Here is a 56,315-nt window from a genome sequence, read left to right on the forward strand (position 1 = left end):
CTCCTGCGCCGCATGCTCGCCGTCGCGCAGCGCCCGTGCTCGATCCGTCGTGAGCGCGGGTTCGTCCAGCTCGGTGAGCGCGCGGGCGGGCACCGCCCCGGTGAACACCCCCGTCGACGAGACGAAGACCGTGCGAGGCGGAATCTCGGACAGGGCACGCGCAAGATTCGTCAGAGCCGTGCGGTAGCTGTCGATACTCTTCCCCGGCGGCAGGGTGACAACCATCGAATCGACGCGGGGCAACGTCTCCGTGAGCGGACGAGAGACATCGGCGGTGATTCCGGTCACGCCGGTCGGCAGATCGGCGGATGTGCGCCGCAGCGCGATCACCTCAGCGCCGTCGGCGGTGAGCGAACTCGCGAGCCGACTCCCCAGCTTTCCGTATCCGACGAGCAACGTACGGCCGACAGCGCGGGACGGCTCGCTCGAAGATATATCCATGCCTTCAATCTGCCACGTCCGAGGGGTGGGTTGCACAGGAGTCACGAGGCGAACGGTTGTTAGGTTGATTCTGCGGGCGCACGCGGCGCTCGCGATCCACGGGGAGGCACGCATGATGGGACTGTTCCGGCGACCGGAGATGCCGACACCGCCTGCGGAGCCCGGGCTGTGGTCTCGTGGCTTCGGGTTCGTGGCGACGCGCAGCCTGCAGACGCTGATCGTTCTCGCCCTCGTCGCCGTCGCCGTGTTCGTCATCACTCAGCTCTCGCTGGTGTTCATCCCGGTCACGATCGCGCTGATCCTGGCATCCGCCATCCACCCCGTCGTCAGCCTGATGCGTCGACGCGGCGTGCCCTCGATCCTCGCCACCTGGATCGCTCTGATCGGCATCATCGCCGTTCTCGGCGGCATCGTCTGGATCATCGTGCTCACCGTCCGTTCGCAGTGGGACGATCTGGTCGACTCCGCCACCGACGGCATCACCCAGGTGACCGCGTGGCTCGACACCCTGCCGTTCGACTTCGGTGCCATCGATCTCGACGACGTCTGGGCCAGCGCCGGCGACTTCCTCACCAGCGCCTCGTTCGGCCAGGGCGCCCTGGCGGGCGTCTCGGCCACCGCGAGCTTCTTCACCGGTCTCGCCCTGATGATCGTGGTGCTGTTCTTCTTCCTGAAAGACGGGCCGCGCATCTGGGAGTTCCTCCTGCGCCCGTTCACCGGTGAGAGCTACGCCCGTGCCCGCCGCGTCGGCGACAAGACCGTCGACGTCTTCGGCGGCTACATCCGCGGCACGTCGATCGTCGCAGCGGCCGACGCGCTCGGCATCGGCATCGGACTCGCGATCCTGCAGATCCCGCTGGCCGTGCCGCTCGCGGTCATCGTCTTCCTCACCGCATTCATCCCGCTCGTCGGAGCGACGGCGGCCGGAATTCTCGCAGCGCTCGTCGCACTCGTGACCCACGGCCCTGTGGCCGCCCTCATCGTCGTCGGCATCGTCGTTCTCGTGAACCAGCTCGAGGGCAACTTCCTTCAGCCGGTCGTGATGGCGCGCTCGCTCAAACTGCACGCGCTCGTCATCCTGCTCGCGTTGACCGCGGGAACGATCCTCGGCGGCATCGTGGGTGCGGTGCTGTCGGTGCCGCTCGCCGCCGTCGCCTGGGGCATCATCACCGTGTGGGATGGGCCGCACACACCGGCGCGTCCGTTCCGGAAGAAGCGCCCCGAGACGGTCTGATCTCCCCTTATTCGCGGGAATCGCTCACCGAGCGGCGCGCCATCAGGTCGTAAGCGTCGCGTACGGCGTCAGCGGTCGTCTCGAGCTCCTCGTAGTAGTGGGGGAATCCTCGTTCGTCACGGACGACGAGCGAGACGCGCACCGTTCCGGTGCTCACTGCCGACGAGGACGGCTTCTGGGCGACTCCAGCGGGGGACATGGAACTCCTTCATGATCGTGCCGGTCGGAGATGTGCACTCTTCGACCCATCTAGGAAGACGCGCGAGGCGCCGGTTCATTACGCCGACACGCGCAAGATCGTTCGATGTCCCCGCTCGGAGCACGCAGCTATCGCGCAGCACCCTTCAGGGTTCCCTGCACCTGGGCACTCGGGTCGTAGATCAGGCACTGGATGAGGCGATCTCCGTTGTTGTCCCAACTGCCGTCGGTGGGCGTCAGATAGCTGTAGTCGAGCACCGAGGATTCGTAGGCGATGCCCGCGAACGCCTCGAACTGTGCAAGGCAGTTCTCATCAGCCGCAGCGGTGACCGCGTCGTCGCCGGGGAACTCGCCCTCGGGCATCGCGACCTCGAAATAGATCTCGTTGTCGTGCGGGTCGGCGCAGGGCACGACCGGCAGCTCGCTCACCGTCGTCGAGGTGGTGTCGTTGAAGCAGTCCCCGATCTTGAGGGTGAAGACGTCGAGATCACCACCCTCCGTGATCTCCGCGTTCTCGGGGTCGCGCACCGCGCTTCCTCCACCGAGCACGTCGCTGATGATGGAGCATCCTGTCAGGAGCACCACCACCGCTGCCGCCGCGATCGCCGCGATTCCCAGACGTTGTGCACGCTTCATGCGCTTTCCTCTCCGGGGGCGCGCTCGTTTGCGCGCAATCTCCCCGGTATATCAACGAGGCGGCGAGCTCTTTCTGACGCGCAGTCCCCCGGCCGCCTACTTCGCCCTCAGCGGCGGGTGGTGGGGAATGGGGATGGGCCTCGTCGCCCGGTTCGCCACCTGCATCCGCTCCACGTCCTCGAGAACCTCCAGGGCATTCGCGTACCGCGTCGCGAGCGGCAGATCGCGTACCCACACGACCTCGACCTCGGTCTCGGCGTACTCGTACACGCACGCCACCACGTGGCGCGGGTCGTCAGCCGGGAATCGTAGATCGTTCAGCACCCACTCCGATGGCGTGATGCGGCGAAGCTCGTATCGTGGTTCAGGATCTTCTGACATGGAACGGCCTCCCAGCACTCTCTCCCCCACGAGACAGTGTGCGTGCCGGGCACGACGAACGACACCCCCTTGACATCCTCGACCCGGTAAACCAGGCATGAACTGGCGTTCAGTTCTCGAAGGCATCCGGGGGCGACCGTGCGGCCGCCAGATCCTGCGTCGCGGCATCGAGATGATGTTCCAGAACCCTTAGACGTCGCTCAACCCACGCATGACAGTGCAGCAGATGTCATCGCCGAGCCGCCCGCGGTCCCGCCTCAGACGCGCGCCGAACGGGGCATGCTGCATCGTCGTACACCGCTGAGCGCGTGACGCGACTCAGCGGTTCGACCTGCGCCTACTCGCCCGAGACGGGCTCGGGCAGCTCGATCGGAACGACCGGGCAATCCTTCCACAGGCGCTCGAGGCCGTAATACACGCGCTCTTCCTGGTGGAAGACGTGCACGATCAGGTCGCCGAAGTCGAGCAGCACCCAGCGGGCCTCTGCGCGCCCCTCGCGACGAACGCGCTTGTGGCCGGCTTCGATGAGGTTGTCCTCGATCTCGTCGGCGATCGCGGCGACGTTGCGCTCGCTGTTTCCCGTGACGAGAAGGAAGATGTCGACGAGCGGCAGCGGCTCCGACACGTTCAACGCGACGAGGTCTTCACCGCCCTTGGAGACGGCGGCGGCAGCTGCGAGCTGCAGCATTTCTTCAGCGGTTTCAGGTGATTGCATTAGAACACATTCGTGGTGAAGGCGACGACGAGGACCACGCCCAGTGCGAGGGCGAGACCACCCGCAACGATCGCGAGGATGAGCATGAGTCTGTTGCCCTTTTCAGGGGCGGGAGGTCGGATTACCTCGCCGGTGGGCTTGAGTGTGCTGACCGCGGCACTCGCGGCGATCGGCGTGGGCGAAGAAGCGGGAGCGAGCTCACCGTCGATGAGGACGGCGTCGATGTCCTTGCCGTCGGCGACGCCGTCGGCGTGGCCCTGCGAGCCGATGCCGCGCGGCAGTTCGTAGGAGCCCGTCACCAGGATCTCTCCGGTCGATGCGACGGGGCCCGAGAGCGAGCCCTCACCGTGCGACGGGGTGTAGATGAGAGCGCTCGGAGACGTGTGCTGCGATCCGTTCGAGTCGCCCACCGTCAGCAGGTCGTCGAACGAGGGCGTGAACGGCTTGGGGTCGTCGGCGAGCAGGCTCTGACCGAACGCAGGGTTGACCGTGGGGCGCTCATCGGGCTCGACCACGTCGTCGTCCGCCGAGTCGACGTCGGCCAGCACGTCATCGCTGTCGACATCGGAGTCGTCGTCGGAGGTGTCCAGTCCGAGCACGAGGTCGACGTCGTCGACCTGCTCGGTCTCGACGAGCTGCTCCGACGCTTCGTGCGTCACGGTCTCATCGACCACGTCGAGAGGCACGTCACCGACCGACGTCGATGCGCTCGATGCGCTCACGGGAGCGATGACGACCTCGTCGTCGCTGTCGTCATCGTCGTCGTCAGCGGCGTCGGCCGATGCGAAGTCGGGAACGCCGGACACGATCTCCGGTTCGACGACCTCGGCCTCGACGGTCTCGGCTTCCACGACCTCGGCCTCGACGACCTCGGTGACGTCAGCCTCCACGACCTCCGCCTCGACGACCTCCGCCTCGGGAGCGACGACATCGGCGGCTTCTGCGTCAGCGGTGGGCGCTTCGTCGGCGGCCGGGGCGGGCTCGTCGACGGCGGCGTTCGCGGCGGCCGGGTCGATGATCGGGACGGATGCTGTGCGCACGCGCTCCTGGTCACGGGCCTGGCGGCGCGTGAGCGGTGCGGCACCCGGATCGACGTCGGCGTCGCGCACGGGGGCACGATCGGCCTCGACGGGCTCGGCCTCGCGAGGGGCCGGCGGAGCGGCGGGGACGGGCGGCGCCTGCGGGGCGGGTGCGACCGTGTCTTCGGTGATCACGGGCGTCGAACCCGTGAGGCGGATCTCCCGCAGCTGCTTGCGCGTCAGCGGACCCTGATCGTGCTGATCCGATGTAGTCATGCCTTGCTCCGATACAGGTGATGCTTCGCGATGTACTGAACGACTCCGTCGGGGACGAGATACCAGACGGGTTGATCGTCTCGAACCCGAGCCCTGCAGGCCGTCGACGATATCGATAGCGCCGGTACCTCCAGTTGGCTGACGTTGTCGCTCGGGAGGCCATCCGTACTCAGGACGTGTCCTGGCCGGGAGACCGCGACGAAGTGGGCCAACTCCCACAACTCATCATGGTCCCTCCAACTGAGAATTTGCGCCACGGCGTCGGCTCCCGAGATGAAGAAGAGCTCGGCGCCCGGACGATCGCGCTTCAGGTCACGCAGTGTGTCGATCGTGTACGTCGGGCCTTCACGGTCGACATCGACGCGGCTGACGGTGAACTGCGGGTTGGAGGCCGTGGCGATGACCGTCATGAGATACCGATGCTCACTCGGCGTCACGTCGTCTTTCTGCCACGGTCGCCCCGTCGGTACGAACACGACTTCGTCGAGATCGAACGAGTGGGCGACCTCACTGGCGGCGACCAAGTGCCCGTGATGGATCGGGTCGAAGGTTCCACCCATCACACCGATGCGCGGAGCGCGCGAGGTCGCGGTCTTCATAACGCCTTAGTGGCCGTGCCCTGCCTCGTGTCCGTCCTTGCCGTGCTTCGCCGCCCACGCCTCGGCCTTCGCCGAGTGGCGGTTGGCGACGTTGCGGTACGAGAGCGTGACGAGACCGAGAAGACCGAACAGGAGCGCGGCGATGATGCCGAAGATGACAGTCTCGAGTGCCACATTTCCGTGGTGCTCGGTTTCGGCAGCGGCCATCGCGACCTGTGCGATGAGGTTCATCGTGTCTCCGTTTCGTGACCTGAGGCGGTGCAGCGCATCCCAGTCTATCCCTCAGCCCCGGGTCTGCCCTGACCCACGCGCCAGCCATTTCGTGCTCGTCAGCTCGGCGAGCCCCATCGGACCGCGCGCGTGCAGCTTCTGGGTCGAGATGCCGACCTCGGCGCCGAACCCGAACTCGGCCCCGTCGGTGAATCGGGTCGAGGTGTTGACCATGACCACGGCCGAGTCGACCTCGGCGAGGAATCGCTCCGCGTTGCGCGAATCGGTCGTGATGATCGACTCGGTGTGCCCCGTGCTGTAGCGACGGATGTGCGCGAGTGCCTCGTCGAGGGAATCGACGACCTTGATCGCGATCTCGAGGCCGAGGTACTCGGTCTCCCAGTCCTCCTCGACCGCCGGGATCACATTCGAGACGAGCCCCGCGACGATGTCGTCGCCGTGGATCGCGACGCCCTCGCTCTGCAGAGCACTGGCGACCAGGGGCACGAGACGCGGTGCGGCCTGGCGATGCACGAGGACCGTCTCCACCGCGTTGCACACGCTCGGACGCTGAACCTTGGCGTTGACGACGATGTCGCGCGCCCAGTCGTCGGGGGCCGTCTCGTCGAGCAGGATGTGGACGTTGCCGGCCCCCGTCTCGATCACCGGAACGGTCGACTCGGTGACGACGGTCTCGATGAGTCCAGCACTGCCCCTCGGCACCAGCACATCGATGTAGCCGCGTCCGTGCATGAGCGCCTTCGCACCCTCCCGACCGAAGTCGTCGACCGTCTGGATCGCCTCGGCGGTGACCCCTGCGGCTTCGAGCGATTCGCGCATGATCTCGACGAGCACGGTGTTCGATTCACGTGCGGCGCTGCCGCCCCGGAGCACGGCGGCATTGCCGGAACGCAACGCGAGCGCCGCGATATCGACCGTGACGTTGGGTCGCGCTTCGTAGATCGCGCCGACCACGCCGAAGGGCACGCGCACCTGCTCGAGAGACACGCCGTTGGGCATCCGGTGCCCTCCGACGACTCGACCCACCGGGTCGGCGAGGGCGGCCACCTGACGGACGGCGGAAGCGAGCGCCGCGACACGCTGCTCGTCGAGGCGCAGGCGATCGATCAGCGAATCGCCGATGCCGTTCTCACGACCCCGTGCGATGTCGAGCGCATTCGCCTCGATGATGCGCGCCGAATGACGCTCGAGCCCCACCGCGATCGACTCGAGCGCGCGCGCCTTCTCATCGCTGGTGAGAGCGGCTGTCGCGCGGGAGGCTTCCTTGGCACGCTCCAGGCGCACCTGCGGGGTCTGGTCGGTCATCCGCCCAGTCTAGAGCGCCGCGTACGTGCTCAGACGGCCGGCTCGAACCAGGTTCCGATGTCTGCTCCGGCCAGTGCCTGAGCGACGAGATCGGCACTGGTGACCAGCACCCCGATCCCGGATGCGGCGGCGAGCCGGGCGGCGGAGACCTTCGTCGCCGCTCCCCCGGTGCCGACGCTGTTGACGACCGTCGAGCCGAATTCGAGCCCGCTCAGGTCTGCGTCTGCGGCGACGATGTCGATGGGGGTCGCACCCGGGTCGGACGGCGGTTTCGTGTACAGCGACTCGATGTCGCTGAGCAGAACCAGCGCATCGGCATCGATCAGCTGGGCGACGAGCGCGCCCAGACGGTCGTTGTCGCCGAAGCGGATCTCCTGCGTCGCGACCGTGTCGTTCTCATTGACGATCGGAAGGATGCGCAGGCCCAGCAGTCGCTCCATCGCACGCTGGGCGTTGCTGCGAGACGTCGGGTGCTCGAGGTCGCCGGTGGTCAGGAGCACCTGGCCCGCGACGATGTCGAACGGGCGCAGCGCCTCTTGGTAGCGGTAGACGAGGATGTTCTGCCCGACCGCGGCGGCGGCCTGCTGCGTGGCGAGGTCGGTGGGCCGCGCGTCGAGGCGGAGGAACGGGATGCCGGTGGCGATCGCACCCGAAGAGACCAGGATCACTTCGCAGCCGCGCGCATGCGCCGCAGCGAGTGCCTCGACCAGGACCGGGATCCTCCAGGAGGACTCGCCGCTGATCGACGACGATCCCACCTTCACGACGATGCGGGTCGCCGTGGCGAGATCGGCCCTGGTCCGTGCCGTCACTCGCCGTCCTCGCGGTAGGCGTGGAGGCGCTGAGCCTCCACTTCGGCGCGGGCTGCCGCCTTGGCATCCATCCGCTCGTAGTAGGTCTCACGCCGCTCCGACGTCGTACGACGCTCGTTGGGCGCGAGACGCGGGTCGGTTCCACGGGGTGCGGTCATCAGCTCGGCTGCCGAGGTCATGGTCGGCTCCCAGTCGAAGACGATGCTGTCGCCCTCGCCGATGACGACCGTGGAGCCCTGCTCGGCACCTAGACGGAACAGCTCGTCTTCGACACCCAGCTTCTCGAGGCGATCGGCCAGGTATCCGACGGCTTCTTCGTTCTGGAAATCGGTCTGCTGCACCCAGCGCACCGGCTTCTCGCCGAGGATCCGGTAGACGTTGCCGTACGTGCCGCCCTCGACCCGGATGCTGAACTCCTTCTTGGAGCCCCGCGTGCGGATCACGACACGCTCGCGCGGCACCTCGACGAGGGCCTGCTCGGCGCGGTGCTTGTCGACCAGCTCGCCGAGCGCGAAGGTCAGCGGGCGGAGACCCTCATGCGAGATCGTCGAGATCTCGAAGACGCGGAACCCGCGGGCTTCCAGATCGGGGCGCACGAGTTCTGCGAGATCGCGGGCCTCAGGAACATCGACCTTGTTCAGTGCGATGAGCTGGGGACGCTCGAGCAGCGGCGTCTGTCCCTCGGGCACCTCGTAGGCGGCGAGCTCGGCGAGGATCACATCGAGGTCGGAGATCGGGTCGCGTCCGGGCTCGAGCGTCGCGCAATCGAGCACGTGCAGGAGCGCCGTGCAGCGCTCGACGTGACGAAGGAAGTCGAGGCCGAGGCCACGCCCCTCACTGGCGCCTTCGATGAGTCCGGGAACGTCGGCGACGGTGTACCGCGATTCGCCCGCCTGCACGACACCCAGGTTGGGGTGGAGCGTCGTGAAGGGGTAGTCGGCGATCTTCGGGCGCGCGGCGGAGATCGCGCCGATCAGGCTCGACTTTCCGGCAGACGGGTAACCCACGAGCGCGACATCGGCCACCGTCTTCAGCTCGAGGACGACATCGCCCTCGTAGCCGGGGGTTCCGAGGAGAGCGAATCCCGGCGCCTTGCGCTTGGGCGACGACAGCGCCGCGTTGCCCAGTCCACCCAGACCGCCCTTGGCGACGACGAAGCGCTCACCGGGGATGATCATGTCGATCAGCACATTGCCGTCGGGGCTCTTCACCACGGTTCCCACGGGAACCGGAAGTTCGAGGTCTTCCCCCATGTAGCCCGCGCGGTGATCGCCCATCCCGAACCCGCCGTTGGGCGAGGACCGGTGCGGCGAGTGGTGGTACGACAGGAGCGTTCCGGTCTGCGTGTCGGCGACGAGCACGATGTCGCCGCCGTCGCCGCCGTTGCCACCGTCGGGACCGCCGAGAGGCTTGAACTTCTCGCGGTGCACCGAGACACAGCCGTTTCCGCCCTTACCCGCGCGCAGGTGCAGCGTCACGGTATCGACGAACGTGACCATGTGTCGGTCTCCTTGATTGAGCTTTTTCCTGACCGCCGGATTCGGAGGGCAGATACACGGACGGGGCGAGCCGAAGCCCGCCCCGAACCGGATGTCTAGTGCTGTGTGGCGATTACTCGCCTGCAGCGACGATGTTGACGACCTTGCGGCCGCCCTTCGCACCGAACTGCACCGCGCCTGCGGACAGAGCGAACAGCGTGTCGTCGCCGCCACGGCCGACGTTCACGCCGGGGTGGAAGTGGGTGCCGCGCTGACGGACGATGATCTCGCCGGCGTTGACCTGCTGGCCACCGAAGCGCTTGACGCCAAGTCGCTGTGCGTTGGAGTCACGACCGTTACGGGTGGAGCTTGCGCCCTTTTTATGTGCCATGTCCTGGTCTCCTCGGTCTTTACTTGATGCCGGTGATCTTGACGCGCGTGAGCTCCTGGCGGTGGCCCTGACGCTTCTTGTAGCCGGTCTTGTTCTTGTACTTCTGGATGATGATCTTCGGGCCGCGGAGGTTGCCGATGACCTCAGCCGTGACCTTGACCTTCGCCAGCTTGTCGGCGTCGGTGGTTACGGAGGCGCCATCGACGAGCAGCACGGCCGCAAGCTCGATGTTCTCGCCCTGGGCAGCCTTCACACGATCGAGCTGAACGATCGTGCCGACCTCGACCTTCTCCTGCCGCCCACCGGCGCGCACTACTGCGTAAACCACTTCATACCTGTTTCGTTGGGGAGCACGGAGCTCCGAGAATCTCACGGGAAGACTGTTGCTTGCATGCGCCGCAGGGCGACGGGTGCGATGCAAGACGTTCCGCTTCGACCGACGAGGACGACGCGGCATACGCACCAAGGGACTACTTTACCGGATGCCGGAGCCTGTCGCAAAGTGAGCGAGAAGGTGTGTCTCGTCCTAGGCTGACGGGATGACCATACTCGTCGACGATCCGCTCTGGCCCGCGCACGGGCGACTGTGGGCCCACCTCGTCAGCGACGAGAGTCTCGACGAGTTGCACGCGTTCGCGCGACGGCACGATCTGCCGCCGCGTTCGTTCGATCTCGACCACTACGACGTGCCGGAGGAGGCTCTCCCCCGGCTCGTCGATGGCGGTGCGCAACCCGTCGGCGGCAAAGAACTCGTGCGCCGACTGATCGCTTCAGGCCTCAGGATCCCCGCTCGCGACCGGCGCTGAACTCTCGCCGTTCACGGAGACCGGGGTTCCGGTAAGGGCAGCCGTGCTCACGCGACGACGGCCTCTCCCCTGCCCCGGAGCCTTGGGCTCGGGCAGCGCGTCGAGAACCGAGTCGAGAAGCTGCTCGGCCGGCGACTTGGGCGCCTTGCGATCCGAACCCCGCTTCTTGCGCGGCTTCTTGGCACGCTCGACGACCTCAGCGGGAGCGACCTCGGGTGCGGTGGCCTCCACCGCATCGTCGACGGACGGCACCTTCGTCGACGCCGCGATCTGAGCGAGCGCGGACTTCGCACCTTCGGGGATGCTGTGCGTCACGTTCGCGGGAGGCGGCGTGCTCTGGCTCTGGCCGTTGCCACCGCCGCGCTGACGCCGGCCGCTCTGGCCGTTGCCGTTGCCGTTGCCGTTGCCGTTCGAGTTGCCACCACCGTTGCCGTTGCTGCTCGAGCGGTGCTTGACGACCGGGTCGTGGTGCACGATGACGCCGCGGCCGGCGCACACCTCGCAGTTCTCGCTGAACGTCTCGAGAAGACCGAGACCCAGCTTCTTGCGGGTCATCTGCACGAGGCCCAGCGAGGTCACCTCGGCGACCTGGTGCTTGGTGCGGTCACGGCTGAGGCATTCGATCAGCCGGCGCAGCACGAGATCGCGGTTCGACTCGAGCACCATGTCGATGAAGTCGACGACGATGATGCCGCCGATGTCGCGCAGGCGTAGCTGGCGGACGATCTCCTCGGCGGCTTCGAGGTTGTTCTTGGTGACGGTCTCTTCGAGGTTTCCACCGGTTCCGACGAACTTTCCGGTGTTGACGTCGACGACCGTCATCGCCTCTGTACGGTCGATGACCAGCGAACCGCCCGAAGGCAGCCAGACCTTGCGGTCGAGGGCCTTCTCGATCTGCTCGGTGATGCGGAACGCGTCGAACGGGTCGGCGGCATCCTCGTACGACTCGACGCGCTCGAGGAGGTCGGGGGCGACGCTCTCGAGGTACGAACGGATCGTAGCCTGCGACTCCTCGCCCTGGATGAGCATCTTGGTGAAGTCCTCGTTGAAGACGTCACGGACGATCTTCACGAGCAGGTCGGGCTCCGCGTGCAGGAGCGCGGGCGCCTGCTGGCTCTCGACCTGCTTCTGGACGTGCTCCCACTGGGAGGTGAGGCGCTGCACATCGCGTGTGAGCTGGTCTTCGGTCGCGCCCTCGGCAGCGGTACGGACGATCACGCCCGACGACTCGGGCAGCACCTCTTTGAGGATGCGCTTGAGTCGGGCGCGTTCGTTGTCCGGGAGCTTGCGGCTGATGCCGTTCATCGAGCCACCGGGGACGTACACGAGGTAGCGGCCGGGGAGCGAGATCTGGCTGGTCAGGCGGGCGCCCTTGTGTCCGACCGGGTCCTTGGTGACCTGCACGAGCACGCGATCGCCGGGCTTGAGGGCGAGCTCGATGCGACGCGGCTGGTTGCCGGTCTCGACGCCGTCCCAGTCGACCTCGCCGGAGTACAGCACGGCGTTGCGACCGCGACCGATGTCGACGAAGGCGGCTTCCATGCTCGGGAGCACGTTCTGCACGCGTCCGAGGTAGACGTTTCCGATCAGCGAGGCGTCCTGGTTGCGCGCGACGTAGTGCTCGACGAGCACGCCGTCCTCGAGCACACCGATCTGGGTGCGACCGTTCTTGGAGCGCACGACCATCTTGCGGTCGACGGACTCACGGCGGGCGAGGAACTCGGCCTCGGTGACGACGGGGCGACGACGACCGGCGTCGCGTCCATCACGACGGCGCTGCTTCTTCGCCTCGAGTCGCGTGGAGCCCTTGATGGCCTTGGGCTCGGTGATGTATTCGACGACGCGCTGGCGCTGACGCGGTGCCTCACGCGGGTCCTCGACGTCGGAACCACTACGGCGACGGCGACCACGGCGTCCGCCGTCGACATCTTCGGGCTCGCGGTCGCGGTCACGGTCGCGGTCGCGGTCGCGGTCGCGGTCGCGGTCGCGGTCGGCGCTCGGCGCGCGGCCGGGACGCTCGGGAAGCGGAACGAACTCGGGGGCGTAGAAGTGCAGCTGCGTCGAGACCTGCGAGACGAACACCTCGGGAAGGAGCCCGAGCGAGACCGCGGTCACGGGACCGGATGCCTCGGCGACGGGCTCTTCTGCGGTGACCTCGTCGGCCGACGGCGAAGCGTCCGCCTCGGGCTCGGCCGGAGCCGCGGCGTCTGCTTCTGCGGAGGCCTCCGCCACCGCAGGCGATTCCACAGCACCCTCTGCCTCCGCGGCAACCTCTGCCTCCGCGGATGCCTCGACGGCGACCTCGGTTTCAACGGCGGGCTCGGCCGGGGCATCCTGCTCGGAGGGGGCGTCCGGCTCCGCGGGAGCGGAATCCGTGGCCTCCTCGGCCTCGGGAGCCGTGGGCTCCGTCAGCGGCTCCGCGGCGTCAGCCGGGAGGTCGAGGGTAGATGCGTTGTTGTCATTGTTCTCATCGGCCATCTCTGGCGTACTCCCTGCGCGGGCCACTGAGTGCCCCACGAAATCTCATGCGATACCCGCAGGTGTCGCGAACTCACTAGATGTGCGACCGGCTCGTAGCTCTGGTCGCGTGGGGCATAGGACCCCGAAGTCTGCGTCGATGCGTGTCACGGCGGGGCCGCTCATCGCATCACAGGCCATTATCGCACCAACTCCACCCGAATGCGGCATCCCCTCGCACACCCCGCATTTTCTCCGGCCTGTTCTCGCCCGATCCATAGCAGTCGCTGAGATAATCCTCAGATGAGCGAGCAGCGCACCCGCCCCGTCATCTTCGCCGTCTGGCTGATCATCGCGAGCGTCGTCGGCTGGTTCGCCGCCTTCCAGCTCACGGTCGAGAAGTTCGCGATCCTCGCCGATCCCGACGCATCTCTCTCGTGCGACCTGAGCGCGTTCATCCAGTGCGGCAAGAACCTCGAGTCCTGGCAGGGCTCCGTCTTCGGCTTCCCGAACCCGATCCTCGGCCTCACCGGCTGGATGGCGCCGCTCGTCGTCGGCGTGGCTCTGCTCGCCGGTGCCCGGTTCGCCCGCTGGTTCTGGGTCTTGTTCGGTGTCGGTGTCACGTTTGCATTCGGGTTCGTGTGCTGGCTGATCTCGCAGAGCATCTACGACCTCATCGTCCTCTGCCCGTGGTGCATGGTCACGTGGGCCGTCACGATCCCCACGTTCTTCGCCACGATGCTGCATCTGACGCGCAACGGCACCTTCACCTCGTCGGAGAAGACCCAGCAGCGCGCAGAGAAGCTCATGGCGTGGGTTCCGCTGGCCACGATCGTGGCCTACGCGGTGATCATCCTGATGGCGCAGTCGAAGGGAATCGACTTCCTCGGCGAGATGGTGCGCATCCTGTTCGGCTGATCCCCCGAGCAGCCCCGCGATACGAGAAGGGCCCGTCCGCACTGCTGTGCGAACGGGCCCTTCTCGTCGAAACGGGGTGAGTCAGTCGAACCAGATGCCGAGCTCGCGCGCGGCGGACTCGGGGCTGTCGGAGCCGTGCACCAGGTTCTGCTGCACCTTGAGGCCCCAGTCGCGACCGAAGTCGCCCCTGATCGTGCCGGGAGCCGCGGTCGTCGGGTCGGTCGTGCCGGCCAGCGAGCGGAAGCCCTCGATCACACGGTTGCCCGCGAGACGGATGGCGACGGACGGACCCGAGAGCATGAACTCGATCAGGGGCTCGTAGAAGGGCTTGCCCTCGTGCTCGGCGTAGTGGGCGGCGAGGAGGTCGCGATCCGGCTCCACGAGGCGGATGTCGACGAGCGCGTAGCCCTTCGCCTCGATGCGGGCGAGGATCGCGCCGGTGAGGCCGCGGGCGACACCATCGGGCTTGACGAGGACGAGGGTTTCTTCGGTGGCCATGTCATTCACTCTCTGTCTGAGTCTGAGTCTCGGTCGAGGGCTCGGCGGGACGTCGTGCGTCCAATCGGGCCCCCATGATCGTCGCATACGCCCACATGCCGCCGAAAATCAGCGCCACGAAAGCGATGGCGGGAACGAAGAAGGCGGACAGCGCGATGATCACCTGGATGACCCAGCCCAGGCTGATCGCCCAGGGGCGGGTGATCATCCCGGCGGTGGCGAGGCAGGCGAGCGCGACGACGACGGATCCGACGATCGCCCACCAGGGCTCGATCCCCGCGGGCAGCGCCTTGAGGCCGAAGATCGTGAGACCCGCGAGGATCACGACGATCGATTCGAAGCCCAAGACGATCGGCGCCAGCTTCTGCACGAGCGTGCGCGGGGGCCGTGGGGGTCGCGGCGCGCGACGGGGCTCCGCAGCGGAGGTCATGCGCGCCACCCCGACTTCCAGTCCTCTTCCTCGGACAGGGCGATCGCCTCTCCCGCGAGAACGACGGACCCGGCGATCACGACGGCGCGCCGTTCACTCGATGCGGCCCACTCCCGCGCGGCGTCGGCGGCATCCGCGAGAGTCGGATGCACGCTCGCGCGCCCCCCGGTCTGCTCGACGAGGTCCGCGATCAGGTCGGCGTCGCTCGCACGCTCGGAGTCCGGCGCGGTGGCGAAGACGTGCGCGGCCGCGGGGGCGAGCTCCCCGACGATGCCGGCGGCGTCCTTGTCGGCGAGTACGCCCAGCACGACTCCCCACTCGTCGAAGTCGAAGCTGTCGTCGAGAGCCAGCGCGAGCGCCTTCGCGCCGTGCGGGTTGTGCGCGGCATCCACCACGACGGTCGGGGCGATGCCCAGCAGCTGCAGCCGACCGGGCGAGGTCGATCCCTGCAGCCCCTCGGTGATGATGTCGTCGGCGATGCGCTGCGCGGCACCGCCGATGAGCGACTCGACCGCGGCGATGGCCAGTGCGGCGTTGTGCCCCTGGTGGGCGCCGTAGAGCGGCAGATACTCCTCGACGTAGTTCCCCGCGAGACCGCGCACCGTGAGCAGTTGCCCACCGACGGCGAGCTTCTGGTCGGCGAGACCGAACTCCTCACCCTCGAAGGCGATCGTGGCGTTGCGCTCGGCGGCGACGCGGCGCAGCACCTCCGCGGCCTCGGCGGGCTGCTCGGCGGAGACGACCGCTGCGCCGTCTTTGATGATCCCGGCCTTGACCTGCGCGATCTCGGCGATCGTGCCGCCGAGGCGATCTGCATGGTCGATGTCGATGGGCGAGAACACCGCGACGTCGCCGTCGGCCGTATTCGTCGAATCCCACTCGCCGCCCATGCCGACTTCGAGCACCAGCACATCGACGGGGGCGTCGGCCACCGCCACGAAGGCGAGCACCGTGAGCAGCTCGAAGAATGTCAGGGGCTCCTCGCCCGACGCCTCGAGCTCGGCATCGACGATCTCGACGAAGGGGGCGATCTCGTCCCACGCGTCGGCGACCGCGGCATCCTCGATGGGAGCACCATCGATCATGATCCGCTCGGTGAACCGCTCGAGGTGCGGGCTCGTGAACAGCCCCGTGCGCAGGCCGTGGGCTCGCAGCAGGCTCTCGATCATCCGCGCCGTCGACGTCTTCCCGTTCGTGCCCGTGATGTGCACGACGCGGTAGGTGCGCTGCGGGTCGTCCAGGAAGGCGAGGATACGCGCGGTGCGCTCCTTGCGGGGCTGCACCCAGCGCTCTCCCGCCCGTGCGAGCAGGGTCTCGTAGACGGCATCCGCCCGTTCGCGCGCGCTCATGCGGCGCCTCCGATCCGCGTGACGGCGATCGTGAAGGCTGCGCGGTTCGCGTAGGTGCCCTTCTCGATGTCCGCGATGAACTCCGCACCCGCGACGGGACCGTCCTCGCGACGCAACGAGTGCTCCAATGCCAGGGTCTCCCCCGCCACATCGGCGATCTCGAAGGCCGCCGTCACGGCATCCTCGTCTTCCTGACTCGCGAACCGCAGATCCAGACGGATCCGGTCGCTCACGTCGAAGCCGGCGTTCTTGCGGGTCTCCTGCACGGCGCGGATCACGTCGCGCGCCAGGCCCTCGGCCTCGAGCTCGGGCGTGGTCTGCGTGTCGAGCAGCACGAAGCCGCCCGTCGGAACGATCGCGAGCGCCTCTCCCTCGGGCCGTCCGGTCGTCTCGAGCACCAGCTCGTACTCCGACGGTTCCAGCGCGATGCCCCCGGCGGTCACGACGCCGTCGACCTCGGCCCAGTCGCCCGATCGAGCGGCCTGGATGGCCTTCTGCACCTCTTTGCCGAGGCGCGGGCCCGCCGCGCGCGCGTTCACGCTCAGACGGTGGTCGATGCCGTAGTCGACGGCGGTCGTGTCCGCGAGCTGCACGAGCTCGACGGATTTGACGTTGAGCTCTTCGCGCAGGATCCCCTCGAACTGACCGAGCGAGGGCGCGATCGGCGACACAACGGTGAGGCGCGCCAGCGGCAGGCGCACGCGCAGCTTCTCCTTCTTGCGCAGGGCGTTGCCCACGCTCGACAGCTCGCGGACGGCATCCATCGCATCGCGGATCTCGTCGGCGGCGGGGAACGCGGCGTCGTCCGGCCAGTCCTGCAGGTGCACGCTGCGGCCGCCGGTGAGCCCCTGCCAGACGCGCTCGCTGATCAGCGGCACGAGCGGCGCAGCCACGCGGCAGAGCGTCTCGAGCACCGTGTAGAGCGTGTCGAACGCCTCTCGGCTCTTCGGGTCGTCGGTGACGCCGGTCCAGAACCGGTCGCGCGAGCGACGGATGTACCAGTTCGTCAGCACCTCGGCGAAGTCGCGCAGGCGCGCGGAAGCGGTCGTCGAGTCGAGTCCCTCCAGATCGGCGCGCACCTCGCGCACGAGGTCGCCGAGCCGCGCGAGGATGTAGCGGTCGAGCACATCGGTGGAATCGGTGCGCCACGATGCCTCGTAGCCGCCGTCGCCCGCCTGCGCTGAGCCTGTCGAAGCGTTCGCGTAGGTGGCGAAGAAGTACCACGAGTTCCACAGCGGCAGCAGGAACTCGCGCACGCCCGAGCGGATGCCCTCCTCGGTCACCGCGAGGTTGCCGCCGCGCAGCACCGAGCTCGACATCAGGAACCAGCGCATGGCGTCGGAGCCGTCGCGGTCGAGCACCTCGGAGACATCCGGATAGTTGCGCAACGACTTCGACATCTTGTAGCCGTCGCTGCCGAGCACGATGCCGTGGCAGCTCACACCGGTGAAGGCGGGGCGGTCGAAGAGCGCGGTCGACAGTACGTGCATCACGTAGAACCAGCCGCGCGTCTGCCCGATGTACTCGACGATGAAGTCGGCCGGGGCGTGCGAGTCGAACCACTCCTGATTCTCGAAGGGGTAGTGCACCTGCGCGTACGGCATGGATCCCGAGTCGAACCACACGTCGAACACGTCTTCGATGCGACGCATCGTGCTCTTGCCGGTGGGGTCGTCGGGGTTGGGACGCGTGAGCTCGTCGATGTACGGACGGTGCAGATCGACCTCGCCCTCGGGGTTGCGCGGCAGCGTGCCGAAGTCGCGCTGCATGTCGTCCAGCGAACCGTAGGCGTCGACGCGCGGGTACTCGGGGTCGTCGCTCTTCCAGATCGGGATGGGCGAGCCCCAGTAGCGGTTGCGGCTGATCGACCAGTCGCGCGCGCCCTCGAGCCACTTGCCGAACTGGCCGTACTTGACGTTCTCGGGCACCCAGGTGATCTGCTCGTTGTTCGCGAGCATGTCGTCCTTGATGTCCGTCACGCGGATGAACCAGCTCGAGACGGCCTTGTAGATCAGGGGATTGCGGCAGCGCCAGCAGTGCGGGTACGAGTGCTCGTAACTCTGCATCCGCACGAGCCGACCGTTCTCGCGGATGAGACGCACGAGCGGGGTGTTGGCGTCCATCCAGAGCTCGCCCGCGACGTCGGTCACGTTCGGGAGGAAGCGCCCGCCGTCGCTCAGCGAGAGGATCGTGGGGATGCCGGCAGCCCCGGCCACCCGCTGGTCGTCCTCACCGTAGGCCGGAGCCTGGTGCACGATGCCGGTGCCGTCGCTGACCGTGACGTAGTCGTCGACGAGGATGCGCCACGCGTTCTCGGTGCCCCAGACCTCGGCATCCGCGTAGTAGTCGAAGAGGCGGTCGTACGTGACGTCCTGCAGCTCGGATCCGCGCACGGATGCATCCACCGCGGCGAGCGCGTCCTCGGCGCTCTCGTAGCCGAGGTCCTTGGCGTAGCCGCCGAGCAGTTCGCGGGCGAGCAGGTAGCGGTGGGCGGATGCCTCGACCGCGGCGTCCGTCGATCCTGCGACCTGGTGCACGTCGGCCGCGCCGTTCGGGCCGGCGGGAACCACCACGTACTCGATGTCGGGCCCGACGGCGAGCGCGAGGTTGGTCGGGAGGGTCCAGGGCGTTGTCGTCCAGGCCAGTGCGCGCACGGCGGTGAGGCCGAGCGCTTCAGCCTTGGCGCCCGTCAGCGGGAAGGTGACCGTGACGGAGGGGTCCTGACGCATCTGGTAGACGTCGTCGTCCATGCGCAGCTCGTGCGCGCTGAGCGGCGTCTCGTCGCGCCAGCAGTACGGCAGCACGCGGTAACCCTCGTAGGCGAGGCTCTTGTCGTAGAGGGTCTTGAACGCCCAGAGCACGCTCTCCATGTACCCGAGGTCGAGGGTCTTGTAGCCGCGGTCGAAGTCGACCCACCGTGCCTGGCGGGTGACGTAGTCCTGCCATTCGTGGGTGTAGGTGAGCACCGAGCTCTTCGCCTTCGCGTTGAAGACGTCGATGCCCATGCCCTCGATCTCGCTCTTCTCGGTGATGCCGAGCTGCTTCATGGCTTCGAGCTCGGCGGGGAGGCCGTGGGTGTCCCAACCGAAGACCCGGTCGACCTTGTGGCCGGTCATGGTCTGGAAGCGCGGGAACACGTCCTTGGCATAGCCCGTGAGGAGGTGTCCGTAGTGCGGCAGGCCGTTGGCGAACGGCGGGCCGTCGTAGAACACCCACTCGGGCGAGCCCTCGCGCTGCTCGATCGAGGCGCGGAAGGTGTCGTCGGTCTTCCAGAAGTCGAGCACCTCCTCCTCGATCCGGGGGAAGCGGGGGCTCGGCGCCACAGAGGCGGCCTGGTCGGCGGCGGGTCCGAAGGAGGAACGCGGGTAGGTCATCGTGTCTCGCAGTGTCGTCGTGGCGGATGCTCCTGCGAGGACGACCCTCGCGGACCGCGGTACCACCTCGCGTGCGTTCCAGCACCGTTCGGTGCGTTCACGCCACTCTCACTGCGGCTGTGACGGGCCTGCCCCGCTCGGTTCTACTGGGCCCGTCGCCGGGCTGTTCTTCCGAGAGCTCCCCGGTGATGCCGGATCGATGCTCGTGGTTCCCAGTGTACGCGCCTCCGGCCCCCGCGCGTCGCGGACGTCGTTCGGCGAGGATCGCGAGTGTCCCCGGCCGCGCCTACCCTCGAAGCATGGCCCGCACACCCGAGTCGCCCGTCGCCCCGCGCCTCTCCCCTCCCGATCTCCCCGATGATTTCGCCCCCGCACAGCCGCGACGCAGTGCCGACCTCATCGCCGCCGCGCTCGACCTCACCGGAGACATCGATCTCGCTTACGCGTCCCTCGAGCAGTGCCGGGTGACGGCCGATGCCGACACGATCGACCTCACCGGAGCCACCATCCTCGACGTCGAGATGTCGAACATCCGGGTCGCCTCCCTCCGGATGCGCAACTCCGGCATCCGGCGCCTGCGCGTCACGGGCGGCCGCATCGGCACTCTCGACCTCAGTGGTGCGCGCGTCGCCGAGCTCGAGCTGCGCGACGTCCGCATCGACTATCTGAACCTCGGTGGCTCGCGTGTCGAAGACGTCGACGTCACCGGGTGCCGAATCCGTGCGCTCGACATGCCTCAGGCAGAACTCACCCGCATCCGCTTCACCGACTCCGCGAGCGACGAGGTCGACACCCGCGGCATGCGGGCGAGCGACGTCGACCTGCGCGGTCTCGACGCGCTCTCCTTCCTCGACGCCAACAGTCTTCGCGGCACCACGCTCACGAGCTTCCAGGTGCAGCAGCTCGCTGCCCTGATCGCGGAGGGGCTCGGCATCCAGATCAAGGACTGAGCGTCAGCGCGCCACTCGCGGCCAGCAGCTCGCGGGTGAACGGATGCTCCGGCGCCGCGAACACGGCCGCCACCGGTCCCTGCTCGACGATGCGTCCGTCCTGCATGACGAGCACGTCATCGGCGACCGCGGCGACCACATCGAGATCGTGCGATACGAAGATCATCGTGAGCCGGCGTTCGCGCTGCAGGCGAGCGAGGATGCGGAGCACGCGCTCGCGTACCGAGGGGTCGAGCGCCGAGACCGGCTCGTCCAGCACCAGCACATCGGGATCGGCGGCGAGCGCCCGGACGATCGCCGCCCGTTGACGCTGCCCGCCCGAGAGGTCTGCCGGCAGGCGTGTGGCGAGCGCGGGATCGAGGTCGACCTCGACGAGAAGCTCTTCCACCCGGCGGGCACGCTGCACCCGGGGCACTCCCCCGGCGGCGAGCGCCTCGCGCAGCGACCGACCGATCGTCCACCGCGGGTCGAAGGCGCCGAGCGGATTCTGGTGCACGAGCTGCACGCGATGCGCGCCGTGCCATCGGATCTCACCGGCGTCGGGTCTCTCGACGCCGATGACCATGCGGGCGAGCGTGGTCTTGCCCGACCCGGACTCGCCCACGATGCCGAGGGTGCTCCCCTGCCGCACCTCGAAGGTCGCGTCTTCCACGGCGGGGATCGCCGCGAACACCTTCGCGACCGCCGTCACCGACAGCACGGGAACCGTGGGGCGATCGTCCGGTTCCCGCGGCTCGTGGATCGTGGCCGCGATGAGCTGACGGGTGTACGGATGCTGGGGAGCTTCGAGCACCTGTGCGACCATGCCCTCTTCGACGACCTGCCCCTCCCGCATCACGAGCACGCGATCGGCGACTCGACGCACGGCCGCGAAGTCATGACTGATGAAGAGCACGGCGGTTCCCGCATCCGCGATCTCGCGCAGCAGATCGAGGATGCGCGCCTGCACGGTGGCATCGAGCGCGGTGGTCGGTTCGTCGGCGATCAACGCTGACGGTGCGGCGGCGAGGGCCGACGCGATGAGGGCGCGCTGGCGCAGCCCTCCGGAGAGCTCGTGCGGGTACTGGCGCATGCGGCGTTCCGGCTCGGGCATCCAGACACGGCGCAGCAGCCCGAGCGTCCGCTCCCCAAGATCGCGCGGTGCGCGTTCGTGCAGTCGGATCGGTTCGGCGATCTCCGATCCGATGCGCTGCAGCGGGTCGAGTGCCACGAGTGCGTCCTGAGCCACCAGAGCGACCATCGCCCCCCGCAATCGCCGCCAGCCGTGTTCGTCCAGCGCAGTGGCGTCGTGCCCGTCCACGCGCAGCACGTCGGCGGAGACCACCGCTCCGCGCGGAGTCAGGCCGAGCAGCGCCCGCGCCGTCAGCGACTTGCCCGCCCCCGACTCACCGACGATCGCGACGCACTCGCCGGGTGCGATCGACAGCGTGACCCCGCCGACGACGACCGCGCCGTCGATGGCGATGCGGAGGTTCTGCACCTCGAGCGCGGCGGAAGCCTGCTCGGCTGATTCGGTCATCCGTTCCTCCCGTCGGCCCGAGCGCGCAGTACCCGCCCGACGATGGTCGCCGCGACGACGGTGAGCGTGATCGCGATTCCGGGGAACACCGAGATCCACCACGCCTGACCGAGCACGTTCCGACCTCCGGCGAGCATGAGGCCCCACTCCGGCGTCGGCTCCGCGGGCCCGAGCCCGAGGAAGCTGAGGCCCGAGGCGGCGAGGATGCTCGAGCCGATGCCGATCGTCGCCAGAACGCTGAGCGAGCCCACGACGCCGGGCAGCACATGACGTCGGAATGCGAGGAAACGGGGCACCCCCAGGATGCGCGCGGCCTCGACGTGCTCTGCCACGCGGAGCGTGCGCGTCTGCACGCGCGCGAGTCGGATGTACACCGGCACCGCGGCCAACGTCACCGCGAGCGCGACGTTCACCGGCCCGGGTCCCAGGATCGCGATCACGACCAGCGCGACGAGGAACTCGGGGAATGCCATCAGCACGTCGTTGATGCGCATGAGCGACACATCGACGGCCCTCGGAGCCGTGCCAGCCAGGGCGCCGATCGCCAGCCCCGCGACGAGGGCGATCGCCGTCGCCAGCAGACCGATGCCGACCGAGCGCGCGGCCCCGAAGACGACGCGCGAATACACGTCGCGACCGCTCTGGTCGGTGCCGAAGAGGTGTTCCGCGCTCGGCGGGCGAAGCGCCCCCCGCACATCGGTGAGCACCGGGTCGTGCGTGGCGAGCACCCCGGGGAATGCCGCCGCGAAGGCGATGACCGCGAGCACCGCCAGCGCCGACCACAGCAGAACCCGCTGCGCCCGGCTCATCGGAGTGACTCCCGCCGTGTGACGCGCAGGCGCGGGTCGATCAACGGGTGCACCAGTTCGACGACGACGTTCACCGTGACGAACACGAGAGCGCTGAGCAGGATGATCCCCGAGATCACCGGCAGGTCGCGGTCGCTGATCGCCGCGAGCGTCACGCGGCCCAGCCCGGGCCGGGCGAACACGGTCTCGACGAGCACCGCTCCTCCGAGCACCGAACCGGTGAGGTAGGCGGTGAGCGTCACCGCCCCGGAAGCCCCATGGCGCAGGCCGTGCCGGAGCGTGAACCACCCGGCGCTCGCTCCCCGGGCCCGCACGGTTTCGGCGAACGGCATCCGCTCGGCCTGCACGAGACCATCCCGCAGCACCTGCCCGAGCAGCGCGGCCACCGGGAGCGCCAGGGTCACCGCCGGGAGGACGATCGTCGCCGGGTTCCGTGACCCCGAGACCGGGAACCAGCCGAGACCGAACGCGAAGACGCTCAGCAGGATCAGACCGATCCAGAACACCGGCGACGACAGCACGACCAGCTCGACGCCGGTGGCGACGGCGCGGGCGGTCTCGCCGCGCACCAGCAATGCCACGGCGAGCGCGAGAACGAGGGCGATGGCCAGGGCGAGGGCGGACAGCTGCAGCGTCGCACCGAGCTGTCGACCGATCACCTCGGACACCGGCAGCCTCAACTGATAGGACTCGCCGAGATCGCCGCGCACGAGCTGACCGAGATAGTCGAGGTACTGCTGGAGCGGAGGTCGGTCGAGGCCCAGATCGGCACGGATGCCGTCTTTCACCGCCTCGCTCACCTGCGCCTGCGGACCGAGCATCACCGAGACCGGATCACCCGGGATGACCCGGAACGCGAGGAACGCGAGCGTCGCTGCGCCCCAGAGGACGACGATGACGGATGCGGCGAGACCGGCGATCTTCGTGAGCGCAGCCTTCACCGCTCCCCCTTCACACAGTGCGTCGGTTCCGGATCAGCCGACGGTCACATCGTAGAACAGGGGCCGCCCGTAGAGGTCGTAGTCCACACCCTCGATGCGCTCGCCGACCGCGGTGATCGCCGAGGGGCTGTAGAGCGGCACGATCGCCGTATACGTGGCGTTCCACTGCTGGAGCTGCGTGTACAGCGCATTGCGCTCGGTCTGATCGCTGGTCGCGACGGCGGTCTCGAGCAGACCGTCGACCTCGGGGTCGGACACCTGCGACGCGTTCTGGAACCCGTCGGTGTGCAGGTGCGCACGCAGGAAGTCGGGGTCGACGCCCGAGAAGCCCCAGTCGGTGAGGTCGAAGGTCTTCGGGCCGTACTGGTCGTTGTACGCACCGGGCTCGAGCACGTCGCGGACGACCTCGAAGCCGATCTTCTTCAGATCGGACTGGATCGCGTTCGCCAGCGCGGCACGGTCGTCGGGAACAGGGGTCCAGGCGATCCAGGTCGCCGACAGACGCGCACCGTCCTTCATGCGGATGCCGTCGGTGTCGCGCTCGGTCCATCCGGCTTCGTCGAGCAGGCGGTTGGCCTCGTCGGGGTCGAATGCCCAGGTGCCCTCCAGAGCCGCATCGTATCCGGGCGTCGTGGAGCTCAGCACGCTCCACGCCCGCGGGAACTGTCCGAAGAAGATCTCTTCGACGGCCGGATCGATGTCGATGCCGCGGGCGAATGCCTGGCGCACCTTCTCGTCCGCGAACACACCGTACTTCTCGTTCAGGTACAGCGAGTACGGCAGACCGGGGTACTCGATCGAATCGACCGTGATGCCATGTCCCAGGCCCTCCACGAGGTTGGGCGGGATGTTGCTGGCGAGATCCGCCTCGCCGCTGGAGACGACACCGGTGCGGACGGATGCCTCGGGCTGGATCTCGACGCGCAGCGTCTCGAAGGCCGGCGCCTTCTCGCCGTGGGGGCCCCAGGCGTAGTCGTCGTTGCGGGTGTAGACGAGCTCCTGGTCGGGCGTGTACTCGGTGAGTTCGAACGGACCGGTACCGACGGTGATCCCCGGGCCGCCCGCCTTGAGCTGGTCCGCCGACTCCTCGAGCACCGCCGGCGAGTAGAACCCGAGCTGCGGCGTGCTCGCCGCCTGCAGGAACGGCGCGTACGGCTGCGTGAAGCTCACGATCACGGTGTGGTCGTCGACGACCTCGGTGCCCTCGTAGAAGTCCGCTCCGAGCATGCTCGCGGCCTGCGCCGACGCGGTGTCGGGGTCGACGATGCGGTCGAAGTTCGCCTTGACGGCCGCGGCGTCGAAGGGCTCGCCGTCGTGGAAGGTCACGTCGTCGCGCAGCGTGAAGGTGTACTCGGTGCTGTCGTCGGACACGATCCAGTCGGTCGCGAGCCACGGCGAGAACGAGCCGTCGTCCTCCTGGAAGACCAGCGAGTCGAGCACCGCGCGCTGCACCATGCCCGAGACGTCGAGCTGGCTCACCTGCGGGTCCATGTGCCCGGCCGAGAGATTCGCGCCCTCGATCGACCAGACGACTTCTCCCCCGGCGCCATCCTGTGCGGACGAGGCGCTGCAGGCGCTCAGCGCCAGAGCGGCCACGGCGGCGAGGGCCGCGACGGGAAGAAGACGGCGCACGGATGCTGCGGGCATGACGATTCCTCAGGACGATCGGGTGGGGGGTACGACCAGTCTAGAGCCGATTGTTGGACGGGGTCGATTTGCGGCAGCATCCGACTCCGCCCACCCTGGCTAGACTGGTTCGCACACCCACACTCAGGCACGCTCACACAGTGCCGCATACATCGCTCGAGGAGACCTCCATGCCTGCTTCTGAAACTGCGCAGAACCAGATTCCCGACAAGCCCGTACTCGAAGGCCTCGAAGCGAAATGGGACTCCACGTGGGCCGCGCAGGGCACGTACCTGTTCGACCGCGTCCGCGCCGCGCAGTCGGGGCGCGAGGGCGTCTTCTCGATCGACACCCCGCCGCCCACCGCATCCGGCAGCCTCCACATCGGGCACGTGTTCTCGTACACGCACACCGACGTCAAGGCGCGCTTCGAGCGCATGCGCGGCAAGACGGTGTTCTACCCGATGGGGTGGGACGACAACGGACTGCCCACCGAGCGTCGCGTGCAGAACTACTACGGCGTGCGCTGCGACCCCTCGCTCCCGTACACGCCCGACTTCACGCCCCCGTTCGAGGGCGGCGACAACAAGTCGAGCCGCGCCGCCGACCAGCTGCCCATCAGCCGCCGCAACTTCATCGAGCTGTGCGAGCGCCTGACCATCGAGGATGAGAAGCAGTTCGAGGCGCTGTTCCGTCAGCTCGGCCTGAGCGTCGACTGGACCCAGACGTACCGCACGATCTCCGACGACACGATCCGCCAGAGCCAGCTCGCGTTCCTGCGCAACATCGAGCGGGGCGAGGCGTACCAGGCGCTGGCTCCCACGCTCTGGGACATCGACTTCCGCTCGGCGATCGCCCAGGCCGAACTCGAGGATCGCGACCAGCAGGCCGCGTACCACACCATCGAATTCCCGTTCGCCGACGGGTCGGGGTCGATCGCGATCGACACCACCCGTCCGGAACTGCTTCCCGCGTGCATCGCGATCGTCACCCACCCGGAGGGGCCGCACAAGCACCTCATCGGTACGAAGGTGCGCACGCCGTTCTTCGATGCCGAGATCGAGATCCACGGCCACCACCTCGCGCAGCCCGACAAGGGCACCGGCGCCGCCATGGTCTGCACCTTCGGTGACGTGACCGACATCATCTGGTGGCGCGAACTGCGCACCACCGAGAACGAGTCGCTCCCCAACATGACGACGATCGGCCTCGACGGCCGGTTCCTCCCGACCGCGCCGGAATCGGTCGCGAACGCCGAAGCCGCCGCCTGGTACGGCGAAGAGCTGGCCGGGAAGACCGTGTTCAGCGCGCGAAAGGCCATCGTCGAGAAGATGCAGGAGACCGGCGACCTCACCGCGGTCGGCAAGCCGTTCAGCCATGCCGTGAAGTTCTTCGAGAAGGGCGACCGACCGCTCGAGATCGTGTCCACGCGCCAGTGGTACATCCGCAACGGCGCCCGCGACGGCGAGCTGCGCGACAAGCTGCTCGCCCACGGATCGGAGCTGAACTGGTACCCCGACTTCATGCGCGTGCGCTATGAGAACTGGGTCGGCGGCCTGACGGGCGACTGGCTCGTCTCGCGTCAGCGGTTCTTCGGAGTGCCGATCCCGCTCTGGTACGCGCTCGATGAGAACGGCGAGCGCGACTACGACCGCGTGCTCGTTCCCGATGCGGCGACCCTGCCGATCGATCCGACGTCCGATGTGCCCGCGGGCTACACCGAGGCCCAGCGCGGCGTCGCCGGCGGATTCGACGCCGAGGCCGACATCTTCGACACCTGGGCGACGTCGTCGCTCACCCCGCAGCTCGCCGGCGGATGGGAACGCGACGAAGAGCTCTGGAACCTCACCGCTCCGTTCGACCTGCGCCCGCAGGGGCAGGACATCATCCGCACCTGGCTGTTCTCGACCATGCTGCGTTCGGTCCTCGAAGACGGCCGTTCGCCCTGGCGCAGCGCCGCCATCAGCGGCTTCATCGTCGACCCCGACCGCAAGAAGATGTCGAAGTCCAAGGGCAACGTGGTGACCCCCGCCGACATCCTCGACACGCACGGGTCGGATGCCGTGCGCTACTGGTCCGCCTCGAGCCGTCTCGGAATGGATGCCGCGTTCGACCCGCAGAACCCGACCCAGGTGAAGATCGGCCGTCGTCTGGCGATCAAGGTGCTCAACGCGGCGAAGTTCGTGCTGTCGTTCCCGGTTCCGGAGGGGGCGCAGGTCACGCACGCGCTGGATGCCTCGATGCTCGCGGGCCTCGACAGCGTCGTCGTCGAGGCGACGAAGGCCTTCGAGCGGTACGACCAGGCACGGGCCCTCGAGATCACCGAAGGCTTCTTCTGGACGTTCTGCGACGACTATCTCGAACTCGTCAAGGAGCGCGCCTACAACCAGAACGATGTCGGTCAGGCATCCGCGGCGCTCGCACTGCGGCTCGCGCTCTCGACCCTGTTGCGGCTGCTCGCGCCCGTGCTGTCGTTCGCGACGGAAGAGGCGTGGTCGTGGTTCGAAGAGGGGTCCGTGCACACGGCCTCCTGGCCCGAGCCTCTCGGAATCGACGGCGACACCGCGGTGCTCGCCGCCGCGAGCGAGGCGCTGATCGGCATCCGTCGCGCCAAGACCGAGGCGAAGGCCTCGCAGAAGACACCGGTCGCACGCGCCGTGATCGTCGCACCGGATGCGAAGCTCGACGCCCTGCGCGCGGCCGCCGACGACCTCCGCGCCGTCGGACGCATCGCCGATCTCGAGTTCGGCGAGGCCGAGGAGTTCGCCGTGACCGCGATCGAACTCGCCCCGGCCGAGGAGTCCTGATGCAGCTGGGTACGCGATGGGCTGCCGGATCCGAGGCTCCGGCTTCGGTGCCCGCCGCCCTGCGCCCCGCGATCGCGGAGGTCGAGGCGAAGGGCCTGACGGGCCACTGGACCCTCACCTGGCTCGAGGGTCGCGCCATCGCCGAGCTCGATGCCGGATGGGAAGTCCTGCAGTCCGCTTCGGGCGCGGTCATCGCCCGTCCCTTCCAGGACTGACGCGCAGGCGAACGCGCGAGGCCCCTTCTCCTCTGAACGAGGGTGGGGGCCTCTTGCCATATCGGCGACGACCGTCCACGCTGTCCGTCATCCGGCATGAGGGCATCCGCATCGGCGATCTCCGTGACGCCTTCGACACCGGGTACAGGGCCATCGCCGCGCAGTTCGCGGCCGGCGCCCTCGTTCCTGTCGGCCCGGGGGCCCGTACGACGGCCTCGGCGCTGCCTGGGCGGCGCTCGTCGAACGCACGAGCGCTGCCGGCCTGTCATCGCGGAGCATCCTGATCGACGTGTACGTGTCGGTTCCGAGCGCGGCTGCGGGCGAACTGCGCACCGACCTCATCCTGCCGGTGACCTGAGCCTCACCCGCGCCTCGGCAGTGGTGGATAGGCTCGGATCATGACGACCGATGCCTCGAACCCGCTGCTCCAGCCCTCGACGCTCCCCTACGGCCTTCCCGACTACCGGGTGATCCGCGCCGAGCACTACCTTCCCGCTTTCCAGGCGGCGTTCGATGAGCACCTGCGGGAGATCTCTCGCATCACGATGGTCCGATCGATGCCGACCTTCGAGAACACGATCGAGGCCATCGAGCGCTCAGGCGACCTCCTCGACCGTGTGGCGCACGCGTTCTACACGGTCAGCTCGGCGGATGCCACCGAAGAGATCCAAGCCGTCGATGAACAGCTCGCCCCGCTCATGGCCGCGCACAACGACGCCGTGACGCTCGACGGCGCGCTGTACTGGCGCGTACAGCAGGTGCACGACCGGCTCGACCAGCTCGACCTCGATGACGAGCAGCGCTACCTCGTCGAACGGCATCATCGTGAGATGACGCATGCGGGCGCTGCCCTCGATGACGAGGCCAAAGCGCAGCTGACGCAGCTCAACCAGCAGCTCTCGTCGCTGAGCAACACGTTCGAACGCAACCTGCTGAACGACACGAACGACCTCGCCGTCGTGTTCGACTCCGCCGACGACCTCGACGGCCTCAGCGCCGGCGAGCTCTCGGCTGCGGCCCGATCCGCGACCGAGCGGGGCCTCGACGGTTCCTACCTCATCTCTCTCCCGCTGTTCACCGGGCATCCGTACCTCGCGCAGTTGCGCGACCGCGAAACCCGGCGACGCATCATGGCGGCGTCGCGGGCCCGGGGCTCCCGGGCGAACGCGAACGACAACCGCCCGGTGCTGCTCGAGATCGTTCGGCTCCGCGCCGAGCGGGCCGCGCTCCTGGGCTACCCGTCGCATGCGGCGTACGTGACGGCTGATGAGACCGCGGGAAGCCCGGATGCCGTCGAAGACATGCTCCGCGCCCTCAACGGTCCATCGGCTCGCAACGCGCGTGCCGAGCAGGAGTCTCTCCAGGCGATCGTCGACGAGACCGAAGCCGCTCCCTTCCCCATCGAGGCGCACGACTGGGCGTTCTACACCGAGAAGGTGCGGGCGGCGACCTACGACATCGACACGAGCGCACTCCGTCCGTGGTTCGAAGCCGAGCGCGTTCTCCGCGACGGCGTTTTCTTCGCGGCGACCCGTCTGTACGGCGTGACGTTCGCCGAGCGCACCGATCTTCCGTCGTATCACCCGGGCGCGCGCGTCTTCGAGGTGAGCAACGCCGACGGCAGTCCCCTCGGGCTGTACATCCTCGACCTCTACACCCGCGACTCGAAGCGCGGAGGCGCCTGGATGAACTCGATCGTGAGCCAGTCGCGCTTGCGCGGCACTGCTCCGGTCGTGGTGAACAACCTCAACGTGGCTCTGCCCGGCGACGGCGAACCGACTCTGCTGACCCTCGACGAGGTGACGACCCTCTTCCACGAGTTCGGGCACGCCCTGCACGGACTCTTCGCGACCGTGACCTACCCGCACTTCGCCGGCACCAATGTGTTCCGCGACTTCGTCGAGTTCCCGAGCCAGGTGAACGAGATGTGGATCCTCTGGCCCGAGGTGCTCGACAACTACGCACGCCATCACGTGACCGGCGAACCTCTGGATGCGGCGATCGTCGACCGGCTGCGCGCGACCGAGACCTTCGACCAGGGGCACGCGACGAGCGAGTATCTCGCCGCCGCATGGCTCGACCAGGCCTGGCACCGGATCGATACGCACACCAAGGTGCTCGACGTCTCGGTGTTCGAAGGGGCCGCACTCGCCGACATCGGGCTCGACAACCCGGCCGTGCCGACCCGATACTCGTCGACGTATTTCGCGCACGTCTTCTCGGGCGGCTACAGCGCCGGGTACTACTCCTACATCTGGAGCGAGGTGCTCGACGCGGACACGGTCGAGTGGTTCGTCGAGAACGGCGGTCTCACCCGAGAGAATGGCGACCGATTCCGTCAGCGACTGCTCGGTGTGGGCGGCTCGAAAGATCCCCTCGCCGCGTACCACGACTTCCGTGGCCGCGTCGCTGACATCGGTCCGCTGCTCGCACGACGCGGACTCACGTCCTGAGCAGGCCCGAACGACGTCGTCAGCCGACCGCTGCGCGATCGCGAAGGGCTGCCTGCGCCTTGAACCAGGTCAACTGGTGGTAGCTCTGCGCCAGAAGCCCTGCGGCGCTGTCGAACGGCACGGCGCGCACCGCGATCGACTCCGTGTCGTCGAGGGACTGCTCGGCGACCTGCACGCAGTCTCGTGCGAGAAAGTGGTGGACCCTGTTCGTGTGCGTACCGAAGTTCGCCCAGGTCGCCCCGAGGGCGATCATCTCGGCGGCCTCGTAGCCCGTCTCTTCGCGGAGTTCGCGAACGGCGGCATCCACGGGACGCTCTCCGGCGTCGGCGCCGCCCCCGATCGTGCCGAGTGCGACGATGCCGGCCCCGTGGCGGTACTCCTCGACGAGGATCGCGTCGCCCGACGCATCGACCGCCAGCACCGAGACCCAGTCGCCGTACTCCAAGACGTAGAACGGCGCGATCGTTCGCCCCTGACTGTCGACGCAGTCGTCTGATCGCAGTCTGATCCATCGATCAGCGACGAGCATCTCGCTCGCGGTCGTGCGCCAAGGCCCGGGCGCCGGCGCACCGACGGAGGTCATGCGCTCTTGCGCTTGCGCTCCATGACGATCGTGGGCGGGGCGCCGTCGTCGACGGCTGCCCGGGTGACGATGACCTTGGCGACGTCTTCTGCCGACGGGATCTCGAACATGATCGGCCCGAGCACGTCTTCGAGGATCGCGCGGAGACCGCGAGCGCCCGTCTTGCGGCCGACCGCGAGGTCGGCGATCGACCGGAGGGCTTCCTCTTCGAACTCGAGCTGCACGCCGTCGAGCTCGAACATGCGCTGGTACTGCTTGACCAGGGCGTTGCGCGGGCCGGTGAGGATGTCGATCAGGGCATCCTGGTCGAGCGGCGACACGGACGCGATGACCGGCAGGCGCCCGATGAACTCGGGGATCAGACCGAACTTGTGCAGGTCTTCCGGCAGCACCTCGCTGAAGAGGTCGAGGTCTTTGTTCTTGTCGTGCAGCGGGGCGCCGAAGCCGATGCCGTGCTTGCCGACGCGCGCCGAGACGATGTCCTCGAGTCCGGCGAATGCGCCGGCGACGATGAACAGCACGTTCGTCGTGTCGATCTGCAGGAATTCCTGGTGCGGATGCTTGCGCCCGCCCTGCGGCGGAACCGACGCCACCGTCCCCTCGAGGATCTTGAGCAGCGCCTGCTGCACGCCTTCTCCCGAGACATCGCGGGTGATCGACGGGTTCTCGGCCTTGCGAGCGACCTTGTCGATCTCGTCGATGTAGATGATTCCCTGTTCGGCGCGCTTGACGTCGTAGTCGGCTGCCTGAATGAGCTTGAGGAGGATGTTCTCGACGTCTTCGCCGACGTAGCCGGCTTCGGTCAACGCCGTGGCGTCGGCGACGGCGAACGGCACGTTGAGACGCTTCGCCAGCGTCTGGGCGAGGTACGTCTTACCGCAACCCGTCGGGCCGATGAGCATGATGTTGCTCTTTGCGATCTCGACCTCGTCGGCCTTCTGCTCGGCCGGCTGCAGCGTGGAGTGCGCGCGGGTGCGCTTGTAGTGGTTGTAGACGGCGACCGCGAGAGCCTTCTTGGCGGGCTCCTGGCCCACGACGTACTCCTCGAGGAACGCGAAGATCTCGCGCGGCTTGGGCAGATCGAAATCGGACACGCCCTCGGCGGAGGACTCCGCCATCCGCTCCTCGATGATCTCGTTGCACAGCTCGACGCACTCGTCGCAGATGTACACACCGGGGCCAGCGATGAGCTGCTGCACCTGCTTCTGGCTCTTTCCGCAGAACGAGCACTTGAACAGGTCAGCGCTTTCACCGATACGGGCCATGCGCGTCCTCCTAGTGGGGATCCAGAGATCGTGTTCCGAGCCTAACCTCTGCATCGGACACCGGGACGCATTGGCGCGGACTCGCCGTCCGCGAGTCCGCGCCGTGTGACAGAGGGGCCGGTTCGCAGGATGCTGCGAACCGGCCCCTCTGTCAGGTCCGATCAGATCCGATCGGTTCGGATCAGACCATGCTCTTCGTGTGCCACACGGTCTTCACCTCGGTGAAGGCGGCGATCCGCTCCGGTGAGGCCACGACGTCGCCCGGCGTGAGCACCCGCGTCAGCGTCTCGGCCGCGGCGATCTGCAGGTCGACCCAATCGAGATCGCCCGCTCCCGCGAGGTCGAGGGCGTTGACGTCCTGGTGCGAGGCGAGCCACGGCGCGATCTCGGCCGGGGATCCCGTGATCACGTTGACGACGCCCCCGGGGACATCGCTCGTCGCGAGCACCTCGGCGAGACTTATGGCCGAGAGCGGATGCCGTTCGCTGGCCACGACCACGACCGTGTTGCCGGCGACGAGCGCCGGAGCGACGACCGACACCAGGCCGATCAACGCGGAATCCTGCGGTGCGATGATCGCGACCACGCCCGTCGGCTCCGGCACGGTGATGTTGAAGTACGGTCCCGCGACCGGGTTCGCGTTGCCTGCGATCTGCGCGTATTTGTCGCACCAGCCGGCGTACCAGACCCAGAGGTCGATCGCGTCTTCGACCTGGGCGGCCGCAGCCGAGGCCGAGACGCCCTCCTGCGCGACGATCTCGTCGATGAACTGCGCGCGACGCCCCTCGAGCACCTCGGCCACGCGGTAGAGCACCTGGCCGCGGTTGTACGCGGTCGCACCCGACCAGCCCTTGACGGCGGCGCGTGCGGCGACGACGGCATCCCGCGCGTCCTTGCGGGATCCCTTCGCGGCGTTGGCCAGGAAGACGCCCTTCTTCGAGACGACCTCGTACGTGCGGCCGGACTCGCTCCGCGGGAATGCGCCGCCGATGGCGAGCTTGTACGTCTTCGGTACGGTCAGTCGCTTGCTCATGCGGACGCCCCCTTCAGGTATGCGGTGAGACCCTGACGGCCGCCCTCGCGGCCGTATCCGGACTCCTTGTATCCGCCGAACGGGCTCGACGGGTCGAATCGATTGAACGTGTTCGCCCAGATCACTCCGGCGCGCAGCCGGTCGGCCACGGCGAGGATCCGGGATCCCTTGTCGGACCAGATGCCGGCCGACAGCCCGTAGGGCGTGTTGTTGGCCTTGGCGATGGCCTCGGCGGGCGTGCGGAAGGTGAGCACCGAGAGCACCGGGCCGAACACCTCGTCGCGGGCGATGCGGTGGGAAGCCTCGACCCCGGTGAAGATCGTCGGGGCGAACCAGAAGCCCTTCTCCGGAATCGCGCAGTCTGCGGTCCAGCGCTCGGCACCCTCGGCCTCGCCGATGTCGCTGAGCTCGCGGATGCGAGCGAGCTGGGCCGCGGAGTTGATCGCACCGATGTCGGTGTTCTTGTCGAGCGGGTCACCCAGACGCAGGGTCGACAGGCGGGTCTTGAGCCGGTCGATGACCTCGTCGTGGATGGACTCCTGCACGAGCAGACGGCTGCCTGCGCAGCAGACATGGCCCTGGTTGAAGAAGATGCCGTTGACGATGCCTTCGACAGCCTGGTCGATGGGGGCGTCATCGAACACGATGTTCGCGGCCTTGCCACCGAGCTCGAGGGTGAGCTTCTTGTTGGTGCCGGCGACGGCGCGAGCGATGTCTCGGCCGACTCCGGTCGATCCGGTGAAGGCGACCTTGTCGACGTCGGGGTGACGCACCAGCGCCGCGCCCGTCGCGCCGGCTCCGGTGACGATGTTCACGACACCGGCGGGGAGGTCGGCCTGCTGCAGGATCTCGGCGAAGATCAGCGCCGTGAGGGGCGTGGTCTCTGCGGGCTTCAGGACGACCGTGTTGCCGGCGGCCAGAGCCGGAGCGACCTTCCAGGCGAGCATCAGCAGGGGGAAGTTCCACGGGATCACCTGACCGGCGACTCCGAGCGCACGGGGGTTCGCACCGAGACCGGCGTGATCGAGCTTGTCCGCCCATCCCGCGTAGTAGAAGAACCAGGCGGCGACGAGAGGCACGTCGACGTCCCGGGACTCCTTGATCGGCTTGCCGTTGTCGAGGCTCTCGGCCACAGCCAGCTCGCGAGCGCGTTCCTGAACGAGGCGGGCGATGCGGAACAGGTACTTGCCGCGGTCGCGGCCGCTCATCTTCGACCAGGTCTTGTCGTAGGCGCGACGAGCCGCGGCGACAGCGCGGTCGACGTCGTCATCGCTGGCCGAGGCGATCTCGGCGATGCGCGACTCGGTGGCCGGGGAGATGGTCGTGAAGGATGAGCCGGAGCCGTCGACGAACTCGCCGTCGATGAACAGGCCGTAGCTGTCCTTGAGGTTCAGGAGCGCCGTGGATTCCGGCGCGGGAGCGTATTCCAGAAATGACATGTTCGTATCCCAGTCAGTCGATCGTGACGTAGTCGGGGCCGGAGTAGTGGCCGGTGGTGAGCTTCTGACGCTGCAGCAGCACGTCGTTGAGAAGGCTCGATGCGCCGAAGCGGAACAGGTGCGGCTGAAGCCATTCCTCCCCCACGGTCTCTGCGACGGTGACGAGATACTTGATCGCGTCTTTCGAGGAGCGGATGCCACCGGCCGGCTTGACGCCGATCTTCTCGCCCGTGGCCTGGTGCCAGTCGCGAACGGTCTCGAGCATGAGCAGCGTCGTCGGGAGCGTCGCTGCCGGCTGAACCTTGCCCGTGGACGTCTTGATGAAGTCGCCACCCGCCAGGATGCCGAGCCAGGAGGCCCGCTTGATGTTGTCGTAGGTGTTGAGCTCGCCGGTCTCGAGGATCACCTTGAGCGAGGCGTAGCTGCCGTCTTCTCGTCGGCAGGCTTCCTTCACCCGGGCGATCTGGTCGAAAACGAGTCCGTACCTGCCGGAGAGGAATGCTCCTCGGTCGATCACCATGTCGATCTCATCGGCACCGGCGGCGACCGCCTCCGCCGTGTCGGCGAGCTTGATCTCGAGCGACGATCGACCGCTCGGGAATGCGGTGGCAACGGCGGCGACCGAGATGAGCCCGTCGTCCGGGTCTCCGTGCAGAGCGCCGAGCGCGGCGACCGCGTCGCCGACCATGTCGCCGTAGACGCAGACCGCGGCGACCTTCGGACACGTCGGGTCAGCGGCATCCGGGTTCTTCGCCTTCGCGACGAGCGAGCGCACCTTGCCGGGGGTGTCGGCGCCCTCGAGCGTGGTGAGGTCGATCAGCTCGATGATCTTGTCGAGCGCCCACGCCTTCGAAGTGGTCTTGATCGAGCGCGTGCCGAGTCCGGCAGCGCGCTGCTCCAGGCCCACGGCGTCGACGCCGGGAAGGCCGTGCAGAAAACGACGGAGCGTGGCATCGTCGGGGTCTCCGCCGAGGACGTCCACCGCCGTCCTGCGGGTCAGTTCATTGGTCGTCATTGTTCCTCCAACAATGCTCGTGCTGTGGTCTCATCGGTAACCAGAACCCCGCACAGGCCACTCGTGACCACGGTGCGGGCGATGTCGTGTTTGGCGGGGCCGGCGGTCACGAAGATCGCCTTCTTGGCCCCGCGGAGTCGGTCGAGGCTCACGCCGACCGTCCGAGCGTCGAGCTGCGAGTCGACGATGTTGCCCTCGGCGTCGACGTAGCGTCCGAGAACGTCGCCGACGGCCCCGCGCCGGGCGAGCTCCTCGACGTCGGAAGCGCTGAGGTAGCCGTTCTCCACGTGGGCGGACGACGCGTCGCAGGGGCCGGCCGTGAACAGGAATGCCTGCGCCTGGGCGGCTTCCTCGAGGATGGCGGCGACCGTGCGATCGGCTTCGATGGCCTGTTTGGTCTCGACCCGCTCCAAAATCGCGGGACTCGGCAGGAGCGAGACATGGCCGGACGCGCGCTGGGCGATCGTGACCGCCAGACCGGCCGCACCGCCGGATCGACGGTTGAGGCTGACTCCCCCGTTGAGCTGAACGACGGTGACACCGCTCGCCCATCCGTCGGGCAGCGCTTCGGCGACCGCGCGGAGCGTGCGGCCCCAGCTCACACCGAGCGTGCGGGGAACGGGGCGCATCGCCGTCAGGAAGTCGGCTGCCGCCTGCGCGACGCGTTCGAGCGTCCCGTCATCGCCGTCGGGGGCGGGGACGACCACGGCATCCGCGAGACCGAACCGCTCGACGATCTCGCGTTCCAGGCCCAGCCGCCTCGCGCGGGGGTGGATGATCTCGATGCGAACGATGCCGCGCTCGCGAGCCTGCGTGAGCAGACGCCCGACCTTCCACCGAGAGATCTTGAGGAGTCCGCCGATCTCGTCTTGCGTCTTGTCCTCGTCGTAATACAGCTCAGCGACGCGCACCATCAGCAGTTCGTCTTCCACGGCATCCTCCTTCCGCACCCAGCCTACGACTGTTCCAGCGTAAGCGCATCGTCATGCTCATATGAGCAGACCTGTCGCGTTCGCCGCACATCTGCCGGATACGCCGAAGGGGCGATGGTCGAGATGACCATCGCCCCTTCGAGAAAAAGACCTCAGACGCGCTTGCGCGTCGTGAGAACCTGATCGACGATTCCGTAGTCCAGCGCCTGAGCGGCGGAGAGGATGTTGTCGCGATCGATGTCACGGTTGATCTGCTCGACCGGCTTGCCGGTGTGCTTCGCCATCGTCTCTTCGAGCCAGGTGCGCATCCGGAGGATCTCCGCCGCCTGGATCTCGATGTCCGAGGCCTGACCCTGACCCGCCTCGCCCATCGCGGGCTGGTGGATGAGAACGCGGGCATTCGGCAGCGCGAGACGCTTGCCGGGCGCGCCGGCCGCGAGCAGTACGGATGCGGCCGAAGCCGCCTGCCCGAGGACGACCGTCTGGATCTGCGGCGCGACGTACTGCATCGTGTCGTAGATGGCCGTCATCGCGGTGAACGAGCCACCGGGCGAGTTGATGTACATCGTGATGTCGCGCTCGGCGTCCTGGCTCTCGAGAACGAGGAGCTGGGCCATGACGTCATCGGCGGATGCGTCGTCGACCTGCACGCCGAGGAAGATCACTCGATCTTCGAACAGCTTGTTGTACGGGTCGGAGCGCTTGAATCCATAGGCCGTGCGCTCCTCGAACTGCGGGAGCACGTAGCGGCTGGACGGCAGGTTGCCAGCGGATTGGAAAGTAGGGGTGTACATGTGAGTCCTTTCGAATCCGTTATTCTGCGGCGTCCGCAGTGCCGCCGCCGCCGGTCACGTCGCTGGCGTGCTCGCGGATGTGGTCGACGAAGCCGTACTCGAGCGCCTCTTCCGCGGTGAACCAGCGGTCGCGATCGCCGTCGGCGTTGATCTGCTCGACCGACTTGCCGGTCTGCCCGGCCGTGATCTCGGCGAGGCGCTTCTTCATCGAGAGGATGAGCTGCGCCTGGGTCTGGATGTCGCTCGACGTGCCGCCGAAGCCACCGTGCGGCTGGTGCAGCAGCACACGCGCGTTCGGGGTGATATAGCGCTTGCCCTTGGTGCCGCTGGTGAGCAGCAGCTGACCCATCGAGGCCGCCATTCCGATCCCGACGGTGACGATGTCGTTCGGGACGAACTGCATCGTGTCGTAGATCGCCATACCCGCGGTGATGGAGCCACCGGGCGAGTTGATGTAGAGGTAGATGTCTTTCTCTGAGTCTTCTGCCGCGAGAAGAAGAATCTTCGCGCAGATCTCATTGGCGTTCTGGTCACGTACCTCTGAACCAAGCCAGATGATGCGATCCTTCAGCAGCCTGTCGAAGACGCTTGTCGCGACAAGGGGTTCTGCAGCCATTTCAGCTCCTGTTTCCGTGTTCGTGCTTCGAATCTACCGGCGACGGCACGGCGCTCAGGCCGTGTTCGCCGTCGGCATATCAACGTGGCGGATCGACCAGCTCACGTGCGTAGGCGGTGACGGAGCGCGTGTAGCGCGGAAGATGCGGCGCCAGCGCCTCGAGTGCGATGGCGGCGGCCTCTCGGCTCTTCCCGAGCGTCACGAGCGTCAATGCGTAGAACGCAGACGCGGCGTCTGCGAGGGGCCCACCACGCTCGCGCTCGGCCCGCAGCAGCTCCAGGGACTCGTCGACCTTGCCGAGGTTGCGCAGCGTGCTGGCGAGCTGGATCACGGCCTGGGGCCGGTGCTCGTCGTCGAGTCCGGCGTCGAGGGCGCGGCGGTACAGAGCTTCTGCCTCGACCTCCACGCCTGCGGAATCCCGCGCCCCTGCGCGCTCGAACAACGCCCGGGCGTCGCCGTCGGCGCGTTCCCGGGCCAGCGCGTCGATCCGGTCGATGCGCTCGGCATCACTCACTGCGTCGTCGTCCCACACGGCGGCGACACGCTCGTTCCAGCTCTCCATCTTTTTCCTTCCGGTGACGAAAAGGGGCGGATGCCGCAGCATCCGCCCCTTTCATCGTGATCGGTCGATCACTCGGCCTTGTCGGCCGCCTTCTTGGCCGGAGCCTTCTTGGCGGCGGGCTTCTTCGCGGCGGGCTTCTCGTCGGCGTCCGCAGCGTCGGCCTTCTTGGCCGGAGCCTTCTTGGCGGCCGGCTTCTTCGCGGGAGCCTTCTTCGCGGGCTTCTCCTCCGACTCGGCGGCGTCGGCCTCGTCATCGGTCACGATGAAGTCGGACAGATCGACGGTCTTGCCGTTGGTGTCGACGACCTTGACCTTGCCGAGAGCGATCGCGAGGGCCTTGTTGCGGGCGACCTCGCCGACGAGCGCGGGCAGCTGGTTCGACGACTGCAGAGCCTCGACGAACTCCTGCGGCGCCATGCCGTACTGCGAAGCCGACTGCACGAGGTACTGGCTGAGCTCCTCCTGCGAAACCTGCACATCGGCCTCTTCGGCGATCGTGTCGAGCAGAACCTGCGTGCGGAACTGCTTCTCGCTCGCCTCGGTGACCTCGGCGCGGTGAACGTCGTCTTCGAGACGGTTCTCGCCCTCGAGGTGGTTGTGTACCTCGTCTTCGATGAGCTTCGGCGGCACCGGGATCTCGATCTGCTCGAGCAGCGTCTCGACGAGCTTGTCGCGAGCCGCGGAGCCCTGGGCGAACACGCCCTGCTGGGCGACGCGCTCGGCGAGGCTGGCGCGCAGCTCGGCGATCGTGTCGAACTCGCTGGCGATCTGCGCGAAGTCGTCGTCGGCCTCGGGAAGCTCGCGCTCCTTGACGGCCTTGACGGTCACGGCCACCTCGGCCTCAGAGCCGGCGTGGTCGCCGCCCACGAGAGCGGAGCGGAACGTCGTGTCCTCACCGGCGGTGAGCGATTCGATCGCGTCGTCGATGCCCTCGAGCAGCTCGCCCGAGCCGACCTCGTAGGAGACGCCCTCGGCGCGGTCGATCTCTGCGCCATCGATCGTGGCGACGAGATCGAGCTCGACGAAGTCGCCCTTGGCAGCGGGACGGTCGACCGGCACGAGCGTGCCGAAGCGGGCGCGCATGTTCTCGAGCTCGGCGTCGAGCGCAGCCTCGTCAGTCTCGACCGCGTCGACGGTCACGGTGATGCCGTCGTAGGCGGGCAGTTCGATGTCGGGGCGCACATCGACCTCGACGTCGACGAGCAGGTCGCCGGAGAAGTCCTTCTCGCTCGGCCACTGCGTGATGTCGGCGGCGGGACGGCCGACGACGCGCAGCTTGTGCTCGGCGGTCGCGTCGCGGAAGAACTTGTCGAGACCTTCGTTGACCGCGTGCTCGATGACCGCGCCGCGACCGACGCGCTGGTCGATGATCGGTGCGGGCACCTTGCCCTTGCGGAAGCCGGGGATCTGAACGTCCTGTGCAATGTGCTCATAGGCGTGAGCGATGCTGGGCTTGAGGTCGTCCGGGGTGACCGTGATGGTGAGCTTGACCCGGGTCGGGGTCAGCTTCTCGACGGTGCTGTTCGCCATGCTCGTGTGTTCTCCTTGTGGTTTCCGCGGTGAACCGCGTGTGAGGCCTGGAGGCCGTGTCGGGGCGACAGGAGTTGAACCTGCGACCTCCCGCTCCCAAAGCGGGCGCTCTACCAAGCTGAGCTACGCCCCGGGGAATCGTCATGCAGATTCAGCCCCCACGAGTCTAACGGACAGGAGCACGCCCCACAGTCCGCTATGATCGATGAGTCGGTAACCGAGCATCTCTCAGGCTCGGATCCGGGGCTGTAGCTTAGTGGTAAAGCCTTAGTCTTCCAAACTAATGATGCGGGTTCGATTCCCGTCAGCCCCTCCACTCCGAAGACCCCCAGTCAGCAGACTGGGGGTCTTTCGCTTTCTCGTAGACTCATCCCCATGTCCGCGCCGAGCGCCGACGGAGGGGATGCCGTGAGCACGACGAGTCCATTCGAGGATCAGCGGTCTCCCCTGCCCGGGCGGCATCAGCTGCCCGCGCACTTCTCGGGCGTCTCCGTCGTTCCGCATCCCCGCCGCAAGGCTCGGCGGGGCCTCGTGTTCGGCATCCTGGGCGGCGTTCTCGTCGTCGCCGCGTGCGCGGCCGTGCAGATCGGCGCCAACCTGCGCTTCGATGACGCCGCCGCCGAGCACGTCGCCGTCGGCGCCCAGGCGATGGATGCCCGGTCCGCGCTCGACGAGGAGAACGCCGATCTCGCGATCACCACGTCTGCAGCCGAGAAGATCATCGCCGGCAATACCGGCGCTCTCATGGAATCGGCGCCGATCGACGCGTTCTCCGCGGCGATCGGCGAGGCGAAGGAAACGAGTGCGGCGGCCGACGAGCTGCTCACCACCGACATCCCCACGGTCTCGTCGAAGCCCGGATGGTTCTGGGAGCTCTTCGGAACGGCGGACGCACTCGATGGCCAGACGGAGGACATGCACGCGTTCGTGACCGATCTGGAGCAGCAGTCCCCCGAGATCGATGACGCCCGGACGACCGTGACCGAAACCGGGGTGGCGGTCCTCGCCGCCGCGGCGGCCGCGGCACCCGCGTTCGAGACCGCGCACATCTCGGCCAGGAACCTCGACGTCATCGCGCTGCGTGACGCCGCAGCCGGCGCGGCCACCGTCACGACGATCGACGATACGGCCGTCGAGCGGCTCGCGGCTCTCCAGTCCGCGGCAGCGCAGGTCGTCGTATCGCAGGATGCCGAGCTGGCGGAGAAGTCCGGTCCGCTGATGAACGCGCGGCTCGAGGTCGAAGCGTTCGCCCGTTCACTCGCCCCCGGAGTGCTCCTCGAGTTCGACTGGGCACCGGTCGTCAGCGGCGCGGGGTACAACGGCAGCATGGGCGGCTACACCACCTGGTGGTGGAACGACCCGGATCGCGCCGTCATCCAGTTGTCGAACTCCGTCGCCGAGCAGTGGCCGGCGGAGCGCAGCCGAGCACTCGTCGCGCACGAGGTGGGCCACGCGATCAGCGTGAAATGCGAGAACATGTACGACTCATCGACGCAGGACAGCATCGAGAAATGGGCCACCGCCTGGGCGATCAGCATGGGCTTCACAGACGACGCGAACGGTGTCTGGGCGTACGGGTATCCGCCTCAGAGCTACATCGACGCAGCCGCCGGGTGCCGCTAGACACCGGAATCGGCCGCCGCCGCCGCACGAGGTCAAGCGGCCGCAGGGACGAGAATGCCCCCGCGATGGTTCGCGGGGGCATTCTTCACGAGCGGTCGGAGATCACTGACCCCGACGTTCGCGGAGCTGCGTGAGAGCGTCCTCCAGAAGCTGAACGGCCTCCTCGTCGGTACGGCGTTCCTTCACGTACGCGAGGTGCGTCTTGTAGGGCTCGGCCTTCGCGAGCGCGGGAGGGTTATCCCGGTCGCGCCCGGCCGGCAAGCCGGACTGCGGGTGGTCGATGGTCTCGGGGATCTCGTCCTCCGGCAGACCGGCCGCGAAGTATCGCACCGTCTCATTGCCGAGGCCGTCCCAGTACGACACCGCGATGCGGTCCGCGTGGTAGCCGTGGTCCTGCTCCCCCATCGGTCCGGAACCGACACGGGTTCCGCGAATAGCGTTGCCACCGGTAGCCATCAGATCACCTCGAATTTCGTAATGAGACCGAGCGCGACGATCGCGACGAACCACGCGAGCGCCAGGACGACGGTGAAGCGGTTGAGGTTGCGCTCGGCGAGGCCGGACGAACCGACCGCCGAGGACATGCCTCCGCCGAACATGTCGGAGAGACCGCCGCCGCGACCCTTGTGAAGGAGGATGAGGAGGGTCAGCAGAACGCTGGTGATACCCAGCACGACCTGCAGAACGAACTCGAGAATTGCCACGAGGAAGAGCCTTTCGCTGGGGCAGGACTACCCCGGTAACGGTCAAGTATACGGTGCAGCGGGGCCGAAGCCCCGCCGCACTCACACTCCGACGTGCTTCTCGAAGCGGATGATCGCTGCGAACTCGTCGACCACGAGGCTCGCGCCACCGACGAGAGCGCCGTCGACGTCGGGCTCGCGCATGAAGCTCGCGATGTTGCCGGACTTCACGGAACCGCCGTAGAGGATGCGCGTGCGCGCTGCCGCCTCGTCGCCGAGAACCTTGGCGACGACCGCACGCAGAGTGGCGCAGACATCCTGCGCCTGCTGCGGAGTCGCGGCCTGGCCCGACCCGATCGCCCACACGGGCTCGTAGGCGACGACGATGTCCGCCGTCGCGGCGACGCCCTGGAGCGCGACCTCGAGCTGTCCCACGGGAACTGCGCTCGCGCCGAACTTCTCGAGATCTTCCGCCGTCTCACCGACGCAGATGACCGGCACGAGGCCGTGCTTGAGGGAGGCCTGCACTTTCGAGGCGACGACCTCATCGGACTCGGCGTGGTATTCACGACGCTCGGAGTGGCCGATGATGACGTACTTCGCATCGAGCTTCGCGAGGAATGCGCCCGACACCTCACCGGTGTAAGCGCCCGAGTCGTGCGCCGAGACGTCCTGCGCACCCAGGGCGAACGGGATCTTGTCTGCGTCGATCAACGTCTGCACGCTGCGGATGTCGGTGAAGGGCGGGAACACCGCGACCTCGACCGATCCGTCTTCGTGCTTCGCGTCTTTCAGAGTCCAATGCAGCTTCTGGACGAAGGCGACCGCCTGCAGGTGGTCGAGGTTCATCTTCCAGTTGCCCGCGATCAGCGGGGTACGAGTCTTCAGACCCATCCGAGCACCTCCAGGCCGGGTAGTTTCTTTCCCTCGAGGAACTCGAGGCTTGCACCGCCGCCGGTCGAGATGTGACCGAACTGCTCATCGGTGAATCCGAGCTGCCGCACGGCGGCCGCGGAGTCGCCACCGCCCACGACGCTCAGACCTTCGACCTGGGTGAGTGCTTCCGCGACGGCCTTCGTGCCGTTCGCGAAGGCCGGGAACTCGAACACGCCCATCGGACCGTTCCAGAACACCGTCTTCGAACCGCGGATGACCTCTGCGAAGCGAGCTGCCGTCTCGGGGCCGATGTCGAGGCCGATGCCGGCCGCGCCGAACGCGGTCGACTCGATCGCATCTGCGGCGACGACCTCGTGGTCGGCTTCCGCCGAGAACGATGCCGCCACGACGACGTCGGTGGGAAGGACGAGCTCCACGCCGCGTTTCTCCGCCTCGGCGATGTAGCCGCGGACGGTCTCGAGCTGGTCTTCTTCCAGCAGGCTGGACGCCACGGCGTGGCCCTGCGCCTTGAGGAACGTGAAGAGCATGCCGCCGCCGACGAGGATCCGGTCGACCCGCGGGAGCAGGTGCGAGATCACGCCGAGCTTGTCGCTCACCTTGGAACCGCCGAGCACGACCGCGTACGGGCGCTCCGGGTTCTCGGTGAGCTTGTCGAGCACCTCGAGCTCGGCGGCGATCAGCAGACCCGGAGCAGACGGGATGAGCTGCGCGAGGTCGTAGACGCTCGCCTGCTTGCGATGCACCACGCCGAAGCCGTCGGAGACGAGCACGTCGCCGAGTTCGGCGAGCTGCGCAGCGAAAGCACCGCGCGTGTCGTCGTCCTTCGACGTCTCCCCCGCGTTGAAGCGCAGGTTCTCGACGACGACGACGCCGCCGTTCTCCAGCGACTCCACGGCATCCTTCGCGGACTCACCGACCGTGTCGCGCGCGAACGCGACCGGCTTGCCGAGGAGCTCGGAGAGTCGCTGGGCGACGGGCGCGAGGCTGTACTGCGGGTCGGGTGCGCCATCGGGGCGACCGAGATGCGAGCACACGATGACGCGGGCGCCCGCATTGATGAGTGCGTTGAGGGTAGGCAACGAGGCGCGTACACGGCCATCGTCCGTTATGACCCCGTCCCGCAGGGGGACGTTCAGATCACAACGGACGATGACGCGCTTGCCCTCGAGCGAACCCAGTGATTCCAGGGTGCGCAGAGTCATGAGGAGATGCTCAGAGACGCTCTGCCACGTACTCGGTCAGGTCGACGAGACGGTTGGAGTAGCCCCACTCGTTGTCGTACCAGCTGGAGAGCTTGACCTGGTTGCCGATGACGCGCAGCAGACCGGCGTCGAAGATCGACGAGTGCGGGTCGGTGACGATGTCGCTCGAGACGATCTCGTCTTCGGTGTACTTCAGGATGCCCTTGAGGGGACCCTCGGCTGCGGCCTTGTACGCGGCCTTGACCTCGTCGACCGTGACCGGGGTCTTGGTCGTGATGGTGAGGTCCGTGATCGAACCGGTCGGAACCGGAACGCGCAGCGCGAAGCCGTCGAGCTTGCCCTTCAGCTCCGGGAGGACCAGGCCGATGGCCTTCGCCGCACCGGTAGAGGTGGGAACGATGTTGATCGCGGCGGCACGCGCACGACGGAGGTCGCTGTGCGGGCCGTCCTGCAGGTTCTGGTCGGCGGTGTAGGCGTGGACCGTGGTCATCAGACCCGTCTCGATGCCGAACGCGTCGTTGAACACCTTGGCGAGCGGCGCGAGGCAGTTCGTGGTGCACGAAGCGTTCGAGATGATGTGGTCCGTCGCCGGGTTGTAGGTGTCTTCGTTCACGCCCATGACGATGGTCGCGTCGTCACCCGTGGCAGGAGCCGAGATGAGGACCTTCTTGGCACCGGCGTCGAGGTGCTTCTTGGCGAGTTCCGCCTTGGTGAAGAAGCCGGTCGACTCGATGACGATGTCGACGCCCAGCTCGCCCCACGGAAGGTTGGCGGGATCGCGCTCGGCGAACGCCTTGATCTCCTTGCCGTTGACGGTGATGCTGTTCTCGTCGTAGCTGACGTCTGCATCCAGACGGCCGGTGATCGAGTCGTACTTCAGCAGATGCGCCAGGGTCTTGTTGTCGGTGAGGTCGTTGACCGCGACGATTTCGATGTCCGCTCCCTGCGCGAGAGCCGCGCGGAAGTAGTTGCGTCCGATACGGCCGAAGCCGTTGATACCGATCTTGACAGACACTCAGGTCTCCTGATTTCTCGTGCGCTTGCGCGCGGTTTCTTCTAGAGAAGCATGGACAGCGGCGTCCCGACGGGCGATACGTCCGTCAGGACGCCCGTCTTGTTTACGACAGTACCAGCAGGCCAGCGGTCTTCTCGCGGGCGACGTCGAAGCGCTGAGCGACGTTCTCCCAGTTGGCGATGTTCCATGCGGCCTTGACGTAGTCGGCCTTCACGTTGAGGTAGTCGAGGTAGAAGGCGTGCTCCCACATGTCGAGCTGGAACACCGGAACGGTACCCTGCGCCGTGTTCGACTGCTGGTCGAACAGCTGCTGGATGATGAGGCGCTCGCCGATCGAGTCCCAGCTGAGCACGGCCCAGCCGGAGCCCTGGATGCCAGTGGCTGCCGCGGTGAAGTGCGCCTGGAACTTCTCGAACGAACCGAAGAACTCGTCGATGGCGGCCTTGAGCTCACCTTCCGGCTGACCGCCGCCGTTGGGCGACAGGTTGGTCCAGAAGATCGAGTGGTTGACGTGGCCGCCCAGGTTGAAGGCGAGATCCTTCTCGAGCTTGTTCACATTGGCGAGGTTTCCGCTGTCGCGGGCCTCGGCGAGCTGCTCGAGCGCGGTGTTCGCGCCGGTGACGTAGGCCTGGTGGTGCTTGTCATGGTGGAGTTCCATGATCTTGCCGCTGATGTGCGGCTCCAGGGCTGCGAAGTCGTAGGGGAGGTCGGGGAGCGTGTAAGTCGCCATATCGCTTTCATCCAATCCGCGCCGCGCCGCGGCGCCTGCCGATCCTCCACGCCGCCGAAGTGCGGCGAGGAGAGGACGTAACTCATCCTACTGACGACAACGCGCGGCAGCACCCGTTCCTTCCGCCGGATGACGAAGAGCCGACCCTGTCTCCAGGATCGGCTCTCGTATGCGTGCGGTACGACCTCAGACGTCGAGGCCCGCCGGAACAGCCGCTTCGGTGCCCGGGATGCCGTCCTGCTGCGCCCGCTTGTCGGCCATCGCGAGAAGGCGACGGATGCGGCCGGCGACGGCATCCTTGGTGAGGGGCGGGTCGGCATGGTGGCCGAGTTCGTCGAGGCTGGCATCGCGGTGCGCGAGGCGGAGCTCGCCGGCGACCTTCAGATGGTCGGGCACCTCGTCGGCGAGGATCTCCAGTGCGCGCTCGACGCGCGCGCAAGCCGCGACGGCCGCCTGCGCGGAACGGCGGAGGTTCGCATCATCGAAGTTCACGAGTCGGTTGACACCCGCGCGGACCTCGCGGCGCTGGCGGAGTTCTTCCCAGGCGACGGCGGTGCGGTGGGCCCCCATCTCGTTGAGGATGGCGCGGATCGCTTCTCCTTCGCGCACGACCACGCGGGGCATCCCCCGCACTTCGCGCGCTTTGGCGGCGACACCGAGGCGATGCGCAGCGCCGACGAGAGCCATCGCCGCCTCGGATGACGGGCAGACGACCTCGAGCATCGCCGACCGACCGGGCTCGCTCAGGGTGCCGGCCGCGAGGAACGCACCGCGCCACAGGCCGGCGACTTCGGCGCGCGAGCCGGTCGTGAGGCGGTTCGGAAGTCCACGGACCGGACGACGTCGCTGGTCGAGCAGACCCGTCTGGCGGGCGAGGGTCTCCCCCGACTCGATCACGCGGACGGCCCAACGAGCGCCCTCGTTCGCCGTGCTCGACTGCACCTGTGCGATCTCCGGACGCACACCGTAGATCTCCGCGAGATCGCGGGCGACACGGCGCCCGAGCGTCTCGGCATCCACCTCGGCCTCGACGGCCACGCGACCGGCGATCGAATGCAGACCTCCGGCGAAGCGCAAGATCGCCGTGACCTCTGCGACACGCACCGTGGGAGGTGCGTTTCGGATGCTGACCAGTTCTGCTTTGACGTCGGTGGTGAGTGCCACGAGACTCCTTCTACGTTCACGCGCCGGGTCGCGACGCAAACCTCCAGCCTAGCGGCTGGGCGACCCGCTACTCGCGACCGAGGTCGCGATGGCGGACGTTCACGGCCACCCCGGGGATGGCCGACAGCCGCTTCGCCAACTCCTCGGACATCGCGACGGAACGGTGTTTGCCACCGGTGCATCCGATCGCGATCGTGGAGTGGCTCTTGTTCTCTCGCTGATACCCCTCGAGCACCGGCGTCAACGCTGCGGCGTAGGCGTCGAGGAACTCCTTCGCGCCCTCTCTCGAGAGCACGTAGTCGCGCACGGGCTCGTCCTGGCCGGTGAGTCCCCGCAGCTCTTCGTTCCAGAACGGGTTCGGCAGGAAGCGCATGTCGGCCACGAGGTCGACGTCGGTCGGCAGACCGTACTTGAACCCGAAGCTGAGGAGCGTCACGCGGTGGCGCGCCTGCCCCTCCTCGGAGAACAGCTCGGAGACCTGCGTCGCGAGCTGATGGATGTTGAGTGTCGACGTGTCGATCACCATGTCGGCAGACTCGTGGATCGGGGCGAGGCGTGCACGCTCCTTGCGGATGCCGTCGAGCAGGGTTCCGTCACCCTGGAGGGGGTGCGGACGGCGCACGGCTTCGAAACGCCGGACGAGCACGTCATCGGATGCTTCGAGGAACAGCACCCGGACCGAGCCACGTGAGCGCAGCAGTCGAGCCACCTCGGGGAAATCGTCGAAGAGGCTGCGCCCGCGCACGTCGACGACCGCGGCGACCTTCGGGAGTGCGTCCCCGCCCATGTCGGTGAGGTCGATGAGCGGACGCAGGATCTGCGGCGGCAGGTTGTCGACGACGTACCAACCGAGGTCTTCCAGCGCATTCGCGACCGTCGTCCTCCCGGCGCCGGACATACCAGTGACGATGAGGAACTCGCCCTTCTCGGACTCAGTCATCGCTCAGTTCTCCCATTCGCCAGGACTCCAGCCTAGCGAGTGCCGAGGTGCGTGTGGATGTTCTGCGCGAGCACCGGCCCGATCCCCTGCACCTCTTCGATCGCTCCGGGCTCGGCGGCCCGGAGCGCGGTGACGGATCCGAAGTGCTTGAGGAGCAGTTTGATGCGAGCGGCGCCGAGTCCGGGGACCTCGGCGAGGACCGACGTGATGTCGTTCCTCCGCTTCTTGCGCTGATGAGTGATGGCGAATCGATGCGCCTCGTCGCGCAGGCGCTGCAGCAGGTAGAGCGACTCGCTCGTGCGCGGCAGGATCACCGGGAAGTCTTCGCCGGGGAGCCATACCTCTTCGAGACGCTTCGCGATGCCGCAGACCCTGATCTCCGCATGCCCGGCATCGCGCAGAGCGCGGGCTGCAGCCTCGACCTGCGGCTTACCGCCGTCCACGAGCAGCAGCTGCGGGCGGTAGGCGAAGCGCGGCTTCTTGCGTTCGACGGCCTCGACGGTCCCATCCGCCGACACGATCGGCTCCGCTTCGACCGGCTCGGGCCTGTCGAGATAGGCGAGGCGCCGACGCAGAACCTGGTACATCGAGTCGGTGTCGTCGGTGGTCTCGGCGATTCCGAACGACCGGTACTGGTCTTTTCGGGGCAGCCCGTCTTCGAACACGACCATCGAGGCGACGACGTTCGTGCCGCCGAGATGCGAGATGTCGAAACACTCGATGCGCAGGGGCGCCTCCTCGAGCCCGAGCGCCTCCTGCAGGTCGGTGAGTGCTTGCGTGCGGGCGACGTAGTCGCTGGTGCGTCGCGTCTTGTGCCGGATCAGCGCCTGCTGGGCGTTCAACGTGGCCGTGCGCATCAGATCGGCACGCTGCCCCCGCTGGGCCACAGCGAGCTCGACCTTCCTACCGCGGCGTTCGCGCAGCCATTCCTCAAGTTCGGGCGCGTCGTCGGGCAGAGTCGGCACGAGGATGCGCCGAGGAACATCCTGCGCATCGCCGTAGGCGCGCTGGAGCACCTGGTCGACGAGTTCGGCGCCGGAGATGTCGATCTCCTTCTCGATCGTCATCGCCCGCACTCCACGCACCCGTCCGCCGCGGATGACGAAGTGCTGCACGGCGGCGGCGAGCTCATCCTCGGCGATGCCGAAGAGATCGGCGTCTTCGTCGGAGGCGAGCACGAGGGCGCTCTTGCCGAGCACCGCTTCGATGGCAGCGAGCTTGTCGCGGTACTTCGCTGCCGCTTCGTAGTCCATGGCCGCCGAGGCGGCGAGCATCCGCCGTTTGAGGTCGCGCGTGAAGCGCTCGTCTCCCCCGGCCATGAATGCGACGAAGTCGTCGACCATCGCCCGGTGCTCCTCGATACTGACCGTCATCGAGCACGGACCGCCGCATTTTCCGATCTGACCGGGGAAGCACGGCCGCCCGGTCTGCATCGCGCGCTTGTAACTCGCGTCGCTGCACGTGCGGATGGGGAACGCCTTGACCATCAGGTCGATGGTCTCGTGCACGGCCCACACCTTCGGGTACGGGCCGAAGTAGCGCGCACCGGGGATCTTGTGATTGCGCGTGACGATGACGCGCGGCGCCTCGTCTGCCATCGTCACAGCCATGAACGGATAGGACTTGTCGTCCTTGTAGCGCACGTTGAACGGCGGATCGAACTCTTTGATCCACATGTACTCGAGCTGCAGCGAATCCACGTCGGTCGACACCACGGTCCACTCCACGGACGCCGCGGTCGTCACCATGCGACGCGTGCGTTCGTGAAGAGTGCGCAACGGAGCGAAGTAGTTCGACAACCGCTGCCGAAGGTTCTTCGCCTTGCCGACGTAGAGGACGCGGCCGTCGGCGTCACGGAACCGATAGACCCCGGGATTGGTTGGGATCTCTCCCGCCCTCGGCTTGTACGCGAGTACGTCGGCCATCAGCTGGCCTTCCGCGCTGCGCGCCCCTCCCCGAGGATCTCGGCGAGGAACTGCCCGGTGTGGCTCTCTTCGACGCGCGCGATCTGCTCGGGAGTGCCGGTCGCGAGGATCTCGCCGCCGCCCGATCCGCCCTCGGGACCCAGGTCGATCACCCAGTCAGCGGACTTGATGACGTCGAGGTTGTGCTCGATGACGATGACCGTGTTGCCCTTGTCGACCAGGCCGTTCAGGACTTCGAGGAGCTTGCGCACGTCTTCGAAGTGCAGACCCGTCGTCGGCTCGTCGAGCACATAGATGCTGCGACCGTTGCTGCGGCGCTGAAGCTCGGTGGCGAGCTTCACCCGCTGCGCTTCACCACCGGAGAGCGTCGTCGCCGACTGTCCGAGTCGCACGTAACCGAGTCCGACGTCGACGAGCGTCTTCATGTAACGGTGGATCGCCTGGATCGGCTCGAAGAACTCCGCCGCCTCTTCGATCGGCATCTCCAGCACCTCGGCGATGTTCTTGCCCTTGTAGTGCACGGCGAGGGTGTCGCGGTTGTAGCGCTTGCCGTGACAGACCTCGCAGTCGACGTAGACGTCGGGGAGGAAGTTCATCTCGATCTTGATCGTGCCATCACCGGAGCAGGCCTCGCAGCGCCCTCCCTTGACGTTGAAGCTGAAGCGGCCCGGCTGATATCCACGAACCTTGGCCTCGGGGGTCTCGCTGAAGAGCGAGCGGATGCGATCGAACACACCCGTATAGGTCGCGGGATTCGACCGGGGCGTACGCCCGATCGGGGCCTGGTCGACGTGCACGACCTTGTCGAGGTTGTCGAGTCCGGTCACGCGCGTGTGCTTGCCGGGGACGGTACGAGCACCATTGAGGCGCGAAGCGAGCACCTGGTAGAGGATGTCGTTCACGAGCGACGACTTGCCCGAACCGCTCACGCCGGTGACAGCGGTCAGCACACCGAGTGGGAAGTTCGCATCCACGTTCTTGAGGTTGTTCTCTCGCGCCCCGACGACGCTGAGCATGCGCTTGCGGTCGAGCTTGCGCCGCTTCGTCGGAGTGGGGATCTCACGGCGACCGGAGAGGTACTCCCCCGTCATCGAGGCACTGTCGTCGAGGAGCGACTCGTACGGCCCTGAATGAACGACCTCGCCGCCGTTCACGCCGGCGCCGGGACCGATGTCGACGACCCAGTCCGCCGCCTGGATCGTCTCTTCGTCGTGCTCCACGACGATCAACGTGTTGCCCAGGTCGCGCAGCTTGATGAGGGTGTCGATGAGACGACGGTTGTCGCGCTGGTGGAGCCCGATCGACGGCTCGTCGAGCACGTAGAGCACGCCGGTGAGTCCTGAGCCGATCTGGGTCGCCAGTCGGATGCGCTGCGCTTCGCCGCCCGAGAGCGAGCCTGCCGAGCGACTGAGGTTCAGATACGACAGACCCACCTGCAGAAGGAAGTCGAGACGCAGCCGGATCTCACGGAGCACCTGTGCGGCGATCTTCGCCTCGCGCTCGGTCAGAGTCAGGGTCTCCATGAACTGGCGCGCGTCGCTGAGGCTGAGGTGGGAGACCTCGGCGATGGAGTGTCCGTGCACCTGCACCGCGAGCACCTCGGGCTTGAGACGGTCGCCGTCACAGACCGGGCACGGAACCTCACGGAGGTACTCGCCCCAGCGCCCGCGCTGCGTGTCGGACTCTGCCTGGAGGTACTGACGCTCGATGTACGGCACGACGCCCTCGAACCCGGATGCGTACCGCATCTCGCGGCCGTAGCGGTTCTTCCACTTGACGGTCACCTTGTAGTTCTCGCCGCGCAGAACCGCGTCCTGCACATCGGAGTGCAGCTTGCGCCACGGAGTGTCGAGTGAGAAGTCGAGGTCGCGAGCGAGCCCCTCGAGCAGCCGCTCGTAGTACTGGAAGAGTCCCTTGCCCTGGGTCGTCCACGGGATGATCACGCCTTCGCGGATCGAGAGATCTTCATCGCCGAGCATCAGATCGACATCGACCGACATACGTGTGCCGAGGCCCGAGCACGCCGGGCATGCACCGAAGGGCGCGTTGAACGAGAAGGTGCGGGGTTCGATCTCGGTGAGCGTGAGCGCGTGACCGTTCGGGCACGCGAGCTTCTCGGAGAACGACTGCCAGGCGGCGTCGCCCTCTTCATCGATGAAGTTGATCTGCACCACGCCGCCTGCGAGACCGAGTGCGGTCTCGACCGAATCGGTGACGCGTCCGAGGATGTCATCGGAGGCGACCAGACGGTCGACGACCACGGCGATGTCGTGCTTGTAGCTCTTCTTGAGAGTCGGAGGCTCGGCGAGCTGGATCAGGTCGCCATCCACGATCGCGCGCGAGTAGCCCTTCGCGCCCAGCTCGCGGAAGAGGTCGACGAACTCGCCCTTCTTCTGGGAGACGATCGGCGCGACGATCTGATAGCGCGTGCGCTCGGTGAGTTCCATGAGCTGATCAGCGATCTGCTGCACCGTCTGGCGCTGGATCTTCGCACCGCACTCCGGGCAGTGCGGGATGCCGATGCGCGCCCACAGGAGGCGCATGTAGTCGTAGATCTCGGTGATCGTGCCGACGGTGGACCGCGGGTTGCGGTTCGTCGACTTCTGGTCGATCGAGACGGCCGGGCTGAGGCCCTCGATGAAATCTACGTCGGGACGATCGACCTGTCCGAGGAACTGGCGCGCATAGGCGCTCAGCGATTCGACGTATCGACGCTGTCCTTCCGCGAAGATCGTGTCGAACGCGAGACTGGACTTTCCGGAGCCGGAGAGACCGGTGAACACGACGAGCGAGTCACGCGGAATGTCGATGTCGACGTTCTTGAGATTGTGCACGCGGGAACCGCGAACACTGAGTTTACCTGGGGTGGCAACGGGGACGATGGGCACCGGTCAAGTCTACGAGGGGCCACGGACATCGGACCCGCCAGGCGCCGATGCTCAGCTCTCTCCGAGGCGGCGACCGGCGAACGGCCCGAGCCCTTCACGCAGTGTCGTGATCTCGTCGACGCCCATGCCGACAGCATCCATGACCTGTCGGGGGACGTCCAGAGCGCGCGCCCGGAGGGCCGCACCGGCCCCCGTCAGGGTGATGTCGAGGCGCCGCTCGTCTTCCGCGCTCCGTTCTCGAGCGATCAGACCTTCGGTCTCCAGTCGCTTGACCAGCGGCGACGCGGTCGCCGGCTCCATCGCCAGATCGGCCGCGAGATCGTTGAGAGTGCGGGGCGACCGCTCCCAGAGCGCGAGCATGACCAGGTATTGCGGATGGGTAAGGCCGAGCGGCTCGAGGATCGGGCGGTAGATCGCGACGACATTGCGCGCTGCGGTCACCAGAGCGAAGCAGAGCTGGTTCTCGAGTCGAAGGAGTTCGTCGGACGTCGTCACGAGTCCAACTATACAACTGCCCTAATCATTAGTACACTAAACATCATGGTAAAGGATCCGGATCGCGCCCCTCTTCGCACTCGCATTCGCGACGCAGGTGGCTTCTACGCCTGGGCGAACACGAACCTGATCCGCTTCGCCGGGCCCGCCTCTGTCGGGCCGTACGAGAAGACTCCCCCTCCGACGGCGGCAGAGCGCGCTGAGCGGGCGTGCCCCCTGTGCGGTGCGCCGATGACCGAGCACGAGATCGACCGATCCGGACCGAAGCCGCTCATCCACTGCCCCTGACATCACCTCTGCACCTCGAGGCGCAGGCCACGTCCGGCTCAGGCTGTGCCTGCGCGGGCGATATCGAGCCAGAACAGCAAGTCCCTGTCGTGCTTGATCACCGCCGGGGCGATATCGAGCCAACGCGAACTCATCGTGCGCGGACCCATCGTCGCGCGTGACGCGCCGACGTGCTGCAACAACGCCGCCTCGTCGTCTTCGGGCACACGGATGAGGAGAACGCCGCCGGGCCGCGCGCCGGCCAGGATGCGGCCCTCGACGAGGAACGCCCTGGTCCCGAACATCCGACGCTCGTCCACCTCCGGACCGACGACGAGCAGCGCACGCAACCGATCGGCCAGTTCCTCCCCCGCTGCGTCCATCGATGAGCTCCGTTCAGGCGTGCCCTGCACGCTCCATCGCTCGAAGTTCCTTCTTCATGTCCTGAACCTCGTCGCGCAGGCGTCCGGCGAGCTCGAATTTTAGCTCGCTCGCCGCCGCCAGCATCTGGTCGGAAAGATCTTGGATCGTCGCTTCGAGTTGTTGCGCGCCTTCGGCGGCGATACCCGTGCGGCGCAGGTTGGGGGTCGGAGACTTGCCCTTGCCCGTGGCACGTCCGCGTCCGGACATCATCTCGGCGGTGTCGGCTCCCTCGCGTGCCAGCACCTCGGTGATGTCTGCGATCCGCTTGCGCAGCGGCTGGGGATCGATCCCGTTCTCGAGGTTGTAGGCGACCTGCTTCTCACGCCGTCGATCGGTCTCTTCGATCGCTTTCGTCATCGAATCCGTCATCCGATCGGCGTACATGTGCACTTCGCCCGAGACGTTTCGGGCCGCGCGTCCGATCGTCTGGATCAAGGAGGTTCCGGAGCGGAGGAATCCTTCCTTGTCGGCATCGAGGATCGCGACGAGCGAGACCTCAGGAAGATCCAGACCCTCGCGCAGCAGGTTGATGCCCACCAGCACGTCGTACACACCCGCACGGAGCTCACTCAGCAGCTCGACCCGTCGAAGGGTGTCGACGTCGGAGTGGAGGTAGCGGACCCGCACCCCGTGCTCGCCGAGGAAGTCGGTGAGTTCTTCCGACATCTTCTTCGTCAGAGTCGTCACGAGGACACGCTCGTCACGCTGCACGCGGAGTCGGATCTCTTCGAGCAGGTCGTCGATCTGACCCTTCGACGGCTTCACGATGATCTGCGGATCGACCAGGCCCGTGGGTCGGATGATCTGCTCCACCACCCCATCGGCGATACCCAGTTCGTACTTGCCGGGAGTCGCCGACATGTAGACGGTCTGTCCGACCCGGTTCTTGAACTCATCCCAACGAAGGGGACGGTTGTCCATCGCGCTCGGCAGGCGGAAACCGTGATCCACGAGGGTGCGCTTACGAGAGGCATCCCCCTCGTACATCGCACCGATCTGCGGGACGGTGACGTGCGACTCGTCGATCACCATGAGGAAATCGTCGGGGAAGAAGTCCAGCAGCGTGTGCGGGGGCTCGCCCGGCGCCCGCCCGTCCATATGACGCGAGTAGTTCTCGATACCGGAGCAGAAACCGAGCTGCTGAAGCATCTCCAGGTCGAATGTCGTGCGCATGCGAAGCCGCTGAGCCTCGAGCAGCTTGCCCTGTCGTTCGAACTCGGTGAGCCGCTCTTCGAGCTCTGCCTCGATGGTGCCGATGGACCGCTGGATCACGTCGGTTCCCGCCACGTAGTGCGACGCGGGGAAGATGGGCACAGCGTCGAGCTTCTCGAGAACTTCACCGGTGAGCGGGTGCAGAAGGTACAGCGCTTCGATCTCGTCGCCGAAGAGTTCGATGCGGATCGCATTCTCTTCGTACACCGGGATGA

54 protein-coding genes and 2 tRNA genes (2 of these 56 only partly in view) are annotated in these 56,315 nt (G+C 67.3%); 10 read left to right on the plus strand and 46 right to left on the minus strand.

The window, feature by feature from the left end; all coding sequences use genetic code 11:
• Positions 1 to 441: the 5' portion of a hypothetical protein gene (locus ACIOSY_RS12115; protein WP_400853504.1), read on the minus strand. Its footprint begins 411 nt before the window's first position; 441 of the gene's 852 nt are visible here — the first part of the coding sequence; its start codon is at positions 439 to 441; the stop codon falls past the left edge of the window.
• Between the two features lie 115 nt (positions 442 to 556).
• Between ACIOSY_RS12115 and ACIOSY_RS12120 the strand changes: the two genes are divergently transcribed.
• Positions 557 to 1,675, plus strand: coding sequence for an AI-2E family transporter (locus ACIOSY_RS12120; protein WP_400853845.1), 1,119 nt, complete (start codon positions 557 to 559; stop codon positions 1,673 to 1,675).
• Between the two features lie 7 nt (positions 1,676 to 1,682).
• Here ACIOSY_RS12120 and ACIOSY_RS12125 read toward each other — a convergent pair whose 3' ends face one another.
• The 12 genes from ACIOSY_RS12125 to rplU form a co-directional block, all read right to left on the minus strand.
• Entirely contained in the window at positions 1,683 to 1,874 is a 192-nt protein-coding gene (locus ACIOSY_RS12125) for a hypothetical protein (protein ID WP_400853506.1), read from the minus strand.
• 128 nt (positions 1,875 to 2,002) lie between these two features.
• Complete coding sequence (locus ACIOSY_RS12130) at positions 2,003 to 2,509, minus strand: septum formation family protein (protein WP_400853508.1); 507 nt, start codon at positions 2,507 to 2,509, stop codon at positions 2,003 to 2,005.
• 96 nt (positions 2,510 to 2,605) lie between these two features.
• Complete coding sequence (locus ACIOSY_RS12135; RefSeq protein ID WP_400853510.1) at positions 2,606 to 2,890, minus strand: hypothetical protein; 285 nt, start codon at positions 2,888 to 2,890, stop codon at positions 2,606 to 2,608.
• Positions 2,891 to 3,227: 337 nt separating this feature from the next.
• Positions 3,228 to 3,605, minus strand: a complete 378-nt coding sequence (gene rsfS, locus ACIOSY_RS12140) for a ribosome silencing factor (RefSeq protein WP_400853512.1) — start codon at positions 3,603 to 3,605, stop codon at positions 3,228 to 3,230.
• Complete coding sequence (locus ACIOSY_RS12145; protein WP_400853514.1) at positions 3,605 to 4,900, minus strand: hypothetical protein; 1,296 nt, start codon at positions 4,898 to 4,900, stop codon at positions 3,605 to 3,607. Before ACIOSY_RS12145 ends, rsfS begins: the two co-directional genes overlap by 1 nt.
• Positions 4,897 to 5,499: a nicotinate-nucleotide adenylyltransferase gene (gene nadD / locus ACIOSY_RS12150; protein WP_400853516.1), complete on the minus strand. Its 603-nt coding sequence runs from the start codon at positions 5,497 to 5,499 to the stop codon at positions 4,897 to 4,899. Before nadD ends, ACIOSY_RS12145 begins: the two co-directional genes overlap by 4 nt.
• 6 nt (positions 5,500 to 5,505) lie before the next feature.
• On the minus strand, positions 5,506 to 5,730 hold the full coding sequence (locus ACIOSY_RS12155; RefSeq protein WP_400853518.1) for a hypothetical protein: 225 nt from the start codon (positions 5,728 to 5,730) through the stop codon (positions 5,506 to 5,508).
• Between the two features lie 51 nt (positions 5,731 to 5,781).
• Entirely contained in the window at positions 5,782 to 7,035 is a 1,254-nt protein-coding gene (locus ACIOSY_RS12160) for a glutamate-5-semialdehyde dehydrogenase (RefSeq protein WP_400853520.1), read from the minus strand.
• A 29-nt stretch (positions 7,036 to 7,064) separates the two neighbouring features.
• A complete protein-coding gene (gene proB / locus ACIOSY_RS12165) occupies positions 7,065 to 7,847 on the minus strand; it encodes a glutamate 5-kinase (RefSeq protein ID WP_400853522.1) in 783 nt (260 codons plus the stop codon).
• Positions 7,844 to 9,346: a GTPase ObgE gene (gene obgE, locus ACIOSY_RS12170; protein ID WP_400853524.1), complete on the minus strand. Its 1,503-nt coding sequence runs from the start codon at positions 9,344 to 9,346 to the stop codon at positions 7,844 to 7,846. Before obgE ends, proB begins: the two co-directional genes overlap by 4 nt.
• 112 nt (positions 9,347 to 9,458) lie before the next feature.
• Positions 9,459 to 9,716 carry a 50S ribosomal protein L27 gene (gene rpmA, locus ACIOSY_RS12175; RefSeq protein ID WP_247622160.1) on the minus strand — a complete coding sequence of 86 codons (258 nt, stop codon included), beginning with the start codon at positions 9,714 to 9,716 and terminating at the stop codon, positions 9,459 to 9,461.
• Between the two features lie 19 nt (positions 9,717 to 9,735).
• Positions 9,736 to 10,044 (minus strand): bL21 family ribosomal protein, encoded by a 309-nt coding sequence (gene rplU, locus ACIOSY_RS12180; RefSeq protein ID WP_400853526.1) that lies wholly within the window; start codon positions 10,042 to 10,044, stop codon positions 9,736 to 9,738.
• Positions 10,045 to 10,255: 211 nt separating this feature from the next.
• Between rplU and ACIOSY_RS12185 the strand changes: the two genes are divergently transcribed.
• Entirely contained in the window at positions 10,256 to 10,522 is a 267-nt protein-coding gene (locus ACIOSY_RS12185) for a DUF4031 domain-containing protein (protein ID WP_400853528.1), read from the plus strand.
• On the opposite strand, the gene ACIOSY_RS12190 is transcribed toward ACIOSY_RS12185, so the two are convergent.
• A complete protein-coding gene (locus ACIOSY_RS12190; protein WP_400853530.1) occupies positions 10,487 to 13,000 on the minus strand; it encodes an Rne/Rng family ribonuclease in 2,514 nt (837 codons plus the stop codon). The two genes, ACIOSY_RS12185 and ACIOSY_RS12190, sit on opposite strands and share 36 nt — an antisense overlap.
• Positions 13,001 to 13,282: 282 nt before the next feature.
• On the opposite strand from ACIOSY_RS12190, the gene ACIOSY_RS12195 reads away from it, so the two are divergent.
• Positions 13,283 to 13,897, plus strand: coding sequence for a vitamin K epoxide reductase family protein (locus tag ACIOSY_RS12195; protein WP_400853533.1), 615 nt, complete (start codon positions 13,283 to 13,285; stop codon positions 13,895 to 13,897).
• An 81-nt stretch (positions 13,898 to 13,978) separates the two neighbouring features.
• Here the strand turns inward: ACIOSY_RS12195 and ndk are convergent, their stop codons facing one another.
• Genes ndk through ileS form a run of 4 tightly spaced genes read right to left on the minus strand, consistent with a single transcriptional unit; the run spans position 13,979 to position 19,548 of the window.
• Entirely contained in the window at positions 13,979 to 14,395 is a 417-nt protein-coding gene (gene ndk, locus ACIOSY_RS12200; protein ID WP_400853535.1) for a nucleoside-diphosphate kinase, read from the minus strand.
• Between the two features lies 1 nt (position 14,396).
• Positions 14,397 to 14,825 carry a DUF4233 domain-containing protein gene (locus tag ACIOSY_RS12205; RefSeq protein WP_400853537.1) on the minus strand — a complete coding sequence of 143 codons (429 nt, stop codon included), beginning with the start codon at positions 14,823 to 14,825 and terminating at the stop codon, positions 14,397 to 14,399.
• The gene (locus tag ACIOSY_RS12210; RefSeq protein WP_400853539.1) at positions 14,822 to 16,174 is read right to left on the minus strand and encodes a bifunctional folylpolyglutamate synthase/dihydrofolate synthase; all 1,353 of its coding nucleotides are present in this window, start codon (positions 16,172 to 16,174) and stop codon (positions 14,822 to 14,824) included. Before ACIOSY_RS12210 ends, ACIOSY_RS12205 begins: the two co-directional genes overlap by 4 nt.
• Positions 16,171 to 19,548, minus strand: coding sequence for an isoleucine--tRNA ligase (ileS, locus tag ACIOSY_RS12215; RefSeq protein WP_400853541.1), 3,378 nt, complete (start codon positions 19,546 to 19,548; stop codon positions 16,171 to 16,173). The genes ACIOSY_RS12210 and ileS overlap by 4 nt, the downstream gene beginning before the upstream one ends.
• Positions 19,549 to 19,847: 299 nt before the next feature.
• Here ileS and ACIOSY_RS12220 point away from each other — a divergent pair, with 299 nt between their 5' ends.
• A complete protein-coding gene (locus ACIOSY_RS12220) occupies positions 19,848 to 20,498 on the plus strand; it encodes a pentapeptide repeat-containing protein (protein ID WP_400853543.1) in 651 nt (216 codons plus the stop codon).
• On the opposite strand, the gene ACIOSY_RS12225 is transcribed toward ACIOSY_RS12220, so the two are convergent.
• Genes ACIOSY_RS12225 through ACIOSY_RS12240 form a run of 4 tightly spaced genes read right to left on the minus strand, consistent with a single transcriptional unit; the run spans position 20,488 to position 25,414 of the window.
• Positions 20,488 to 22,017, minus strand: a complete 1,530-nt coding sequence (locus ACIOSY_RS12225; protein WP_400853545.1) for an ATP-binding cassette domain-containing protein — start codon at positions 22,015 to 22,017, stop codon at positions 20,488 to 20,490. The genes ACIOSY_RS12220 and ACIOSY_RS12225 overlap by 11 nt on opposite strands.
• The gene (locus ACIOSY_RS12230) at positions 22,014 to 22,826 is read right to left on the minus strand and encodes an ABC transporter permease (protein WP_400853547.1); all 813 of its coding nucleotides are present in this window, start codon (positions 22,824 to 22,826) and stop codon (positions 22,014 to 22,016) included. Before ACIOSY_RS12230 ends, ACIOSY_RS12225 begins: the two co-directional genes overlap by 4 nt.
• A complete protein-coding gene (locus ACIOSY_RS12235; RefSeq protein ID WP_400853549.1) occupies positions 22,823 to 23,767 on the minus strand; it encodes an ABC transporter permease in 945 nt (314 codons plus the stop codon). The genes ACIOSY_RS12230 and ACIOSY_RS12235 overlap by 4 nt, the downstream gene beginning before the upstream one ends.
• 33 nt (positions 23,768 to 23,800) lie before the next feature.
• Positions 23,801 to 25,414 (minus strand): ABC transporter substrate-binding protein, encoded by a 1,614-nt coding sequence (locus tag ACIOSY_RS12240; protein ID WP_400853551.1) that lies wholly within the window; start codon positions 25,412 to 25,414, stop codon positions 23,801 to 23,803.
• 170 nt (positions 25,415 to 25,584) lie between these two features.
• On the opposite strand from ACIOSY_RS12240, the gene valS reads away from it, so the two are divergent.
• From valS to ACIOSY_RS12255, 3 genes are all read left to right on the plus strand, one after another.
• A complete protein-coding gene (valS, locus tag ACIOSY_RS12245) occupies positions 25,585 to 28,200 on the plus strand; it encodes a valine--tRNA ligase (protein ID WP_400853553.1) in 2,616 nt (871 codons plus the stop codon).
• A complete protein-coding gene (locus tag ACIOSY_RS12250; protein ID WP_400853555.1) occupies positions 28,200 to 28,415 on the plus strand; it encodes a hypothetical protein in 216 nt (71 codons plus the stop codon). Before valS ends, ACIOSY_RS12250 begins: the two co-directional genes overlap by 1 nt.
• A 398-nt stretch (positions 28,416 to 28,813) precedes the next feature.
• On the plus strand, positions 28,814 to 30,868 hold the full coding sequence (locus tag ACIOSY_RS12255; RefSeq protein WP_400853557.1) for a M3 family metallopeptidase: 2,055 nt from the start codon (positions 28,814 to 28,816) through the stop codon (positions 30,866 to 30,868).
• Positions 30,869 to 30,887: 19 nt separating this feature from the next.
• Here the strand turns inward: ACIOSY_RS12255 and ACIOSY_RS12260 are convergent, their stop codons facing one another.
• The 11 genes from ACIOSY_RS12260 to ACIOSY_RS12310 form a co-directional block, all read right to left on the minus strand.
• Positions 30,888 to 31,451, minus strand: a complete 564-nt coding sequence (locus tag ACIOSY_RS12260; RefSeq protein WP_400853559.1) for an NUDIX hydrolase — start codon at positions 31,449 to 31,451, stop codon at positions 30,888 to 30,890.
• A complete protein-coding gene (gene clpX / locus ACIOSY_RS12265; RefSeq protein WP_400853561.1) occupies positions 31,448 to 32,716 on the minus strand; it encodes an ATP-dependent Clp protease ATP-binding subunit ClpX in 1,269 nt (422 codons plus the stop codon). The genes ACIOSY_RS12260 and clpX overlap by 4 nt, the downstream gene beginning before the upstream one ends.
• Before the next feature lie 181 nt (positions 32,717 to 32,897).
• Positions 32,898 to 33,749: an aldehyde dehydrogenase family protein gene (locus tag ACIOSY_RS12270; RefSeq protein ID WP_400853563.1), complete on the minus strand. Its 852-nt coding sequence runs from the start codon at positions 33,747 to 33,749 to the stop codon at positions 32,898 to 32,900.
• Entirely contained in the window at positions 33,746 to 35,188 is a 1,443-nt protein-coding gene (locus ACIOSY_RS12275) for an aldehyde dehydrogenase family protein (protein ID WP_400853565.1), read from the minus strand. Before ACIOSY_RS12275 ends, ACIOSY_RS12270 begins: the two co-directional genes overlap by 4 nt.
• Before the next feature lie 13 nt (positions 35,189 to 35,201).
• A complete protein-coding gene (gene deoC / locus ACIOSY_RS12280) occupies positions 35,202 to 36,203 on the minus strand; it encodes a deoxyribose-phosphate aldolase (RefSeq protein WP_400853567.1) in 1,002 nt (333 codons plus the stop codon).
• Positions 36,200 to 37,135, minus strand: coding sequence for a sugar-binding transcriptional regulator (locus tag ACIOSY_RS12285; protein WP_400853569.1), 936 nt, complete (start codon positions 37,133 to 37,135; stop codon positions 36,200 to 36,202). Before ACIOSY_RS12285 ends, deoC begins: the two co-directional genes overlap by 4 nt.
• Positions 37,136 to 37,287: 152 nt before the next feature.
• Positions 37,288 to 37,929, minus strand: a complete 642-nt coding sequence (locus ACIOSY_RS12290) for an ATP-dependent Clp protease proteolytic subunit (protein ID WP_400853571.1) — start codon at positions 37,927 to 37,929, stop codon at positions 37,288 to 37,290.
• A gap of 19 nt (positions 37,930 to 37,948) precedes the next feature.
• Entirely contained in the window at positions 37,949 to 38,545 is a 597-nt protein-coding gene (locus ACIOSY_RS12295; RefSeq protein ID WP_400853573.1) for an ATP-dependent Clp protease proteolytic subunit, read from the minus strand.
• A gap of 79 nt (positions 38,546 to 38,624) precedes the next feature.
• Positions 38,625 to 39,107: a tetratricopeptide repeat protein gene (locus ACIOSY_RS12300; protein ID WP_400853575.1), complete on the minus strand. Its 483-nt coding sequence runs from the start codon at positions 39,105 to 39,107 to the stop codon at positions 38,625 to 38,627.
• Between the two features lie 68 nt (positions 39,108 to 39,175).
• Positions 39,176 to 40,636 (minus strand): trigger factor, encoded by a 1,461-nt coding sequence (tig, locus tag ACIOSY_RS12305; protein ID WP_400853577.1) that lies wholly within the window; start codon positions 40,634 to 40,636, stop codon positions 39,176 to 39,178.
• Between the two features lie 59 nt (positions 40,637 to 40,695).
• Positions 40,696 to 40,769: transfer RNA gene (locus ACIOSY_RS12310), tRNA-Pro, on the minus strand.
• 109 nt (positions 40,770 to 40,878) lie between these two features.
• Here ACIOSY_RS12310 and ACIOSY_RS12315 point away from each other — a divergent pair.
• Together ACIOSY_RS12315 and ACIOSY_RS12320 are read left to right on the plus strand one after the other, a co-directional pair.
• A tRNA-Gly gene (locus ACIOSY_RS12315) sits at positions 40,879 to 40,952 on the plus strand.
• 59 nt (positions 40,953 to 41,011) lie between these two features.
• A complete protein-coding gene (locus tag ACIOSY_RS12320; protein WP_400853579.1) occupies positions 41,012 to 42,259 on the plus strand; it encodes a hypothetical protein in 1,248 nt (415 codons plus the stop codon).
• A gap of 102 nt (positions 42,260 to 42,361) precedes the next feature.
• On the opposite strand, the gene ACIOSY_RS12325 is transcribed toward ACIOSY_RS12320, so the two are convergent.
• From ACIOSY_RS12325 to ACIOSY_RS12375, 11 genes are all read right to left on the minus strand, one after another.
• A complete protein-coding gene (locus ACIOSY_RS12325; RefSeq protein ID WP_400853581.1) occupies positions 42,362 to 42,715 on the minus strand; it encodes an RNA polymerase-binding protein RbpA in 354 nt (117 codons plus the stop codon).
• Positions 42,715 to 42,963 carry a preprotein translocase subunit SecG gene (gene secG / locus ACIOSY_RS12330; protein ID WP_247622132.1) on the minus strand — a complete coding sequence of 83 codons (249 nt, stop codon included), beginning with the start codon at positions 42,961 to 42,963 and terminating at the stop codon, positions 42,715 to 42,717. Before secG ends, ACIOSY_RS12325 begins: the two co-directional genes overlap by 1 nt.
• Before the next feature lie 81 nt (positions 42,964 to 43,044).
• Positions 43,045 to 43,836 (minus strand): triose-phosphate isomerase, encoded by a 792-nt coding sequence (tpiA, locus tag ACIOSY_RS12335; protein ID WP_400853584.1) that lies wholly within the window; start codon positions 43,834 to 43,836, stop codon positions 43,045 to 43,047.
• Entirely contained in the window at positions 43,827 to 45,041 is a 1,215-nt protein-coding gene (locus tag ACIOSY_RS12340) for a phosphoglycerate kinase (protein WP_400853586.1), read from the minus strand. Before ACIOSY_RS12340 ends, tpiA begins: the two co-directional genes overlap by 10 nt.
• A 10-nt stretch (positions 45,042 to 45,051) precedes the next feature.
• Entirely contained in the window at positions 45,052 to 46,056 is a 1,005-nt protein-coding gene (gap, locus tag ACIOSY_RS12345) for a type I glyceraldehyde-3-phosphate dehydrogenase (protein WP_400853588.1), read from the minus strand.
• Between the two features lie 103 nt (positions 46,057 to 46,159).
• Positions 46,160 to 46,786, minus strand: coding sequence for a superoxide dismutase (locus ACIOSY_RS12350; RefSeq protein WP_400853590.1), 627 nt, complete (start codon positions 46,784 to 46,786; stop codon positions 46,160 to 46,162).
• 186 nt (positions 46,787 to 46,972) lie between these two features.
• Entirely contained in the window at positions 46,973 to 47,950 is a 978-nt protein-coding gene (gene whiA / locus ACIOSY_RS12355; protein WP_400853592.1) for a DNA-binding protein WhiA, read from the minus strand.
• 67 nt (positions 47,951 to 48,017) lie between these two features.
• Positions 48,018 to 48,890, minus strand: a complete 873-nt coding sequence (gene rapZ, locus ACIOSY_RS12360; protein WP_400853594.1) for an RNase adapter RapZ — start codon at positions 48,888 to 48,890, stop codon at positions 48,018 to 48,020.
• Positions 48,891 to 48,922: 32 nt separating this feature from the next.
• Positions 48,923 to 50,815: an excinuclease ABC subunit UvrC gene (gene uvrC / locus ACIOSY_RS12365; protein ID WP_400853596.1), complete on the minus strand. Its 1,893-nt coding sequence runs from the start codon at positions 50,813 to 50,815 to the stop codon at positions 48,923 to 48,925.
• On the minus strand, positions 50,815 to 53,703 hold the full coding sequence (uvrA, locus tag ACIOSY_RS12370; RefSeq protein WP_400853597.1) for an excinuclease ABC subunit UvrA: 2,889 nt from the start codon (positions 53,701 to 53,703) through the stop codon (positions 50,815 to 50,817). Before uvrA ends, uvrC begins: the two co-directional genes overlap by 1 nt.
• A gap of 51 nt (positions 53,704 to 53,754) precedes the next feature.
• Positions 53,755 to 54,198: a MarR family winged helix-turn-helix transcriptional regulator gene (locus ACIOSY_RS12375; RefSeq protein ID WP_400853599.1), complete on the minus strand. Its 444-nt coding sequence runs from the start codon at positions 54,196 to 54,198 to the stop codon at positions 53,755 to 53,757.
• Positions 54,199 to 54,243: 45 nt separating this feature from the next.
• On the opposite strand from ACIOSY_RS12375, the gene ACIOSY_RS12380 reads away from it, so the two are divergent.
• On the plus strand, positions 54,244 to 54,486 hold the full coding sequence (locus ACIOSY_RS12380) for a hypothetical protein (RefSeq protein ID WP_400853601.1): 243 nt from the start codon (positions 54,244 to 54,246) through the stop codon (positions 54,484 to 54,486).
• 38 nt (positions 54,487 to 54,524) lie between these two features.
• Here ACIOSY_RS12380 and ACIOSY_RS12385 read toward each other — a convergent pair whose 3' ends face one another.
• Positions 54,525 to 54,848 carry a TfoX/Sxy family protein gene (locus tag ACIOSY_RS12385; protein ID WP_400853603.1) on the minus strand — a complete coding sequence of 108 codons (324 nt, stop codon included), beginning with the start codon at positions 54,846 to 54,848 and terminating at the stop codon, positions 54,525 to 54,527.
• Positions 54,849 to 54,861: 13 nt separating this feature from the next.
• Positions 54,862 to 56,315: the 3' portion of an excinuclease ABC subunit UvrB gene (uvrB, locus tag ACIOSY_RS12390; RefSeq protein WP_400853605.1), read on the minus strand. The gene runs 619 nt beyond the window's last position; only the last 1,454 of its 2,073 coding nucleotides appear in the window; the start codon falls outside the window, past its right edge — the gene reads right to left on this strand; it ends in the stop codon at positions 54,862 to 54,864.

The organism is Microbacterium sp. NPDC087665 (assembly GCF_044743285.1).
In the GTDB taxonomy this organism is placed as follows: Bacteria; Actinomycetota; Actinomycetes; order Actinomycetales; family Microbacteriaceae; genus Microbacterium.

Coding starts and splice junctions, on each gene's coding strand:
- ACIOSY_RS12120 (WP_400853845.1), top strand. CDS start 557: ATGGGACTGTTCCGGCGACCGGAGATGCCGACACCGCCTGCGGAGCCC.
- ACIOSY_RS12125 (WP_400853506.1), bottom strand. CDS start 1,874: ATGTCCCCCGCTGGAGTCGCCCAGAAGCCGTCCTCGTCGGCAGTGAGC.
- ACIOSY_RS12130 (WP_400853508.1), bottom strand. CDS start 2,509: ATGAAGCGTGCACAACGTCTGGGAATCGCGGCGATCGCGGCGGCAGCG.
- ACIOSY_RS12135 (WP_400853510.1), bottom strand. CDS start 2,890: ATGTCAGAAGATCCTGAACCACGATACGAGCTTCGCCGCATCACGCCA.
- rsfS (WP_400853512.1), bottom strand. CDS start 3,605: ATGCAATCACCTGAAACCGCTGAAGAAATGCTGCAGCTCGCAGCTGCC.
- ACIOSY_RS12145 (WP_400853514.1), bottom strand. CDS start 4,900: ATGACTACATCGGATCAGCACGATCAGGGTCCGCTGACGCGCAAGCAG.
- nadD (WP_400853516.1), bottom strand. CDS start 5,499: ATGAAGACCGCGACCTCGCGCGCTCCGCGCATCGGTGTGATGGGTGGA.
- ACIOSY_RS12155 (WP_400853518.1), bottom strand. CDS start 5,730: ATGAACCTCATCGCACAGGTCGCGATGGCCGCTGCCGAAACCGAGCAC.
- ACIOSY_RS12160 (WP_400853520.1), bottom strand. CDS start 7,035: ATGACCGACCAGACCCCGCAGGTGCGCCTGGAGCGTGCCAAGGAAGCC.
- obgE (WP_400853524.1), bottom strand. CDS start 9,346: ATGGTCACGTTCGTCGATACCGTGACGCTGCACCTGCGCGCGGGTAAG.
- rpmA (WP_247622160.1), bottom strand. CDS start 9,716: ATGGCACATAAAAAGGGCGCAAGCTCCACCCGTAACGGTCGTGACTCC.
- ACIOSY_RS12185 (WP_400853528.1), top strand. CDS start 10,256: ATGACCATACTCGTCGACGATCCGCTCTGGCCCGCGCACGGGCGACTG.
- ACIOSY_RS12190 (WP_400853530.1), bottom strand. CDS start 13,000: ATGGCCGATGAGAACAATGACAACAACGCATCTACCCTCGACCTCCCG.
- ACIOSY_RS12195 (WP_400853533.1), top strand. CDS start 13,283: ATGAGCGAGCAGCGCACCCGCCCCGTCATCTTCGCCGTCTGGCTGATC.
- ndk (WP_400853535.1), bottom strand. CDS start 14,395: ATGGCCACCGAAGAAACCCTCGTCCTCGTCAAGCCCGATGGTGTCGCC.
- ACIOSY_RS12205 (WP_400853537.1), bottom strand. CDS start 14,825: ATGACCTCCGCTGCGGAGCCCCGTCGCGCGCCGCGACCCCCACGGCCC.
- ACIOSY_RS12210 (WP_400853539.1), bottom strand. CDS start 16,174: ATGAGCGCGCGCGAACGGGCGGATGCCGTCTACGAGACCCTGCTCGCA.
- ileS (WP_400853541.1), bottom strand. CDS start 19,548: ATGACCTACCCGCGTTCCTCCTTCGGACCCGCCGCCGACCAGGCCGCC.
- ACIOSY_RS12220 (WP_400853543.1), top strand. CDS start 19,848: ATGGCCCGCACACCCGAGTCGCCCGTCGCCCCGCGCCTCTCCCCTCCC.
- ACIOSY_RS12225 (WP_400853545.1), bottom strand. CDS start 22,017: ATGACCGAATCAGCCGAGCAGGCTTCCGCCGCGCTCGAGGTGCAGAAC.
- ACIOSY_RS12230 (WP_400853547.1), bottom strand. CDS start 22,826: ATGAGCCGGGCGCAGCGGGTTCTGCTGTGGTCGGCGCTGGCGGTGCTC.
- ACIOSY_RS12240 (WP_400853551.1), bottom strand. CDS start 25,414: ATGCCCGCAGCATCCGTGCGCCGTCTTCTTCCCGTCGCGGCCCTCGCC.
- valS (WP_400853553.1), top strand. CDS start 25,585: ATGCCTGCTTCTGAAACTGCGCAGAACCAGATTCCCGACAAGCCCGTA.
- ACIOSY_RS12250 (WP_400853555.1), top strand. CDS start 28,200: ATGCAGCTGGGTACGCGATGGGCTGCCGGATCCGAGGCTCCGGCTTCG.
- ACIOSY_RS12255 (WP_400853557.1), top strand. CDS start 28,814: ATGACGACCGATGCCTCGAACCCGCTGCTCCAGCCCTCGACGCTCCCC.
- ACIOSY_RS12260 (WP_400853559.1), bottom strand. CDS start 31,451: ATGACCTCCGTCGGTGCGCCGGCGCCCGGGCCTTGGCGCACGACCGCG.
- clpX (WP_400853561.1), bottom strand. CDS start 32,716: ATGGCCCGTATCGGTGAAAGCGCTGACCTGTTCAAGTGCTCGTTCTGC.
- ACIOSY_RS12270 (WP_400853563.1), bottom strand. CDS start 33,749: ATGAGCAAGCGACTGACCGTACCGAAGACGTACAAGCTCGCCATCGGC.
- ACIOSY_RS12275 (WP_400853565.1), bottom strand. CDS start 35,188: ATGTCATTTCTGGAATACGCTCCCGCGCCGGAATCCACGGCGCTCCTG.
- deoC (WP_400853567.1), bottom strand. CDS start 36,203: ATGACGACCAATGAACTGACCCGCAGGACGGCGGTGGACGTCCTCGGC.
- ACIOSY_RS12290 (WP_400853571.1), bottom strand. CDS start 37,929: ATGTACACCCCTACTTTCCAATCCGCTGGCAACCTGCCGTCCAGCCGC.
- ACIOSY_RS12295 (WP_400853573.1), bottom strand. CDS start 38,545: ATGGCTGCAGAACCCCTTGTCGCGACAAGCGTCTTCGACAGGCTGCTG.
- ACIOSY_RS12300 (WP_400853575.1), bottom strand. CDS start 39,107: ATGGAGAGCTGGAACGAGCGTGTCGCCGCCGTGTGGGACGACGACGCA.
- tig (WP_400853577.1), bottom strand. CDS start 40,636: ATGGCGAACAGCACCGTCGAGAAGCTGACCCCGACCCGGGTCAAGCTC.
- ACIOSY_RS12320 (WP_400853579.1), top strand. CDS start 41,012: ATGTCCGCGCCGAGCGCCGACGGAGGGGATGCCGTGAGCACGACGAGT.
- ACIOSY_RS12325 (WP_400853581.1), bottom strand. CDS start 42,715: ATGGCTACCGGTGGCAACGCTATTCGCGGAACCCGTGTCGGTTCCGGA.
- tpiA (WP_400853584.1), bottom strand. CDS start 43,836: ATGGGTCTGAAGACTCGTACCCCGCTGATCGCGGGCAACTGGAAGATG.
- ACIOSY_RS12340 (WP_400853586.1), bottom strand. CDS start 45,041: ATGACTCTGCGCACCCTGGAATCACTGGGTTCGCTCGAGGGCAAGCGC.
- ACIOSY_RS12350 (WP_400853590.1), bottom strand. CDS start 46,786: ATGGCGACTTACACGCTCCCCGACCTCCCCTACGACTTCGCAGCCCTG.
- rapZ (WP_400853594.1), bottom strand. CDS start 48,890: ATGACTGAGTCCGAGAAGGGCGAGTTCCTCATCGTCACTGGTATGTCC.
- uvrC (WP_400853596.1), bottom strand. CDS start 50,815: ATGGCCGACGTACTCGCGTACAAGCCGAGGGCGGGAGAGATCCCAACC.
- ACIOSY_RS12380 (WP_400853601.1), top strand. CDS start 54,244: ATGGTAAAGGATCCGGATCGCGCCCCTCTTCGCACTCGCATTCGCGAC.
- ACIOSY_RS12385 (WP_400853603.1), bottom strand. CDS start 54,848: ATGGACGCAGCGGGGGAGGAACTGGCCGATCGGTTGCGTGCGCTGCTC.